Source organism: Pauljensenia sp. UMB10120, from assembly GCF_030212035.1.
In the GTDB taxonomy this organism is placed as follows: domain Bacteria; phylum Actinomycetota; class Actinomycetes; order Actinomycetales; family Actinomycetaceae; genus Pauljensenia; species Pauljensenia radingae_A.
In genome coordinates this window covers 57,545-115,215 of sequence record NZ_JASODH010000008.1, presented here as the reverse complement: position 1 = coordinate 115,215, position 57,671 = coordinate 57,545, and the positions used below count along the sequence as shown (strand labels likewise).

Annotated in this window: 41 protein-coding genes, 1 pseudogene and 1 riboswitch (2 of these 43 running past the window's edge); of the genes and pseudogenes, 30 read left to right on the top strand and 12 right to left on the bottom strand. The window is 58.5% G+C overall.

Annotated features, from left to right (window positions below):
- Positions 1 to 865, top strand: the 3' portion of a protein-coding gene (locus tag QP093_RS08610; protein WP_285016110.1) for an ATP-binding protein. It extends 431 nt beyond the left edge of the window; only the last 865 of its 1,296 coding nucleotides appear in the window; its start codon lies off the left edge, out of view; its stop codon occupies positions 863 to 865.
- Positions 866 to 878: 13 nt separating this feature from the next.
- Positions 879 to 1,529, top strand: coding sequence for a LuxR C-terminal-related transcriptional regulator (locus QP093_RS08605; protein ID WP_058236212.1), 651 nt, complete (start codon positions 879 to 881; stop codon positions 1,527 to 1,529).
- 7 nt (positions 1,530 to 1,536) lie between these two features.
- Here the strand turns inward: QP093_RS08605 and QP093_RS08600 are convergent, their stop codons facing one another.
- From QP093_RS08600 to QP093_RS08580, 5 genes are read right to left on the bottom strand one after another with little or no spacing between them, the layout of a single operon-like run.
- Positions 1,537 to 2,325, bottom strand: coding sequence for a hypothetical protein (locus tag QP093_RS08600; RefSeq protein ID WP_285016108.1), 789 nt, complete (start codon positions 2,323 to 2,325; stop codon positions 1,537 to 1,539).
- A 4-nt stretch (positions 2,326 to 2,329) separates the two neighbouring features.
- Positions 2,330 to 2,869 (bottom strand): hypothetical protein, encoded by a 540-nt coding sequence (locus QP093_RS08595; protein WP_092648237.1) that lies wholly within the window; start codon positions 2,867 to 2,869, stop codon positions 2,330 to 2,332.
- On the bottom strand, positions 2,866 to 3,276 hold the full coding sequence (locus QP093_RS08590) for a hypothetical protein (protein WP_285016107.1): 411 nt from the start codon (positions 3,274 to 3,276) through the stop codon (positions 2,866 to 2,868). Before QP093_RS08590 ends, QP093_RS08595 begins: the two co-directional genes overlap by 4 nt.
- A gap of 42 nt (positions 3,277 to 3,318) precedes the next feature.
- On the bottom strand, positions 3,319 to 4,446 hold the full coding sequence (locus QP093_RS08585; RefSeq protein WP_285016106.1) for a tape measure protein: 1,128 nt from the start codon (positions 4,444 to 4,446) through the stop codon (positions 3,319 to 3,321).
- Positions 4,447 to 4,461: 15 nt separating this feature from the next.
- The gene (locus tag QP093_RS08580) at positions 4,462 to 4,743 is read right to left on the bottom strand and encodes a hypothetical protein (protein WP_058236207.1); all 282 of its coding nucleotides are present in this window, start codon (positions 4,741 to 4,743) and stop codon (positions 4,462 to 4,464) included.
- A gap of 148 nt (positions 4,744 to 4,891) precedes the next feature.
- Here QP093_RS08580 and QP093_RS08575 point away from each other — a divergent pair, with 148 nt between their 5' ends.
- The 9 genes from QP093_RS08575 to guaA all read left to right on the top strand — a co-directional run bounded on the left by QP093_RS08575 (position 4,892) and on the right by guaA (position 21,108).
- A complete protein-coding gene (locus QP093_RS08575; protein ID WP_285016105.1) occupies positions 4,892 to 7,162 on the top strand; it encodes a bifunctional metallophosphatase/5'-nucleotidase in 2,271 nt (756 codons plus the stop codon).
- Positions 7,163 to 7,234: 72 nt separating this feature from the next.
- A complete protein-coding gene (locus QP093_RS08570) occupies positions 7,235 to 9,754 on the top strand; it encodes an ATP-dependent helicase (protein WP_285016104.1) in 2,520 nt (839 codons plus the stop codon).
- A gap of 121 nt (positions 9,755 to 9,875) precedes the next feature.
- Complete coding sequence (gene sucC, locus QP093_RS08565) at positions 9,876 to 11,087, top strand: ADP-forming succinate--CoA ligase subunit beta (protein ID WP_285016103.1); 1,212 nt, start codon at positions 9,876 to 9,878, stop codon at positions 11,085 to 11,087.
- Positions 11,088 to 11,113: 26 nt separating this feature from the next.
- Positions 11,114 to 12,034 carry a succinate--CoA ligase subunit alpha gene (gene sucD / locus QP093_RS08560; RefSeq protein WP_058236204.1) on the top strand — a complete coding sequence of 307 codons (921 nt, stop codon included), beginning with the start codon at positions 11,114 to 11,116 and terminating at the stop codon, positions 12,032 to 12,034.
- A 93-nt stretch (positions 12,035 to 12,127) separates the two neighbouring features.
- Positions 12,128 to 13,903 carry a cell division protein PerM gene (locus QP093_RS08555; RefSeq protein ID WP_285016102.1) on the top strand — a complete coding sequence of 592 codons (1,776 nt, stop codon included), beginning with the start codon at positions 12,128 to 12,130 and terminating at the stop codon, positions 13,901 to 13,903.
- A 29-nt stretch (positions 13,904 to 13,932) separates the two neighbouring features.
- Positions 13,933 to 14,019: riboswitch (ZMP/ZTP riboswitch) on the top strand.
- 29 nt (positions 14,020 to 14,048) lie between these two features.
- Entirely contained in the window at positions 14,049 to 15,845 is a 1,797-nt protein-coding gene (locus QP093_RS08550; protein ID WP_285016101.1) for a bifunctional phosphoribosylaminoimidazolecarboxamide formyltransferase/inosine monophosphate cyclohydrolase, read from the top strand.
- A gap of 136 nt (positions 15,846 to 15,981) precedes the next feature.
- Positions 15,982 to 16,950, top strand: a complete 969-nt coding sequence (locus tag QP093_RS08545) for a S41 family peptidase (protein WP_285016100.1) — start codon at positions 15,982 to 15,984, stop codon at positions 16,948 to 16,950.
- A 249-nt stretch (positions 16,951 to 17,199) separates the two neighbouring features.
- On the top strand, positions 17,200 to 19,494 hold the full coding sequence (locus QP093_RS08540; protein ID WP_285016099.1) for a glycoside hydrolase family 3 N-terminal domain-containing protein: 2,295 nt from the start codon (positions 17,200 to 17,202) through the stop codon (positions 19,492 to 19,494).
- 39 nt (positions 19,495 to 19,533) lie between these two features.
- Positions 19,534 to 21,108, top strand: coding sequence for a glutamine-hydrolyzing GMP synthase (guaA, locus tag QP093_RS08535; RefSeq protein WP_257525372.1), 1,575 nt, complete (start codon positions 19,534 to 19,536; stop codon positions 21,106 to 21,108).
- Between the two features lie 115 nt (positions 21,109 to 21,223).
- Here guaA and QP093_RS08530 read toward each other — a convergent pair whose 3' ends face one another.
- A complete protein-coding gene (locus QP093_RS08530) occupies positions 21,224 to 22,045 on the bottom strand; it encodes a MerR family transcriptional regulator (RefSeq protein WP_058236199.1) in 822 nt (273 codons plus the stop codon).
- 78 nt (positions 22,046 to 22,123) lie between these two features.
- Between QP093_RS08530 and QP093_RS08525 the strand changes: the two genes are divergently transcribed.
- The gene (locus QP093_RS08525) at positions 22,124 to 22,444 is read left to right on the top strand and encodes a DMT family transporter (protein ID WP_058236198.1); all 321 of its coding nucleotides are present in this window, start codon (positions 22,124 to 22,126) and stop codon (positions 22,442 to 22,444) included.
- Positions 22,445 to 23,414: 970 nt separating this feature from the next.
- Here QP093_RS08525 and QP093_RS08520 read toward each other — a convergent pair.
- Positions 23,415 to 27,872 carry an LPXTG cell wall anchor domain-containing protein gene (locus tag QP093_RS08520; RefSeq protein WP_257525371.1) on the bottom strand — a complete coding sequence of 1,486 codons (4,458 nt, stop codon included), beginning with the start codon at positions 27,870 to 27,872 and terminating at the stop codon, positions 23,415 to 23,417.
- An 853-nt stretch (positions 27,873 to 28,725) separates the two neighbouring features.
- Here QP093_RS08520 and QP093_RS08515 point away from each other — a divergent pair.
- Both QP093_RS08515 and QP093_RS08510 read left to right on the top strand, forming a co-directional pair.
- Positions 28,726 to 28,980 (top strand): annotated as a pseudogene (locus QP093_RS08515) (GMP synthase (glutamine-hydrolyzing)); the annotation flags it as partial.
- A gap of 620 nt (positions 28,981 to 29,600) precedes the next feature.
- Positions 29,601 to 30,041 carry a hypothetical protein gene (locus QP093_RS08510; RefSeq protein ID WP_257525370.1) on the top strand — a complete coding sequence of 147 codons (441 nt, stop codon included), beginning with the start codon at positions 29,601 to 29,603 and terminating at the stop codon, positions 30,039 to 30,041.
- Positions 30,042 to 30,259: 218 nt separating this feature from the next.
- Here the strand turns inward: QP093_RS08510 and QP093_RS08505 are convergent, their stop codons facing one another.
- Positions 30,260 to 31,711, bottom strand: a complete 1,452-nt coding sequence (locus QP093_RS08505; protein ID WP_058236193.1) for a hypothetical protein — start codon at positions 31,709 to 31,711, stop codon at positions 30,260 to 30,262.
- 2 nt (positions 31,712 to 31,713) lie between these two features.
- Positions 31,714 to 33,072: a hypothetical protein gene (locus tag QP093_RS08500; protein WP_154955681.1), complete on the bottom strand. Its 1,359-nt coding sequence runs from the start codon at positions 33,070 to 33,072 to the stop codon at positions 31,714 to 31,716.
- Between QP093_RS08500 and QP093_RS08495 the strand changes: the two genes are divergently transcribed.
- Together QP093_RS08495 and QP093_RS08490 are read left to right on the top strand one after the other, a co-directional pair.
- Complete coding sequence (locus QP093_RS08495; RefSeq protein ID WP_257525369.1) at positions 33,041 to 34,693, top strand: hypothetical protein; 1,653 nt, start codon at positions 33,041 to 33,043, stop codon at positions 34,691 to 34,693. The genes QP093_RS08500 and QP093_RS08495 overlap by 32 nt on opposite strands.
- Before the next feature lie 224 nt (positions 34,694 to 34,917).
- A complete protein-coding gene (locus QP093_RS08490) occupies positions 34,918 to 35,601 on the top strand; it encodes a hypothetical protein (RefSeq protein WP_257525367.1) in 684 nt (227 codons plus the stop codon).
- Positions 35,602 to 36,048: 447 nt separating this feature from the next.
- Here QP093_RS08490 and QP093_RS08485 read toward each other — a convergent pair whose 3' ends face one another.
- Positions 36,049 to 38,580, bottom strand: coding sequence for a DUF4268 domain-containing protein (locus tag QP093_RS08485; protein ID WP_058236190.1), 2,532 nt, complete (start codon positions 38,578 to 38,580; stop codon positions 36,049 to 36,051).
- Positions 38,581 to 38,703: 123 nt separating this feature from the next.
- Between QP093_RS08485 and QP093_RS08480 the strand changes: the two genes are divergently transcribed.
- The 7 genes from QP093_RS08480 (at position 38,704) to QP093_RS08450 (ending at position 46,150) form a co-directional block, all read left to right on the top strand.
- Positions 38,704 to 39,168 carry a maltose acetyltransferase domain-containing protein gene (locus tag QP093_RS08480; protein WP_058236243.1) on the top strand — a complete coding sequence of 155 codons (465 nt, stop codon included), beginning with the start codon at positions 38,704 to 38,706 and terminating at the stop codon, positions 39,166 to 39,168.
- Between the two features lie 106 nt (positions 39,169 to 39,274).
- The gene (locus QP093_RS08475) at positions 39,275 to 40,546 is read left to right on the top strand and encodes an HNH endonuclease signature motif containing protein (RefSeq protein WP_058236189.1); all 1,272 of its coding nucleotides are present in this window, start codon (positions 39,275 to 39,277) and stop codon (positions 40,544 to 40,546) included.
- A 78-nt stretch (positions 40,547 to 40,624) separates the two neighbouring features.
- Positions 40,625 to 41,548 carry a TatD family hydrolase gene (locus tag QP093_RS08470; RefSeq protein ID WP_285016097.1) on the top strand — a complete coding sequence of 308 codons (924 nt, stop codon included), beginning with the start codon at positions 40,625 to 40,627 and terminating at the stop codon, positions 41,546 to 41,548.
- Positions 41,549 to 41,695: 147 nt separating this feature from the next.
- Positions 41,696 to 42,823 carry a resuscitation-promoting factor gene (locus tag QP093_RS08465; protein ID WP_350309987.1) on the top strand — a complete coding sequence of 376 codons (1,128 nt, stop codon included), beginning with the start codon at positions 41,696 to 41,698 and terminating at the stop codon, positions 42,821 to 42,823.
- Between the two features lie 89 nt (positions 42,824 to 42,912).
- Entirely contained in the window at positions 42,913 to 44,241 is a 1,329-nt protein-coding gene (locus QP093_RS08460) for an aggregation-promoting factor C-terminal-like domain-containing protein (RefSeq protein ID WP_285016095.1), read from the top strand.
- Between the two features lie 27 nt (positions 44,242 to 44,268).
- Entirely contained in the window at positions 44,269 to 45,207 is a 939-nt protein-coding gene (gene rsmA, locus QP093_RS08455; RefSeq protein WP_285016094.1) for a 16S rRNA (adenine(1518)-N(6)/adenine(1519)-N(6))-dimethyltransferase RsmA, read from the top strand.
- On the top strand, positions 45,200 to 46,150 hold the full coding sequence (locus QP093_RS08450) for a 4-(cytidine 5'-diphospho)-2-C-methyl-D-erythritol kinase (RefSeq protein ID WP_285016093.1): 951 nt from the start codon (positions 45,200 to 45,202) through the stop codon (positions 46,148 to 46,150). The genes rsmA and QP093_RS08450 overlap by 8 nt, the downstream gene beginning before the upstream one ends.
- On the opposite strand, the gene QP093_RS08445 is transcribed toward QP093_RS08450, so the two are convergent.
- Entirely contained in the window at positions 46,130 to 48,829 is a 2,700-nt protein-coding gene (locus tag QP093_RS08445; RefSeq protein ID WP_285016092.1) for a glycoside hydrolase family 172 protein, read from the bottom strand. The two genes, QP093_RS08450 and QP093_RS08445, sit on opposite strands and share 21 nt — an antisense overlap.
- A 216-nt stretch (positions 48,830 to 49,045) precedes the next feature.
- Here QP093_RS08445 and QP093_RS08440 point away from each other — a divergent pair, with 216 nt between their 5' ends.
- From QP093_RS08440 to QP093_RS08410, 7 genes are all read left to right on the top strand, one after another.
- The gene (locus tag QP093_RS08440; protein ID WP_285016091.1) at positions 49,046 to 50,653 is read left to right on the top strand and encodes a sugar ABC transporter ATP-binding protein; all 1,608 of its coding nucleotides are present in this window, start codon (positions 49,046 to 49,048) and stop codon (positions 50,651 to 50,653) included.
- A gap of 17 nt (positions 50,654 to 50,670) precedes the next feature.
- Entirely contained in the window at positions 50,671 to 51,774 is a 1,104-nt protein-coding gene (locus tag QP093_RS08435) for an ABC transporter permease (protein WP_092648256.1), read from the top strand.
- Positions 51,775 to 51,832: 58 nt separating this feature from the next.
- On the top strand, positions 51,833 to 52,900 hold the full coding sequence (locus tag QP093_RS08430) for a substrate-binding domain-containing protein (protein WP_285016090.1): 1,068 nt from the start codon (positions 51,833 to 51,835) through the stop codon (positions 52,898 to 52,900).
- Positions 52,901 to 53,069: 169 nt separating this feature from the next.
- Complete coding sequence (locus QP093_RS08425; protein WP_070725591.1) at positions 53,070 to 54,461, top strand: MFS transporter; 1,392 nt, start codon at positions 53,070 to 53,072, stop codon at positions 54,459 to 54,461.
- Between the two features lie 30 nt (positions 54,462 to 54,491).
- A complete protein-coding gene (locus QP093_RS08420) occupies positions 54,492 to 55,592 on the top strand; it encodes a LacI family DNA-binding transcriptional regulator (RefSeq protein ID WP_285016089.1) in 1,101 nt (366 codons plus the stop codon).
- A gap of 6 nt (positions 55,593 to 55,598) precedes the next feature.
- Positions 55,599 to 56,240, top strand: a complete 642-nt coding sequence (locus QP093_RS08415) for a hypothetical protein (protein ID WP_285016088.1) — start codon at positions 55,599 to 55,601, stop codon at positions 56,238 to 56,240.
- A gap of 5 nt (positions 56,241 to 56,245) precedes the next feature.
- Positions 56,246 to 56,941 (top strand): MgtC/SapB family protein, encoded by a 696-nt coding sequence (locus QP093_RS08410; RefSeq protein WP_058236239.1) that lies wholly within the window; start codon positions 56,246 to 56,248, stop codon positions 56,939 to 56,941.
- Positions 56,942 to 56,947: 6 nt separating this feature from the next.
- Here the strand turns inward: QP093_RS08410 and QP093_RS08405 are convergent, their stop codons facing one another.
- Positions 56,948 to 57,671, bottom strand: the end of a protein-coding gene (locus tag QP093_RS08405) for an ABC-F family ATP-binding cassette domain-containing protein (protein WP_285016087.1). The gene runs 1,046 nt beyond the window's last position; only the last 724 of its 1,770 coding nucleotides appear in the window; its start codon lies beyond the right edge, outside the window — the gene reads right to left on this strand; the stop codon is at positions 56,948 to 56,950.

Genomic DNA, 57,671 nt, shown 5'->3' with positions numbered 1-57,671 from the left:
CATCCCCGCCATACTCGCCTCCATCGTCGGACTGGCACTGGTGTGGAGCCAGAGCGCCTCGCGCCGCAAGAAACTCAGCGCGCTGAACATCGTACTGATCGCCGCCGGCGTCGCATTCTTCCTGCTCGGCATTTTCGCCCTGTTCTTCGGCAGCACGTCACGTTTCCTGGTGACTCGCTCCCTGTTCGTCGGCGTGGTGCTGATCGGTGGACTGATCTTCGCGGTTGCTCCGCTGTGGCTGCGGGCCTCAACGAACCTGTCAGCGACACGTGAACAGCAGGTGCGCGACGCCGAACGCGCAGATATTGCCGCTCACCTGCACGATTCAGTCCTGCAGACGCTGACACTGATACGCGCTCACGCCCAGGATCCGACCCGCGTCTCAGCATTGGCGCTGCGTCAGGAACGCGAACTGCGATCCTGGCTGTACACGGGTCACCACGAAGTGTCCGACTCCTTTGCCGCAGCTCTTCGCGAGTCCGTTGAGAACGTCGAATCCCGCTACGGCGTCCCGATCGAGGTAGTAAGCGTGGGAGATTGCGTGCCCACCGTTCAGGCCCTCGCCCTGGTTGCCGCCACCACGGAGGCCGCCACGAACGCTGTGCGTCATGGTCGCCCACCGGTCACCATCTACGCGGAAGTCGGCTCAATCAGCCTTGATGTCTACGTGAAAGATCAGGGCGAGGGCTTCGACCTGGACACAATCCCTGACGATCGCCACGGCATCCGACACTCCATCATCGGCAGAATCGACCGGGTCGGCGGCACGGTGACGATCCGTCGCCTGTCATCTGGTACCGAGATCCACATGAATGTCCCCATCGACGAGGGCGACGCTGCGCCCTCGGAGACCACTGAAAACTGAGAGGGAAGAACTGGTGAGTATTCGCATCGTCGTCATCGATGACCATCCTCTGGTGAGAGCAGGTGTGCGCTCCGAACTGGAAGAATCGGGCGCTGACCTGACCGTGGTGGGCCAGGCCGCTGATGTGGACGGCGCTGTTGCGGCCTGCCGTGATCTGCAGCCTGACGTGGCACTGCTGGATGTCCACTTGCCGGGCGGGCAGGGTGGTGGTGGCGCGGAAGTCGTGGCGCGTTGCGCAGATATCCCGCAGGTGCGCTTCCTGGCACTGTCGGTGTCAGATTCGCCCGAGGATGTGGTGAGCGTGATCAGAGCAGGCGCTCGCGGATATGTCACAAAGTCGATTTCACCTGGCGACCTGCTGGAAGCCATTAAACGCGTTGCGAGCGGGGACGCGGCATTTTCGCCCCGCCTGGCAGGTTTCGTGCTTGACGCGTTCGGCACGCGTGAGGTGGCGGCCCACGAGGACGAACTGGATCTGCTTTCAGCGCGCGAGCAGGAAGTCATGCGCTTGATTGCGCGTGGCTACACGTACAAGGAAGTTGCAGCCGAGCTGTTTATCTCAGTGAAAACCGTGGAAACACACGTGTCAGCGGTGTTGCGCAAACTGCAGTTGTCGAACCGCAATGAACTGACCCGGTGGGCGGCTCAGCGTCACTTGATCTGACTAGTGGCTACGCGAAAAGCCACTGCGTGATGGTTGACCACACGGGTGGGGCAGTGGTGGGGTCCACGAAAAGTGCGGGTTCCGACAGGCCAAGCTCGGCCTGTGCCTCCTCAGGCACGACGACAATGGCATACAGACACGAGGGGACACCCAGCGTGATGATCATGTCTGTCGTTTCCCATTGGCGCACTCCTGCGGTGCTGAGATCCTCCCCACCGTCGTTCATTGCGGCAAGTGTGTCAGTTGTCAGCAAGTTCAGAGTCCACTGGCCAGACTGGATTTCGCGAGCCAGCGCGCTGTCATCCCCTCCAGCCTGAGCAGCACCTTTCAGCACCTGGTCGCACCGAGTGCTGTCTGCCGAGTACAGCCCTTCTAGCAGCTCCACACTCATCAGGATCGGCCCCTCGTGAACAGACGGGCGAGGCATAAGGTCGAGGAACTGTCCGACAACGGATGGAACCTCTTCTGGGGGCAGAGCATAGAGGTGAACGCCGTCGTTGCTGTGCTTGGCGATCGTTGTTGATCTGGAGCTGATCCACGCTTCAACGACCTGGGCTGAATGGGGGCGAACGTCGAGAGCCTGGAATCGTGAGCGCACCGAGTACGCTGCGTTGAGTGCCTCCAGAGCTGTGGGGGTCGGGTCGCCCGATTCGTCAAGGATATGAGCGTCCACCAGTGAATGATGAACAGCATCTGACAGTGGCTCGCCATTGATGATGAAGGATGTCAGTTCGTTCCATTCGTCTTCCGATATGACGAGGACGGGTCCTCCAGCGGTAGCCTGCACAGTTGCCATGAAACTATCCTTCGCGTGAGTGGTCGGTTGGCGCGGCCGGCATCGCCTCAAGGCTTGCACCAACGTTTTCGAAAAGTTCGTAGTGTGCGCCGTAGTCGCGGGTCGCGCACGACAGTGTTGCCGTGTAACCGCGCGGCTGGTCTGGATCGAGCCACGTGAACTGACGTATCGTGATGGATTCGTCATCGAGGATGTAGCACCCCAGGCGCGCGAAACCCTTCCATTTTTGCGTGGCGACTTCAGACAGGTCCAGCAGGACGAACCCTGGGATTTCGTTGAGCAATGCGTGCGTGGTGGTGTCTCGCCACTCCAGGTCGCCCAGGTCGTTGGGAACCGACGCGACGGTGATGACCAGGTTCGGTGCGTATACGCCACCGCCGCTGTTCTGCGTCTGCGCAGCGATGCAGTCGATTGCCGAGTCATTTCCCTGAGACTGTGAACCCGCCGGGTTGTCGGGTTTCACTTGCGTCCACCCCTCTGGAAGGAGGGCGCTGACGACATGCCCGTGAACTGTTGGAGAGCTGTCAGATGTCATGCCACTCATTGTGCATCGCTCCTTTGAGCATCGGTACCGGACTCAGTGCTGTGATCCACGCGCGAGGCTTTCAGAGCGCGCTGTTTTTCGTGCCATTCGGGATACATCTGTTTGGGAAGATCAAAGTTAAAGAAACTGAGAATGACGCCAATCATGGGAATAAAAATCAATGCCAGCATGAGTGCGGATAGCGGTTTGGAAAGTTGACTGTCCTGCAGATTGCCTGTGAGTGCCAGAACTAAAGAACCAGCGAAGAAGAAAAGAGCGATCGAAGGCTCGCCAAGGGCTATTGAGTTCTTAGAACCAAGCCACTGCGCCTGCTTGCGGAAAAAACGCCCTGGCCATGTGTCAGTGAACATAGCTAAAGCCCACATCACAGCCATCAGGATCCCAAAAATACATCCCAAGGCAATCAAGCCAGGATCCTCCTTTCAAATAGCCCGTCGTCACTCATGAGTTCAGTGGAATAGTTTGGAGACCAGTGACAGTGCACTGTCTCCCACCGCATCCCCAAACTTCGATGCCGCAAGTCCTCCGATTGCACCGCCGATGAGGCTGCCCGCGAGAATTCCAACGGGTCCACCAAACGTTCCGATCATACCGCCGATCTTCGCGCCAGCCGTAGCTCCAGCCCAGCTGCTGACACCACTGACAGCGGCGCGCGTACCGGCACGCGCGATACGCTCGCCTTCACCCATCTGAGGATTATGGGCATCGGCTTGATATTGCTCGTACCCCTTCAGTCCGGCACTGAGGACATTCATGCCCCTGCCGACCCACTTGGTGGCAGGATGCGAAAGAATCTTGGAGGCGCCCTTCGAAATCTTCGCAGCGGTACTTCCTGCCTGACCCGATTTTGCCACCCAGTTCTTCGCTTTGGTCATGGATGAAAGCCGCTCGAACGTGCCCATGCTCTTGGGGGAGACGAACTTGCCACCTGCCCCGCGTGGCGCGAAACGGAATCTTGAGTCCATCGGCAGCCACTGTGCGGCTTTACCAAGGTTCTTGGCGCGCGAGAAAGCCCAAGGTACCAGAGCCAACCCAAGACCTGGTGGGAAAAGGCTCTTAATGAGCTCTTCGAGGAAATTGAGTTGGTCTTCGCACGCACTATCCATTGTCTCGTGCGCTTCCTGCTCACTTTGACGCAGTTGGTAAGCAGTTTCACCCGCGGCGTTGTACGCCGTGACCTTCCTGTTGTACTCAGCAATTTCAGCAGGACTGGGGTCGCCAACGGGCGGAGTTGGTTCGTTGATCACGTCGCCCGTGACGATCAGACCATTGCCGGATGCTGTGCTTCGTGCTTGAGCAAAATCGTTGCGAATTCCTCTGATAGTGCCAGAAAACGTTGTCAGTGCTGTTGTGAATCTGCCCAAAGAATTTGCGCACTCGAGCAGAGAATCTATCGCTGTGCTGATCTTGTTGACAGACGCGTCATGTGTTTCGCCCTCCAGAGCATCACTGGTGGAGCGACGAACGTCCGAAAGGTTATCGACGTAGTCATCCAGTGAGTCTTTTGCTGCGTTCAGCGATGCGACAGATGAATCTATCTGCGACGGATCAGCTTCGACGCTGGTGTCAATTGCCATCTCAGTCTCATTCCCTTAGGGCTGCTGCGTGTAGGTTGAGGAAAATCGGCCTTGGTGTGTGGTATCAACGTGGACAAACGTCTTGATCGCCGTGTCCATGCCCGACGCGAATGTCTCGACCTGCTTGCCTGCTGCGGCGATGCTTTCCTGCAACGCTGTTGTGAAGGATGAACAGGCAGCGTCCGAACGCCCCGTTCCCTGTGGTGCGTTGAGCGTGATGCTGCGGATACTTGCGGCGGTTGAATGTGCCTCGCTGGCAGCCTTATGCGCCTCAGCGGTATCTACTACCAGATTCATACTTAGAGGCTACAGCGGGGTATTCGATCTTTCAATGGTGTGACTTAAACTACGGACTTCAGAGAATGTCAACTTCAATTGCCCCCTTGGAGTGATGTAGGTCATCTTGTTACGATGTGCACGCACCTAGTGACCGCGTAAAGGAGCAATGGTGAATACCACGTATCGTCGTCGCGTGGCTGCAGGAATTGCAGCCGGCACGTTTGTAACTTTAGGCTTCGGAGTAGCCGCACAGGCCGACACGGCGCAGTCAGATGCTGAGCCCATGTCGGCTTCTTCTGACTCACCAGCACCAGCACCGGCGCCGCGCACGTCAGAGCGAGCCGCCAGGCAGAACAATATTGTGACTCTTGATCTGTACAAGCTTACAGACGTTCACGGTCATATCTCCCAGGTATCGAAGGACGGGAATGTGACCGAAGCCGGTCTTGCCGCTGTTGGCTGTTACCTTGACCAGGCCCGTGCAGCCAACACAAACTCGACGTTTACGCTGCTGGGCGACAACATCGGAGCAAGCCCCTACGTCAGCGGCTCGTTGAACGATAATCCCACAATTGAAGCTCTCAACCTTTTGCGCCCGGATGCCTCGACGATCGGCAACCACGAACTCGACATGGGCCAGGAGGTCTTCAAGCAGCGGGTTGACGGTTCAGCTGCCGACCAGTTCGTCCAGGCTCAGTTCCCCTACCTGGCAGCCAATGTCAAAGGGATGGGCACCTACCGTAATGATCAGGGCGAAGAAGTACCCTACCTGGGTGACACGAAGATTGTGAGCACGCCCTCCGGTGTCAAGGTCGCTTTCATTGGTGCGATAGCGCAGGACGTTCCCTACAAGCTCTCACCCAAAACCACTGAGGGCCTGACATTTGACGACCCCATTGCGGCTGTTAACGACCTTGCAGGTTCCCTCAAGTCGAGCGGACAGGCGGACGTTGTGATCGCCATGCTTGACGACGACGTGAAGAACAACTTCCCGAAGATGGGGAAGAATGTCGACGGCCTCATGGGTGGTGACACGCACGTGCCATACGACTTCGACATGGTGGATGGAGCCGAAGGTAACAAGCTCTCAGCGGTGGCTTCCGGCTCGTACACCGACAATCTCGGCGTGCTGCACATCCAGTACGACACTGCGAAGAACACAGTTGTTGAATCCAGCGCGGACCTGATCCCCGCCAGCGAAATCGCGCAGTGCGGCGAGGATCCTGACATCAAGGACGTCGTCACCAACGCTGAGAAGATGGCGAAAGAAAAAGGCCAGAGCGTTGTTGCCACAATCGCTCCCAACGCGAAGTTCTCACGCGGAGTCTTCGACAAGGCCGAGGGAGAGTCGGCCGGCCCCGGATCCAACCGTGGCATCGAATCAACACTGGGAGGTCTGGCTGCAGACGCAATGCGTCACGCCGTGACCACCCCTGACGGCAAACCCGTGGACATCGGAATGATCAACGCCGGTGGCCTGCGAGCCGATCTTCAGGCCAATGACAAGGGCGAAATCACCTACGCCTCCACATTCGCGGTCATGCCATTTTCGAACCAGATTGGATACGTGACCCTCAAAGGCTCTGACATTAAGCAGGCACTTGAACAACAGTGGAAGACCAACCTCAATTCGCAAAACTCCCGCCCGATGCTCAAGCTTGGCCTTTCCTCCAATGTCTCCTACACCTATGATCCCGCCAAACCGTACGGTGAGCGCATCACATCCGTCCTCGTCAACGGAGCTCCGATCGACGAGTCCGCCTCCTACACGGTGGGGTCGGTGACGTTCCTGCTTAGTGGCGGTGACAGCTTCGACGCCCTGACCAACGGCGGTGAACCGGTCATTTCACAGGGACTCGACAGGGATTACTTCAATGAGTACCTCAAGGCTCACGAGGGGGAACTGGCCCCTCGAGCACTTAAAGGATCAGTCGGCCTGTCACTGTCAGGTGAGGCGGTGCCGAACAACTCGGTTATCTCGATCGACCTGCGTGGACTGTCCTTCAGTGAAGGCCCGGGAATCACCGACACGGTCACCGTGAGTGCAGGAAGCCAGAAGGCAACCGCCAAGGTGAATAACTCACTGGTCGAACCTCAGGCCAATACGGAGGCCAGCATCATCACCACTGATGGTGCAGGTCAGGCTCAGGTTGAACTGACTGCTCAGGCTGACTGCTCGGCGACCCCCGGACAGGTAGTCGAGCTGCCACTGACCGTGTCGACCGATGCCGGTGATGTTGTCACAGCGACCAATGGCCTGGTTGTGCGCGTCTCCTGCCCGGCCGCCCAGCGTCCCGTCGAGGAGGGAAAGGCGCCAGCAGGTGCCCCTCAGACCGGTAAGATCGCGCGGACAGGTGCCACCGATTCAGTTGCGATTGCTGCCCTGGTCCTTGCCGGCGTGGGAGCTGCGCTGACGATGCGTCGCCACCGCGCCTAAGATCGCTGTCACATCCGCCCTGGGCATCGCGCGGGTACGGAAATGCCCGTGCGATGCCCTACAGTGGAGTCGATGAATCAGCGTTATTTTTCAACCAGACGGCCACGTATCGCCCTTCCGGACCTGGGCTTCACCCAGACCGCAACGGAGCCTGACGCCGCCCTCGTCAATGACACAGATGTCGATGCGCTGCTGGGCGGGCTGAACGATCAGCAACGCGACGCCGTCACCCACGAGGGCAGTCCCCTTTTGATTCTGGCTGGTGCCGGGTCAGGTAAGACGCGTGTGCTGACCCATCGCATCGCCTGCCTGCTGGAAACGGGGCGCGCACGCCCCAGTGAAATCCTGGCGATCACCTTCACGAACAAAGCGGCAGCTGAGATGCGTGAACGCGTGGCGAACCTGATTGGGCCTGCGGCAAGATCCATGTGGGTGTCCACATTCCACTCGGCGTGTGTGCGGATCCTGCGCAAGGAACACGCTGCGGCAGACTTGACATCAACGTTCACGATTTACGATGCGCAAGATTCGCAGCGCCTGATACAGATGGTGCTCAAAGCCGCCAACGTCGATGTCAAACGCTTCACGCCGAAAATGGTGGCCGCACGAATCTCTGACCTGAAGAATGAGCTGGTCGCTCCCGCCCAGTTCGAGGCGAATGCGCCCAACGATCCGATCTCGCAGGTTGTGGCGGAAGCGTATGTCGAATACGACAAACGACTGCGCCAGGCTAATGCCCTCGATTTTGATGATCTGATTTCGCGCACAGTAACCCTGCTGCGCGACAAACCCGCCGTCGCTGAGCACTACCACCGACGTTTCCGTCACATCCTGGTCGACGAATACCAGGACACGAACCACGCGCAATATGTGCTGGTTCGACTGCTCACCGGCAGTGGCGATGACGGTGTCGACAGCGCGGAGCTGACAGTTGTGGGTGATTCGGACCAGTCGATCTACGCGTTTCGCGGCGCCACGATCCGCAACATCGAAGAATTCGAACGCGATTTTCCCGGTGCCCGCACGATCTTGCTGGAACAGAACTACCGATCCACGCAGAACATTTTGTCCGCAGCCAACGCCGTCATTGCTCGCAATCAGGGCCGCCGCCCGAAGAACTTGTGGACCGCTCACGGTGACGGGGCGCCGATCGTGGTGGCCGCACTGGACAGCGAATATGGCGAAGCGCGTTTCCTCATCAAAGAAATCCGTCGCCTGCACGACCAGGGAATTGACGAGGGTGACATCGCGGTGTTTTATCGCACGAACGCGCAATCACGTGCCTTGGAAGAACTCCTGGTCCAACAGGGAATCGCCTACCGGCTGGTGGGTGGCACGCGCTTCTACGAACGCAAGGAAATCAAGGATGCGATCGCCTATCTGCAGGCCGTGGTCAACCCCGACGACACGGTGTCGCTGCGGCGGATCCTCAACACTCCGCGCCGCGGCATCGGTGCGCGCGCCGAGGGTGCATTGCTGGCGCACGCAGACCTGTATAACGTGTCGCTGGGTGAAGCGATTCGACACGTCTGGGTCCACGCAGGCAGTCCCGCTGGTGAAGGGGAAGGGATCGAGATCCCTGAAACAGAAGAAAAATCAGCAGCGGAATCTGCCGGCGACCCTGTCCCGTCCGTTCAGGGGCTTACCCCGCGGGCATCTGCATCTGTCGCAGGTTTCTGGGGGTTGCTTGAAGCCGCACGCGCACTGGACAGGGCCGGCGCGCCGCCAGCCGATATTCTCGACGAGATCCTTGACCATTCCGGCTACCTTGCCGAACTCAAGCGCTCAGATGACCCTCAGGATGCATCGCGCGTGGAGAACCTGGCTGAACTGCACACTGCTGCCACGACGTTCCGTCAAAGTGAACCGGAAGGAACGCTGCTCGACTACCTCGAACGCGTCTCACTGGTGGCTGACGCCGACCAAGTGCCGTCCGATGAGGAGCGTGGCGGCTTTCTGACGCTGATGACCGTTCACACCGCTAAGGGTCTGGAATTTCCCGTTGTTTTCGTCACCGGTATGGAGGATGGCATCTTCCCGCACCAGCGCTCCCTGGGCGAAGAAGCTGAACTTGAAGAGGAACGCCGCCTCGCGTATGTGGCGATCACGCGAGCCCGCTCACGCCTGTACCTGACGAGGGCGGGGCAGCGTTCCGCCTGGGGCACACCGCAGGAATTTCCGCCCTCACGCTTCCTGGATGACATTCCGCCCGAGCTGATCGATGAGCGCTCCTCCATGACATCGACAGAACGCCTGCGTCAGGTGCACCGACAACGCACCGATCGGTACGGTGACGCTGATGCGGCACCGGCATTCGGGTCAGGGCATTCAAATCTGAGGAGCGCTGCTTTTCGCCTTGCGGGTCGGCGCGCTGTCCGAATGGGAGTTCCACCGGCTCAACAGGCGGAGCCTCCCTCGGACACGACGTCGCTGGTACTGAAGACCGGTGACGTGGTCGAGCATGCGACGTTCGGACGTGGCACCGTGCTGAGCGTGGAAAACAGTGGGGCGCGGGCCGTGGCGCGTATTGACTTTGCCGGCCGGACGAAGAATCTGCTGATCCGAATGGCTCCGCTGACGAAGATTTCATAGGAATTTTGTCCAAAGGGTAGGACTGAAGGCCTCCTTCACGGTAGTCTGAAGGCGATGTCTCGATGTCAAGGTAATTTGTGGCGTCGAAGAAGATCGTGCGAATACTGAAAAGGAGACAGGCGTGGACCTATACGAGTACCAGGCGAAGGAACTGTTCAAATCGCATGACGTGCCAATCCTGCCGGGTATCGTCATCACCGAGGCTGACCAGGCAGTTGACGCTGCGAACACGTTGAACGCTGACCTTCTCGTCGTGAAAGCGCAGGTGAAAACGGGCGGCCGCGGGAAAGCCGGTGGCGTCAAACTGGCTCGCAGCGGCGACGAGGCCCGCGAACATGCCAGCAAGATTCTCGGCATGGACATTAAGGGACACACAGTTAACACAGTGATGATCACCGCAGGATGCGATATTGCCGAGGAATATTACTTCTCCATCTTGCTCGATCGTGCGAACCGTCAGCACCTGGCGATGTGTTCACGTGAAGGCGGCATGGACATTGAAACCCTCGCCAAGGAGCGCCCCGAAGCACTGGCCCGCGTTCCCCTGGATGCGCAGCGCGGCATTGACGAGGACGTTGCGCGCGACATCCTGACTCAAGCAGGATTCGAGGGCGACACGCTCGAAAAGATCGTGCCCGTCCTGGTCAAGCTCTGGGACACCTATCACGGCGAAGATGCCACGCTGGTGGAAGTCAACCCGCTCGTCCTGACACCAGAAGGCGACGTCATCGCGCTGGACGGCAAAGTCTCGCTCGATGACAACGCGCGCTTCCGTCATGCCGAGCATGAACAGTTCATCGATACTGCAGCTGAAGACCCTCGCGAAGCAATGGCGAAAGCTGCAGGCTTGAATTATGTGCGACTGCAGGGCGAAGTCGGCATCATCGGTAACGGTGCCGGCTTGGTGATGTCCACCCTCGACGTTGTTGCGCTCGCAGGCGAGGAATACGGTGTCAAGCCCGCGAACTTCCTGGACATCGGTGGCGGAGCGTCCGCTGACGTGATGGCCAAGGGCCTGGATGTCATCCTCGGAGACGAACAGGTGCGCGCCGTGTTCGTCAACGTGTTCGGTGGGATCACTGCATGCGACCAGGTGGCGCAAGGTATCGTTGAAGCACTGTCGATCCTCGGTGACAACGCTACGAAGCCGTTGGTGGTGCGCCTTGACGGAAACCGCGTTGATGAGGGACGCGAAATCCTCCAGCAAGCCAGTCACCCGTTGGTCCACATGGCACACACCATGGACGGAGCAGCCCGCATGGTGGCGCAGCTGGCTGCCGGCGTCGAGCCCGACCCTGAAGACACATCCGATCCGGCCGCCCCGCTGGCCTGAAACCTGGAAGCACAAGGAGACTTCTCATGTCGATTTTTCTTGACTCACACTCACGCGTCATCGTCCAGGGCATGACCGGATCAGAGGGACGCAAGCACACCCAGCGCATGCTCAACTCGGGCACCGCCATTGTCGGCGGCGTCAACCCGCGCAAAGCCGGACAGTCCGTGACATTCGATGTCCAGGGATACGGGCCGATGGCTGACCAGGTCACCGACGGCCCTGTCGACATCCCTGTGTTTGGAACGGTTGCAGAAGCGGTGAAGGAAACGGGTGCCACAGTATCCGCCATTTTCGTGCCGCCGGCATTTGCGAAAGACGCTGTACTCGAAGCTGTCGATGCCCGCGTGGAGACGGTCGTGGTCATCACCGAAGGCATCCCGGTCGCTGACTCCACGGAGTTCGTGGCCCGCGCACGTGAAGCGGGCGTGCGCGTGATCGGACCGAACTGCCCGGGCATTATCAGCCCCGGACAGTCGAACGTCGGCATCACCCCGGCAGACATCACCGGCCCAGGACGGCTGGGACTGGTATCGAAGTCAGGCACACTGACTTACCAGATGATGTTCGAACTGCGTGACATCGGCTTTACCACCTGCCTGGGAATCGGTGGTGATCCGGTTATTGGCACCACGCACATTGACGCGCTCGAAGCCTTTGAAAATGACCCCGACACCGAATTGGTCGTCATGATCGGTGAAATCGGTGGCGACGCGGAAGAGCGCGCAGCTCAGTGGATTTCCGAACACATGACCAAACCGGTGGTGGCCTACGTTGCCGGTTTCACGGCTCCGGAAGGCAAGACGATGGGGCATGCCGGCGCGATCGTGTCTGGATCTTCCGGCACGGCCGCGGCGAAGGCTGAAGCACTCGAGGCCGTCGGCGTGCGGGTGGGCCGTACACCTTCCCAAACTGCCATCATCGCTCGCGAGATTCTGCAGAAATAACATCCGGTCGTGCACCGCTGATCGTGAATGAACTTTCTCATGGTCGGCGGTGCACCTCCATGTGTGGGCGCGGATGCGAGACGATGAAGAACGATGACGCACTCACCTGACTCTTCCCCATCGCAGCGCCCTGACAGGCAGCGCGCAGAAGCGGACCTGCCCGCTGATGAGATCCCAACCGAGGTGGTTGGCGCGTGGCTTGAGGAGGAAGACCGTGAAGCAGGTGAGTCGCTGATTTTTGGGCCGGCTCACGATGAGGCAGACAGTGATGATGAACCCGAATTGGATAATTCGGAAAAAGAAACTGAACGCCTCGACCTTGACGGAGCCGACGAGACAGATGCCAAGGCGCCCTCGCCAATTCGAGTGGCCCCGGCACCTCAGGTGCACGACGAGGAACCTCACACCACTCGCACCGCCGTGCGGCGACGCACGATCCGCATCGCACTGCCTGACGGGTGGGCACGCTCCGGCCTGGCCGGCATTGAGGCGGCCCTGATCGGATGGGCGTTCATGATGGTCGTGACGCTGGTGGGGTACTGGTTCGTCTCGCAGAACCCCTGGCTGGCGTCGACCAGCTGGGACGATGCTCGGGCAGTCGGTGGTGACCTCTGGGCTGCGACGCTGGGAGCGCCGATCACGGTGGGGCAGAGCGACATCCTCGCCATTCCGACACTGCTCGGAGCGCTGCTGATCATCATTTTGCGTGTTCTTCTGCTGCCGGGACGGGATTTTCCTGCCGCCGCGCAGTGGATGGCTGTCCCCACGTTTGCAGTCACGGCGCTCATTACGGCTGGAGCGTCCTCGGCTCACATCAACGTGTGGCGCGCACTGCCCGGTGCGCTCGTCATTCCGCTTCTGGCAGCGACCTGGGCGGTAGTTGCTGCTCGACACACGTGGACATGGCCCACGATTTCATCTGAACGGCGCGAATCGTTGACATGGCTGTGGTCAGGGCTGCGCCTTGGTCGCATTGCCGTGGCACTGACAGTGCTGTTCAGCCTGATCATGAGCGCCGTGTCAATCCTTGTTTCTCTTCAGCGTATCTCCGGTATCCACGAACTGCTCTTTGCTTCGACCAAGGACACGGTCATCATCAACATTGTTCAGGCCTTGTTTGCTCCGTCGATCATGGCATGCGCACTGGCGTGGATCGCGGGGCCTGGTTTCTACGTGGGTGCCGACACCCTCCATTCAGCGGCGAACGCACCTGTTGCGCCGATTCCGGCGATCCCGATTCTTGCGGCCGTCCCACAGACAGCTCCGGGCCACTGGGTGGCCTGGGCGTTGGTGGGAGTGGGAATCCTGCTGGGCGCATGGGCGGCGTGGCGGCATCGTATAACGCACCTGTGGAAACAGGCGGCTGCGATGGGAGTGGCCACCGTGATCACTGCGCTCGTCATCGCAGCGTGGCTTGCCTCGTCGCGCATGTCGTTGGGGTCGACCCGTCTGAGTGTCGTTGGCCCGCGCGTGTGGTGGAGCGTGCTGTTCGTCGTACTGGAAGTGTGCATGGTCGCGCTCGCGGTGTCCCTGGCAGCACATCCGACCACGATCGCGTGGGTGCGCCGAGCGGCCGCAGCTTTGACGGCGTGGACGAAGGCGCGTATTGCCGCATGGAAGGAGAATCGCGCCCAGTCATCGACGAGGGAGACGCCCCTTCCAGCTCCTGACCTGAATGAAGCCGGCGAAGAGACGCCGGAGGAAGAGGAAACGGCGCTGGAAGAAGAGGCGACAGAAGAACTGCCCGCTCCTCCGCGTGCTCCGGATGCCCGCATGGAAGCACTCAAAGCCAGCGCTGCGCCCACGGAACCCATCGCCGTGTCAGACAATACTGACAACAGTGACGAAGATCTGAAAGATCACAGCTAGTCGCATATCCAGCGCCGCCCTCGTACACTAAAAGAGGCCGCAACTGGCGAGGGTGGAGGACCACCGGGAAGCGGCTGAAGCAGCCTCGCACGGCGCCGCCCGCCTGGGCGCTGAGGACCGACCTTGAACCCCTTTGGAGGAAGAATTGTCAGTCCGTTTGGATAACCTCGAACCCGTTGATGTCCGCCCGATCCGCAGAGCACTGATCTCCGTTTACGACAAGACCGGCCTGGTTGACCTGGCTCGCGCACTCGCGGATGCTGGCGTCGAAATCGTGTCCACCGGTTCAACTGCACAAAAAATCCGTGACGCGAAGATTCCTGTGACGCCCGTGGAAGACGTGACCGGTTTCCCCGAGGTGCTGGAAGGCCGCGTCAAGACGCTGCATCCGAAGATCCATGCCGGCATTCTCGCTGATCAGCGCAAAGCCGATCACCGCCAGCAGCTCGAAGACCTGGGGATCGCAGCATTCGACCTGGTGGTATGCAATCTGTATCCGTTTGAGGACACGGTTGACTCGGGCGCAGGATTCGACGAATGTGTTGAGCAGATTGACATCGGCGGCCCGTCGATGGTGCGCGCTGCCGCGAAGAATCACCCCTCTGTTGCCATTGCTACCAACCCGGAGCAATACGACGCGGTGATCGACGCTGCACGTTCTGAGGGATTCACTCTGGAGGAGCGTCGCGAACTGGCAGCGGCCGCATTCCGTCACACAGCAGATTACGACGCCGCCATCGCTGACTGGTTCGAAGACGAACTGGATGCTGACCTTGATGTTGACGAGTCGGCTGAAGCCGATGACGTTGATGACGCACAGTGGCCACCGGTTCTCGTATCCGCTTTCGAACGCCTCCACACCTTGCGTTACGGCGAAAACCCGCATCAGGATGCCGCCGTATACGGCGACATCGTCGAGCTGATGGGCGAGGGCGAAGTTGACGTTGAGTTTGACGAACCAGGCGATGAACAGGACGGCGACGACACGACCCAGGACCTGCTGCCTGGCATCGCGAACGCGCGCCAACTGCATGGCAAAGCGATGAGCTACAACAACTACACCGATGGTGACGCAGCACTGCGTGCAGCATTTGACCATGACGAGCCGTGCGTGGCTATCATCAAGCACGCGAACCCGTGTGGGATCGCCATTGGCGCAGATGTGGCGGAAGCACACCGCAAGGCGCATGCATGCGATCCTGTGTCAGCATTCGGTGGAGTGATCGCAGTCAACCGTGAGGTCAGCGTCGAACTGGCAAGGCAGATCAAACCGATCTTTACCGAGGTCGTCCTGGCGCCCTCCTACGCCGAAGGCGCACTGGAAGTACTGGAAACGAAGAAGAACCTGCGAATCCTGCAGGTAGTGCCACCGGTACGCGGAGCCCTGGAGTTCAAGCAGATTTCCGGGGGACTGCTGGTGCAGGAACGCGACGACATTGACGCTGACGGTGACGACCCGGCGAACTGGACTTTGGCGGCAGGCAAGCCGGCCGACGAGGCAACACTGCGGGACCTGGAGTTCGCATGGCGCACCGTGCGAGCCGTGCGGTCGAACTCAATCCTGCTAGTTCACGACGGAGCAAGCGTCGGGGTTGGCATGGGGCAGGTCAACCGCGTGGACTCCTGCCGTCTGGCGGTCGAACGCGCGAACACGCTGGGTGGCCGTACAACAGGTGACGCCGCTGCTGACAAGGTGGATTCGGCGGGCGGTGCACGCACAGCCGATGTGGTCGCTGACGAGCCGGAGCGCCGTTCCGAAGGTGCCGTTGCAGCCTCGGACGCATTCTTCCCGTTTGCTGACGGCCTCCAGGTGCTGATCGATGCCGGCGTGAAAGCTGTCGTTCAGCCCGGTGGATCGATCCGCGACAACGAGTCGATCGAAGCAGCACAGGCCGCTGGCATCACGATGTACATGACGGGAACCCGTCACTTCGCGCACTGACAGGCGCTCAACGATCTGCATATGCGGGGTAGAGTCAGCTCTACCCCGCAATGTAGATGGGGCTGTCTTCGCACGCATGAGTCCGCTTCCTCATAATGGAACGCAGACCGACACGTCAACGTGAGGAGCTTAGTCCATGTCCACGGTTGCCAAACGAATCGTCATCGCCCTGGTGGCACTGATTGTTGTCGCCGCTGCGCTGCTTGGAGTCGCTGTCGTCAGGTGGGGACCCAACTTCGGTATTTGGCTGACTGAGCCCAGTCCACAGCGCTACGGTGAAGTCGCCCTCGGCCATCTTGACCAGGGAATCAACGCATCGTCCGAAGCCTGGCAGGATGAGCGCCCACGAGTCGAACAGGCAATCAGCGAAGCCACCAGCATTGACGAGGTCGACGCTGTCCTGTCCGATGCCGTCAAAATTGCGGGAACGAAGCACTCGTTCTTGATGATGCCGGACGAAGCGCAAGAAGCCGTCGACGAGTACGAGGCGCCGAGCGTGGAAGAAAACGACGGTGTCGTGACTGTTCACATGCCCGCGTTTATGGGCACACCCGACCAGGGCAGCGAATACGCGCAAACTATTGCGCAAGCTGTGTCCGGAGCGAATGTGTGCGCGGCGGTGATTGACCTCAGTGAAAACGGTGGTGGCGACATGGGGCCGATGATTGCCGGTATCTCGCCACTGATTCCTGACGGTCCCGTGTCCTACTTTGTTACGGGCGGAGGCGAAAGCGCCGTCATATTGGAGAGCGGGAAGGTCAGCGGCGGCGGAAGGCCCACGACCGTTGACATCACGGAAAAGTCAGAGGTGCCGGTCGCGATTGTCACCGGTGAACACACTGGCAGCTCCGGTGAGCAGGCTTTGCTCGCTTTTAAAGGCGTACCGAATACGCGCGTGTTTGGCCAGCCGACCGCAGGATATGCCACGGTCAATACACCGTTCCCGCTGTATGGAGGAAAGCAGCTTGTGGTCACAGTCGGCGTGACGAAAGACCGCATGGGAACGACTCACGCGGAAGATCCGATCGCACCGAATGTGACGGTGGAACCTGCTCAAGCGGTGAACGCGGCAACGCAATGGGCGCGCGACCAGGGTTGTCAGTAGATCGCTCAGCGTTGCCCTGCCGCGAACTCGCCTGTATTCACGTCGATGACCATGCGTTCAGGTCCGGCAATGGCGGGAGGTTCGCGGAACAAGAGGCGCATCAGGCACGGTTGGGGGTCGTTCATACGACGTAGCATGACGCAGAAAAATGAACTGCGCTCGACAATGCGATAACAAGAAGAGAACGGCCTTGATGTTCTAATTTACCGACTGTAATATTAGGGTGTTAACTGCCGTGAAAGGACAATGATGACTGACGCTGCTTACCCATTCCAAGATGCTGCTTTATCGACCACTGAACGCGTCGACGACCTGCTGGGACGCCTGACGGTTGAAGAAAAAGCCGGACAACTGACCCAGTACTTCTACCTCGCTATGGCGTTGAACCAGCAGGACGGCGCGCCCGCTGACGGAGAAGATGCGAACACAGCCCAACGCGCGATGGTGGAAAAAGCGATTAAAGCGGGGCGGGTAGGATCACTCCTGTTCGTCAACGAAGCCTCTGAGACGAACCGGCTGCAGAAACTGGCGATTGAGCACCATCGCTTCGGAATCCCATTGATCTTCGGCTACGACGTCATCCACGGTTTGCGTACCATCTTCCCGGTGCCACTGGCAATGGCAGCAAGCTGGGATCCTGACAGCGCCTCGGCCGCCCAGCGCATCGCAGCACGCGAGGCGCGTTCAGTCGGCATCCACTGGGCATTTGCACCGATGGTCGACATTGCACGAGACCCGCGATGGGGACGCATCATTGAAGGCGCAGGTGAAGATCCCTACCTGGGCAGTGCGATGGCTGCCGGACAGGTGGCAGGCTTCCAGGGCGGTGCGGGTGCGGACGACGCTGTGCCAGGTGACGCCATCCTTGCCGGTCCCAAGCACTTTGCCGGCTACGGTGCGGCTCGCGGCGGCCGCGACTACGAAGACGTCGACCTGTCCGATTCGGAACTTCACAATGTGTATCTGCCTCCTTTCCGTGACGCTGTTGCCGCTGGCGCACGCAACATCATGAGCGCGTACATGGATCTGAACGGCGTGCCTGCCTCGGGCAACAAGTGGTTGCTGACCGACACGCTTCGCCACGAATTCGGCTTCAAGGGGTTCGTTGTGTCTGACGCGAACGCTGTCCACTCGCTCACCGTCCAGCACTTCGCCAAGGACCTGCCCGATGCGGGCGCGCGAGCCGTCAACGCCGGTCTTGATATGGAAATGGCGATGTTCGAGGCCGCATACGAGCACCTGCCCGAAGCGGTAGAGGACGGACGTGTCTCGATGGAGGTGCTGGATGAAGCTGTCCGTCGCGTACTGCGCGCCAAGTTCGACCTCGGCCTGTTTGAACATCCATATGTTGACGAGGGAGACGCTGCCGCAACCCTGTCCACACCTGAGCATCGCGACGCAGCACAGCACGCTGCTGAACGCACATTCGTGCTGCTGAAGAACGAACACTCCACGCTGCCGCTCAAGGCAGACAAGACGTCTTCCATCGCAGTGATCGGTGAGCTGGCCAACGCACGGCGAGACCCACTGGGCCCATGGTGCTTCAAGTACGACACCGATGAAACAGTGACGATCCTGGACGGTATTCGCCAGCGCGCCGGTCAGGATGTGAACGTTGAGTTTGAACCTGGCGCGGGAGTAGGGGAGCGCCTCTATCCCTCGATGTTCGACGATAATGACGCGGTCGTGGATCGCACCCCCGAGGACTGGGATGATGATGCGCACATTAACGCCGCCGTGGAACTTGCTGCACGCAGTGATGTTGCGGTCGTGGTGATCGGCCAGCATCAGAACCAGATCGGTGAGAAGGCCTCCGTGTCCACCTTGGAACTCCAGGGGCGCCAACTGGAGCAGCTCCAGCGTCTGGCAGAGACGGGAACCCCCCTCGTTGTCCTGTGTATGTCGGCCCGCCCGCTGGACCTGACTTGTGTTGATAGTCATGAGGGCGTCGGTGCGATCATGCAGGTCTGGTATCCGGGGACGCGTGCAGGTGCAGCCGTGGCAGCCGCGCTGTTTGGTGATGTCTCGCCTGCCGGTCGTCTGCCGATCACATGGCCACGCAACGTGGGGCAGGTGCCGATGGTCTACAACCACTACCGCACGTTCCAGCCCGAAGGCGCAGGTGAGCGTTACTTCAACGAGCCGAGCACGCCGCTCTACCCGTTCGGATACGGCTTGAGCTACGCGTCATTTGAGTATTCGAATCCGCGTTTGGATCGTGACCAGATCCGCGTCGGTGAGACAGCCACGCTCAGCGTTGACGTCACGAATACCGGGGATGTGGATGCCGACGAGGTTACCCAGCTGTACATCCACCAGTGCTACGGCACGTCCTCGAGGCCTTTGCGTGAGCTTAAGGGATTCTCACGTGTGAGCATCCCGGCCGGTGAGACCGTGACGGTGACGTTCCCCCTCGGCCCCGATCAACTGCGGTACTGGAGCGCGGTCACGAAGGACTGGATCCAGGACGCCACGCGCATCGAACTGTATGTGGGTGGTGATTCCAATGCGCCTTTGGCAGGTTCGCTGACGGTGACGCAGTGATTGTGGCGCATGGGCCGTCCGTACGGCTACGATGAGCCTGTGAGCACTGAAAATCGTCCTGTTCTTGTTGTTGACTTTGGCGCCCAGTACGCGCAGCTGATTGCGCGTCGTGTCCGTGAGACCTCTGCGTACTCGGAGATCGTGCCGCATACGATGCCGGCCGTTGAGATGCTTGCGAAGGATCCGGCTGCGGTGATCCTGTCCGGCGGCCCGTCATCTGTGTACGCGGACAACGCGCCAACGTTTGACACTGAGCTGTTCACGTCAGGCGTCCCAGTGCTCGGCATTTGCTATGGGTTCCAGGTCATGGCGAAGGCTTTGGGCGGCACCGTCGGCAAGACGGGAACGCGCGAATACGGCCATACGTCGCTCACGATTGACGAGGGCGCCTCCAGCGCGCTGCTTGCTGGTACTCCGGCAGAACAGTCCGTGTGGATGAGTCACGGTGATGCGGTGCAGCAGGCGCCGGATGGTTTCACTGTGACGGCCAGCACGCAGGAAACACCTGTTGCCGCGTTCGAGGATCAGTCGCGCCGGCTCTATGGTGTGCAGTGGCACCCTGAGGTGCATCACAGCGAGTTTGGCCAGAAGCTCATTGAGAACTTCATTCACGAGTGTGCGGGTATTGGCACTGATTGGACTCCCGGGTCGATTATTGATGATCAGGTGGCGCGTATTCGTGAGCAGGTGGGCGATGCGCGCGTGATCTGCGGTCTGTCCGGCGGCGTGGATTCCTCGGTTGCTGCCGCGCTGGTGCACAAAGCGGTGGGCGATCAGCTGACGTGTATTTTTGTTGATCACGGGTTGCTGCGTGCGGGTGAGCGTGAGCAGGTCGAGCATGATTACGCGGGCACGATGGGGATCCGCGTGGTGACGGTGGACGAGTCGGAGCGTTTCCTGAATGCTCTGGCTGGCGTGAGCGACCCGGAGCAAAAACGCAAGATCATTGGCCGCGAGTTCATTCGTTCTTTCGAGGCTGCGCAATTGAAACTGGTGCGTGAGGCCGGTGAAGCGGGCGCGGAGATCAAGTTCCTCGTACAGGGCACGCTGTACCCCGACGTTGTTGAATCCGGTGGCGGCGAGGGTGCTGCGAACATCAAGTCGCACCACAATGTCGGTGGACTGCCGGAGGACTTGAACTTTGAGCTGGTGGAGCCGCTGCGCACGCTGTTCAAGGATGAGGTGCGCGCCATTGGCCTGGAACTGGGCGTGCCGGAGAACATTGTGTGGCGTCAGCCGTTCCCCGGTCCTGGCCTGGGAATTCGCATCATTGGTGACGTGACGCGCGAACGCCTGGAGATTCTGCGCGCCGCGGATCTGATTGCCCGCGAGGAGCTGACCGCTGCCGGGCTGGATCGTGAGATCTGGCAGTGTCCGGTGGTGTTGCTGGCGAATGTGCATTCGGTTGGTGTTCAGGGCGATGGCCGCACCTATGGCCATCCGATTGTGCTGCGCCCCGTGTCGTCCGAGGATGCCATGACGGCCGACTGGTCGCGCGTACCGTTCGATGTCCTGGCCCGCATCTCTAACCGCATCACCAACGCGGTGCCCGAGGTCAACCGTGTTGTCCTGGACGTGACCAGCAAGCCGCCGGCAACGATTGAGTGGGAGTAACGGAAGGGCATATTTCTCCAGCTAAGCATGCTAAACCCCTCTGTCGACTTGCGCTTGGCAGAGGGGTTCTTTAAGCCTTTGGAAGCCTCTTGGGGCCATTTCGGCAGCCGTCGCGCTAAATCCCAAGCGCCCTCATCTCTATCGAGCAGCGGTACCTGTCCTCCTGGTCCAGCAGCTTGAAGGCCGATATCTCGTAGCGCGGCAGGTCGCCGCGAAGTCCCTGACCGCGCGCGAAGGCGACGAGCGAAGCGTGGGCGCGACCGAGTCCCGAGCAGGGGCCGTCGTAGCTCGCGACCACGTACTCGCCGGCCTCGAGCTCGACGGTCGCGCCGCTATAGGCGGAATCGTCCGGCAGCACGTAGAACAGGTCGTCGTAAGCAACGTCTCGATCAGGAGTGGGCGCTTCCCTGCACACGCCGCCATAGGGTGCGAGCTCTGCCATCAGACCAGCCTCGGCGAGAAGCGCTGCGACTTCCAGGTCACGTCTCACGACCAGGTCGTCAGGATAGGCGCCGAGGCCGACTGCGGCGACGCCGAGCATGGCGATCCTTCGCGCAGGGCGCCTGATGACCCCGATGGACCTGGCATCTATCTCGCATGCTGCTCGGGCCTGCCGGGCGACCTCGTCTATACGCTCGAGGGATTTTCGCAAGCTCGCAATGCGAGCTTCAATCTTGCCGCGTGTGGCATCGAGCGACGTGGCAAGAGCGCGCGCGTCGTCGGTCTCGAGCACACGCTTCACCTCCTGCAACGGCATGCCGGAATCCGCCAGAGCCCTCACCGACAGGAACCGGTAGCGCTGCGATGCCAGGTACAACCTGTAACCGCTCTCCGCAACACGAGCAGGCTTCAGGAGCCCCATCTGGTCGTAGTGGATGAGCGTGTTCTTCGTCGTGCCGCACAGCTCGGCGAACTCGCCGGATTTTAGGAATCTCATTTTCGCCCCTTGACTCTATGGTTACCCGAGAGTTTAGCATAGCTTTTGCTATGGAACATCGAAAGGATTGGGGGTCCCATGTACTACCTCTTTTTGGCGGTCGCCGTCGTCTTTGAATGCGGTGCTACGTTCTACATGAAGCTGTCGGACGGCTTCAGCCAGCTCGGTCCGTCCATCGGCTGCCTGGCGCTCTACGGCCTCTGCTTCGGGTTCTTCTCGAAGGCGCTGCAGGGCATTCCGCTGAGCGTCGCCTACGCGTCGTGGGGCGCACTCGGCATCATCATGGCCACGGGGATATCGGTGTTCGCATTCAAGGAGCCGCTCAATGCCCCGATGATCGCGGGCATTGTCATGTGCGTCGCAGGGGTCCTCGTCGTGAACATCTTCTCTACCCACTAGTCGCAGGCAGGGCATTTCGCCTGAACGTTGCACGAAGGTGCTACACATCGTATCGCGAAGAGCCGAGCGGGGTTCGTCCTTTCGTTGGATCCGTCCGCTTGTTAAGAGCGCCCAAGCCTAAAACGAGTACACGATTCTGCTGATTTGTACTCACCTTTTAAAAATGAGTAATACTCCCCATCACTGACCTGCGGCTGTGACTACTCCCCGAGGGTCTCGTGATCACTCCCCGAGGGCTGAGTACAGAAAGTGTACTCAGTGGTGAGTACAGGTGAGTACACCCTTGGAGCCGCTTCGTGAAAATACTCCCCAATAACGAAACGCCACGAGCGAGCACGCAGCGGCACGGGCGAGCACGAGACGACAAACTGTTAGCGTGTGGAAACTAGCCTTGTGACAGTTGAGTGGGAATAGATCCCGGTCATTTGAAAAGGCATCTTGGCAAATTCGGGGTAACCGGCGAGACATCAAGAATAATATGCGGAAATGGTCTAATCGCTTTAGTCCGGAGGCGCCGGATTATGCGGTGGCAGCGGCCGGCTCTCTCCTTAATCTCTCAGCTCATAAATGATCCGGTTACCCCGTGGGTAAGGCGCGATGCGCTGAACCTTTACCCGTTGAGCTTCCGCGAGTTTTTTCGATGCAACCGGGAACGTCCCTCTGCGGAAGCTACTGGATTCCGAGAACACCGACAGCGTGAAATCGTTTGTGTCAAAACTTACGGCGCTGTTACGCCAATACTACGTGGTCGGGGGCATGCCGGCGGCGGTTGACGCCTTCGCGCAGAATGCGGGACTCGCGGAGGTGCGTATGATTCAAACCGGCATTGTAAGAGGGGTACCAGCGTGATTTCGCGAAGCATGCGCCTTTCGCGCTACCGCCCGGGATGACGGAAGCGTTGGAGTGCGCAACGTGCCACTGTACGCAATGTCGAATACGCGGGAGTGTGGAATCTCTGCTAATGGCAGCGTTAGTTAAGCGCACGTACTTTTCTGGATGCCAAACCTGCACCGGCGGCAGCGGCTAGTCCCAAAGCAAGAATTGCTGACAATCCGCTAGCGCCGGTCTTAGGCATTTTGCGACGCACTCTCTTCACCGCTGTGGAGCCCTCTTCGCCTGGCTCGTTTGGTACCACAGAGCTTTTGGAGACCTTGACGGTTAGCTGGATCGTGTCGTCGTCAGTTGCTACTGCGTCCTTGCCGTCCGGCCACTGGATTGCGTCCCAAGTGAATGAGAATGCTTTTCGCGTGCCAGATTTTGAGGTGGCCATCGCGCTGAATCTACCCTCTACTGTGCCGACAATGGTCAGGTTCGCGTCAACGTCCGCATCTTCGTCAATCATGATTCCAGGGACGGTAATCTTCATCCAACCTTCCGCACCGCCGGCGGCGTCCACAACCTGTTCAAGATCGGAATAAGTCTTGATGGCGGCGGGGTCAGTCAGTGCGAAGACGACGGTTACGGTCTGGGCGTTAGCTGTCACATCTTTGACTGTGAAGCCAGCACCGAAATCGGCAACCCTAACCTGTGTGGCGTCGAGATTGGCCGGCAGGCTCATGCCATCCGGAATAGTGAACGTGGCGACGAACGAGAAGTCTTTCACGTCCAGAGCGATTTCATCGTGATTAACCTCAGGATACAAGGCTTCAATTCCGCCCATCTGTTCATGAATAGGCGTCACTTGCAGGGCACCGGTCAGGTCGAATGTGGAACCTTGAGGCAGGGTAATGACTTCATCATGCTCGGTGTCGGTGCCGACCAGCATGTCGCCGGGCAGCTCGCCAGCTATCGGCGACGGGACTTGCACAGTGAACTGGATAGCCTTGCTGTTGGCGGGTGCCATCACGTCTTTGCCCTCGGGTGTTTGTTCCCCAATCCACTTGAAGAAGAACTCCCGCTGTGTGCCAGCGGCTGAGGTTGCCAGGGCGTTGAATGTGCCAGACACTTCGCCACTTACAGTCAGCTGTGTGCCGCCTGAGACGTCCTTATTCACGGTTACGCCCGGGATCGTCACCTTCATGGTCGAGTCAATCTTGTTGACGGCGTCCTTGAGCTGCTGATAATTCACAATCCCGCTCTTAAGTGTCATGGTCACTGTGACGGTTTTACCCTCCACTGAAACGTCAGAGATAGTGAATGTGTCGGCAAGACCTTCGGCTTTCACCGTATCTTTGGTTAGGTTATCGGGTAAGGTCATGCCGTCCGGAATCGTGAAAGAGGCGGCAAATGTCGAAGCCACATCGCTAAGGTTGATGCTCGACAAGTTTGTGACACCAGGGTATTGGAGCTCAATCGCGTTCATCTGATTCTTGACGACCTCAGAGCCTAGGGTGCCGGTGAAATCAATATTCTCGCCTTGAAAAGCGTCATAAACGTGAGTGTTCTCAGTGTCGTTTCCGACCAGAATGTCGCCAGGCAGTACAGCTTCATAAGGTTTAACCACCAGCAAGGTTTGCTGGATTGTGGAGTCGTCCTTGGCGCGAACGTCCTTGGCCGTATCGGTTTGGTCACCTGTCCAGGTGAAAGTGAATCTATGCAACCTGGGTGCAGGGTTTTCTGCCTGAGCCCTAAAGAGCGCCCTAGCGCTACGAGCAGACACTTTACTGGCTGTCGAGCCTTGCGCGACAGCGTTGAAATTGCCTTTGACAGTTCCGGTTACAGTGATTTCTTGGCCGTTGGTCACCTGTGCGGCGTCCAAGGTTAGACCTTTGACGGTGGCCGTAATCAGGTTTCGATTTCCAGCTCCGGTCGAAAAGACGGCATCCTTTAGCTGCTTGTAGTTTTTGATGCCGGGCTTTAACTTGAAAGTTACGTCCACTGTTTGACCGGTTACGCTAGTGCCTGCAAGCTCGAAGCAATCGCCCAACCCCGCCATCTCAACGGTGGGGTTAGCTGGGATAGCTACGCCATCCGGGAAAGTGATGGACGCGGTGAACGTCGAGCTCAGGCTGGACAATGCAATCTTGTCCGGGGTCTTAGCGTTCTCTGGGAAGACCCCTTCTATGCCCGTCATTTGGTTCTTTATACCGGCGGGATCAACGGCTCCGGTAATCTCGAAGGTGCTCTTCGAGCCCTCCGTGTAAACCCGCTTTATCTTGGTGGTCGCGTCAATCGAGTCAGCCCACATATCGGCGTCAATCGTCAGATCCGCTTTGGTCTCGAGCACTGTTGGGTCAGTTTTCCAAGACAAGTAATACGTGGTGTCAGCCGTAATATCTGGGTTTGCGCCAGGTATCTTGATGCCAAAGAAGCTGGAGTCATCAAACCGGACGCCCGAACCGCCTGCGCCGGCAGCCTTGCTCCAATAAGACTGGTTGGCTAGCAAATACCCCAATTTCTTGGCGTCCGCCTTGGCTGGGGTGATGTCGCCATAAGTCACCTTAGTCAGCAGTGTGCGGAACTTCTGCCCGTATGTAGCTGGCTGTTTCAGGACGGCAATCTCGCCGCCGCTGGCGTCGGTCTCAACAGTAAACTCTTCAGGATTTGTCTTGAATATGCTTGTTTCAGAGAAAATCCCGCCGTTAGCCGAGAAAGCGACCCGGTATTCGTTGTCTTTATATTGGGCGTACAAGTCAATTTGGGTGGTCTCTGCAGCGAATGTTAGCCCAGCGCCCGGTGCGACCTCGTCACCAGAGCCGTCTGGCGCCGTCGTCCACTTTACGAATGTCTTTCCTGCCGGTACAAAGGCGCTGACCTTGGCGGCGACTTCGTCGAAAGCTAGGGCAGTGGCCGTGGTGTCGTTGGGGTCAACATTTTGGATGTACTCTTCACCTGCACCATTGTGGTAAATGACGGTTTTTGCGTCCCATTTCGCATAAACCTCGATGTTGGTATCGAGCTGGGCATTCGCATAATCGAAAGTATGCTCTGCGCCTGCCGCGTCCTTATAGAACCAGCCTAGGAACTTTACGCCGTTAGCGTCAGTTGGTGTGTCGGGGTCAGTGTTACCCGTCACATCGTCGAGTTTGTAGCCGCGAACGGTTGATTTCGCCTTGTCAGCGGTGGTGCCGTCGGCGAAAGACGCATTAGCGTTTTGCAATTTGAAGGTGGCTGTGGCGGCTGGCGCCCAAATGTGCTTTTGCCCGTCTTTGGAGGCCTGCGCTACCGAATAGTTGTACCTGACGCCGTTGGCGTTGATCGGGTTCACGGTATTAATGGTGTTGTCCGCCAGCGTGAATAGCGAAAGCCATTCGTTACCGTTTTGGTCGCCGTTGGTTGGCGTAACGACATCGTGGTTGAAATCGGGGCTATAGGCAATCAAATATGACCCGCCGGTAACCACGTAAGAGCTTCCGGTGCCACGGTTAGCCCCGCCATTGTCAGCAGTGTTATTGCTGGCGTCGGTATTGACCACGCTATTGCCAGTAAAGGTGATCGAGCACGGCCCTGACGACTGCCCAGCGCCATAGGAGGGGTAATACTTCATGTTGGTGGTTTCCAGCACAGAGTTGGTGAATGTCGCCTCGCCAGGCTTGTAGTTGACGTTCAGGCCGCCGTCCGTGCTGTTCTTGATGACTACCTTTGAGTCGGTCACCGATAATTTCGCCGAGACCGTGATGCGTGAGCCATCGGCAGTGAGAGTGGAGCCGTTGACTAGCTCAGACGCGCCCAATAGGGCGAGGGTATTTTTGTAGGCTCTGACTCCTGTAGCTTTGTAAGCATAAAAGTCAGAGTGGTCGAGGTGTACCCCGCCTTTGCCCTTGTCCGGGTCGAAGTAATACCAAACGCCGCGGGTGGTAAGCGAGGAATTCGTCATGTAGAGGCCGGCGTACTGTTCGCTTTTTCCGGGTGTGGCTTGGACGTCCACCGTGCAATTGATGAACCTGGCGTCTGAGTTATAGACAAACCCTCGCCCCAAGCTGTTCTTTGCCGAGATAGTTAAAGCCTCGCGTGAGGTGCCGTTAATTTTGCCTTTTAGGTCGAAGCCGATGGTGTTGCGGTCGAGGATGTAGTTGCCATCGTTAAGCTCAGCGCCAGCCTGGATGGTCAATGCGGTGTTGTAGCCGGTCATTGTGACCGTCTTGCCTGGGGCGCTTAGTTTCGCACCACTTGTGATGGTTAGAAAATTGCCAGAGCCTGTGAATGTGACGTTCTTGTTGATAGCCAGGTCAGTGCCGGACGTGAACGCGCCGACGGTATGTATCGTCCCGCCATCGGATACTAGACCAAGCGCTTTCTCAAGAGTTTTGACGGCGGCGGTTTGACTGCCATCATTGTCGTCTGAGCCCGCTTTGCTATCTACCCAAACCTCAGAAACACCTTGCGGGGAGCGTAATTGCGGTTGGTTGGCGGTAGTGGCTTTCAGCGTTGTCTCAGATGCGGTCGACGAGACTGGGGTTTGGTTTTCTGCTGTTGGGGACGCGGCAGAATCGCCGGCGCTTGGTGTCGGGGTGCTTGACGCCTCGGTGGGTTGAGGAGAAGCAGCCACGACATTTTCCCCTGGTGCGCTGCTAAGGGTTGTCCTCGCGGTAGCGCTTGGCGTGGCATCCTCCGCCCCGGCTTGATCCTCAGCGAAAGCCGCTGCTGGTGTCATAAACAGCGCCAAAATAAGCGACAACGATGCAGCAACGATTCGCTTAGGCATTGCGGCGTTGCTTTGCAATTTTCTTTCCCTAGTCGCACCCATTATTTCCCCCCAGGGTCGTGAGCGGATGGCCATTCGTCGGCCAGAAATAAATACATTCTCACTGAATAATACCGTCTGTTCGGTTAACTAATCTAGGTAGATCAAAAAAGTTCACCCGTTAGTCGAGGGTTCCGAGGCGCAGAGTCTGTCGTATTCCTGGTTTTGTCACGCCATTCACGCTCCGTTGATACCGGGCTGCCGATTAGAAACGTTCCAGCTGTCTCTAGGTGCGTATAAGGATGGTTTTCGAGATTAGCCGACGCCTAGCCAGAGACTCGTTCCACTAACTCGCTGCCCAGGATTACCGGGCTGGTGATGATTGCCAGACGGCGAGAACCCCTTTCGATGAGCCGCCGAGCCCCGAGGTGTCCAGACTCAGTATTGTCTACGTCTACCCATGAGTTAAAGGTTGGGGCTTGGGTAGGTCTGCCGATGAAAACCATAGGAGCATTTTGGAGAGTTTGGATTTGGTGCGGCACCTGGTGATGCAAGGTGACGATTGCGCCATCGACGTGACCCTCATATAGGAAGGGACGTAGTTTAGTGTCCTCGCACCCACGATCAGCGAGCATAAGCAACAACTGCAGATGGGTGTCCTCGAATTCGCGGTTCACTGCGTTGACTATGACTGAGAAGAACAGATCCGAAAATAAGCGAGGTCTGGCAGATGCCCGTCGTGCTGCTGGCGGACGTCCGCTCGGCTGGTGTTCAGGGCGATGGCCGCACCTACGGTCACCCGATCGTCCTTCGTCCGGTTTCGAGCGAGGATGCTATGACCGCCGACTGGTCGCGCCTGCCGTTCGATGTCCTGGCCCGCATCTCCAACCGCATCACCAACGCGGTGCCGGAAGTCAACCGCGTTGTCCTGGACGTGACCAGCAAGCCGCCGGCAACGATTGAGTGGGAATAGCGGAAACTGGCTTCTGAACTCGCGTTTTGGTGCTGCCGAGTACCACCTGATGCTGTTTCGGCATCGCCTCAGAACAAAGCCGCCAGCGAAATAGTGGGAATAAAAGCCCTCGACCCCTCTGGTTCGAGGGCTTTCTTTTTGCATTCCTACCTGGGAAAACGGTTCAATTATTCCCGCATGCCCCTACTGGGCGGTACGGCGGAGCACTCGGCGGTACGGGAATAATGGGGCCCTGCGGGAATAATTCACAATTCGGGTCCCCCGAGGGGCGATTTCGCGCGGCCGAAACTAAGTTGAAACTGCGAGGTGGATTCAAGCCCTCGTCAATTGCATTTGCCCAGGTCAACAAACGGGAATAATAAAACGCGAAAATCGGTTTCCGCAGTTTCAGTGACCCCGAATGCCGCCGAATAACGCCGCGTATCTTGCTGTGTTCGGGCACGTAATTATTCCCTTAACAGAGCTTCCGGGGTGCCGATTTCATGCGGGAATAACGGAACAGCCTCCGGAGAACCGGAGGCTGTTCGCAAGGAAACGTCAATTTAACTGGGGAGATATCAGAAAGAGGTCTTCCAGTCGGCGTAAGCGGCCTCGTCTATTTCGCCGCGTTCGAGCTCGAGATGCGCGAGGAGCCCGAGAGGGGGCTCTGGCTCACGGCGAACTGGCACCAGGTGCGCGACGACTGGCGCGCCGACGCGCCTGCGGACGACATGCCGGCTGCGCGCAGGTCCCGCGGGTGGCGCTTCATGCTGGCCTCGGAGGCCGAGCTCGGGCAAGCCCGTCGCGTCCTGCTCGACGGCGATGAGGCGTTCGCCCGGGTGCGGGGCTTCCTGTGTGACGCGGCTGCGATCGGCGCCTGCTACCGCGAGCACGTGGGGCCTCCCTCAAAACCGCTGAAGTCGCAGATAAGGGACCTGCAGCGCGCGCTGGGGAGGGCGGAGGTCCCGGGCGTGCCGGACGAGCTGGCGAGGCTGCTCGCGCAAGAGAAGGAAGAGAGCGCCGAGGATGGCGCCCGCAAGGTCAAGGAAGATTGGGGTGACGTCGATGAAGAGGCTTGGTAAGTTCCTCAAGGCGGCGCTTAAGGTCACGCTGGGCTTTTTCGTCTGGCTGTTCCGCGCTGTGTTCAAGTGGGTGATGTAGACGATGACCGTTTGCCTGCCTAGGCAAGCATTCGCTGTTATGAGCATGATAGTAGTGCAAGGAGATTCATCCGTTCTAGACGGCAAACGGCCGAGCGATTGGGTTTCGCTCGGCCGTTGTTTCTTTAACCTGACTGATTCTAATTTAGAAAGAAATCATCGACTTCTTCGCGCATGTGCAGGATTTCGCTATCTGGAACGTTAAGGCTTGCCGCCAGCTCAATGGAGCCGGAAAAAGCCATGGCGGAATTCGAGGAGAATGCCTTTTCTAGAAGACTGATGTATTTGATCATATTCTCACGAAGGTCGCTGATGCATGCGGCGTATTCGCTTTCGAGCTCTGTATCGAGGGCCTTCAGCTCCTGGGCATAGTGCGCGAGCAGCTCCGCCTCTCGTTTGTTATAGAAATCCTTTCCCAATTCGTACACGGTCGCCCCTACGGCGTTGCCGACGAGGGCGCCCAGAATCGGGATCGGAATGATAACCTGGCCCACGAAGCTCGAGAATGCGCTCACGGACGCATCGAGGCACGCGATTTCGGAACGTTCTATAAACTCGATCTCCGTCAGCTCGCCGCTGCGGAACCTGTAAGCGCATTCTGCGACGCCGAATGACGCAGTGACCAGCGCGCTTGCGACAGATGAGGGCGTGGCCGTGTAGTTGTTCAGCCAATAAACAGCTCCACCGCGAACCCCGCCCTTGACGAGTCCCATGCCGGAATCTTTGGCGATTTCCTCCCAGTCATCCTGGGTCAAGTCGTCGATACGCTTTCCGTTCCCGAGATGGCGCTTCATTGAAATGACGAATGCCGTTCCCGCTTCCAGAACGGCGCCAGCCGCTGCGGCTTTCGCGCCCTCTTGGGGCGTGGGCTTGTGCTCCTCGTAGATGTCTTTCTTTATCCGCTCGCTCTCGTCTGCGAGCCTGCTCTTCTCCTCGGCCATCTTGTCGGCGATAGCGTTCTTCTGGACCTCCGAGTACTCGAATTTGGAGGCTTCAAGGTCATCGATACTGAACCCGCTTGAGTCGAAGAACTCATGGATGCTCTTCCAGGTTGAGTAGGATGGGCCGCCGGTCGAGGACGCCAGTTTGGCTGCATCCTCCTTTGGCATCTCATACAGGGAGCGCACCGCGTCGAGATGGTCCTTCGGGATCTGATAGATGCCGTCTTTGTCGAGGAAATCAGGGTACTTCTGCAAATGGGCGGCCACAGCGTCCAAGGAGAACTTGCCGCCGGCGTTCACGAACTTGACCTGTATCTCGACGCCGTTGCGCAAAAGGTCGGCGGGGCCGTTGTCGTTCACCCATTCCATTACCGGTTTATCGCCATGGACGAGGCTCTGCGCATTCTCCAACCCGCATTCGGCCACCTCGGCGATGAACCCATGGATGCCCTTGCTGCCGCCCCTGTTCGCAACGACGAGGTCCTCGATCTTCCCGAGCGCCCAGTTCATGGACTCCATTGTGGAATCGAGGTTCTGGTCTTGGCGGTTGAGATTCTCGATGAGGTCGTCGATTCTCATCTGGTTGATCAAGCCGATCCATGCGGCGACGGCCTGCTCCTGGGAGCTCTTGAGTACCTTCTCTGCATTCATGGCTATTCACCGTCCCGGGCGGCCACCCTCTCGACGATGAGGCTGCCCAGGGACTTCGCGTTGTTTACCAAGGCACCCAGGGCCAGTTTCTCGTCGTCGGAGATGGAAAGGTAGTCGGCGCCGTACATGCGGCATGAGGGCATAAAGGACCCGGACAGCTCTTCGCGAAGGGTATTGGTCTTTATCTTAAGTGCCCCGATTGCTGCGGACGTCTCCCTGAGAGCCTCGGTGTTCCGCTTCACCGACAGGAGCTCTTCGTGCTTTTCCCTGGCAATCTCGTGCTGCTTTTTCACAAAGAGAGCGATGGAGGTCAGCAACGTGGCGCCTGCGACGCCCCATCCGATGGGGCCCGCCATTGTCAGGAAAGCGGTGCCACCGGCCATTCCGCCGCCTCCGGCGGCCAATGCGCCTCCGCCGAGCCAGGCCATCGCCGCATTTGTCGCGGCAGCGCCCGATAGCGTAGAGATCGCGGTGCCCGTGGAGGCGGTACCGAAAGTTGTGGCAACCCACATGGCGGCGGATGGGGCGATGCTGGCAACGGCCATACCTGCCGCGACGCCGGCGCCAGCGCTGGCTGCCGATTTCCGTGCCGAGTCCAGCTCTTCGCGGGCGAAGGACGCCGACTCTTTGAAGCTTCGCTTTTTGTGTGACACCTCTTCGATATCTTCCACGAACGACTTCGGCGTGTTCGCAATCGAGTTCACCAGGTCGGTAACGAGGTCCAGCAGGTCGATGCTCCTCAGCCTAGACTGGTAGAGCTCGATCCCTCCCGATTCCAGATCGGTATAGGTTTGGTTGTATTCGATGACGGTGAGCTCGTACTCATCCGGTTCTTTCGCCCTTGCATTCTCGACGCCTTGCCTGACCCCATCGGCGATTTCCCCCGCTTTACCTGCGATGGCGGCGACAGCGCCTTGGGCACCGGCCGCTGCCACGCTTGCAGCGTTTGCGGCTCCTTCAGCCACATCTCCAAGCATTTTCGCCATATGTTCCGGAGCTAGCCTTTGAGATTGGGGCGATCCGTCAACGTTTCGCTCATCGGCAAACTCAGTGTTGTATTTGAAGCTCTTCGGCTCCGGGACGTCTTTGATCGCATCCCCAATGCTCTGAACAGCGCCCTTTGCCTTGCCTGCAATGTCCCCGATAGCCTGCCCCGTCTGCTCGACGGCGCTTTGAGCGGCATTCGATGCCTGTTCGGCAACGCTTGCGATTCCTTTTCCTGCAGCAGCCGCAGTCTTCTGCGCCTCTTTTATTGGGTCGAAGCCTTTATCAAAGAAGCCCATCGCCCCTGCCTTTCTCCATATGCAATCTAAGGCCATTATCCCACCAATGGATTTGGCCTCTATCAGCGATTTAACCACCGGTCATTATCTGCGCGTCAACGTGTGCGCAGGCTCGGGCGCGGGCATCGGCCTTGCTGCCCTGCCGCCCGTGCAGAAGTCGATGCGCGACCCGCTCGAATCGAAGTCCATCACGCTGTCCTGCGGCAAACTCACCACCGGCGTCACGGTGAAGCCATGGACCGGCGTCTTCATGCTCTCCAACGTAAAGAGCGCCGAGACCTACTTCCAGACGGCGTTTCGCGTGCAGTCGCCCTGGACGGTCAAGGACGACGACGGGAACATGCAGATCGTCAAGAACGAGTGCTACGTGTTCGACTTCGCGCTCGACCGCGCCCTCACCATGGTGTCCGACTACTCCACGCAGCTCTCCCCAGAGAAGAAGGGCCCCGAGCAGAAGGTCGGCGACTTCATCCGCTTCCTGCCCGTGCTCGCCTACGACGGCAGCCGTATGAAGGAGATCAACGCCTCCGAGATCCTCGACATCGCCATGGCGGGGACCTCCGCGACGCTTCTCGCCAAGCGCTGGGAGTCGGCGCTGCTCGTCAACGTCGATAACGACACGCTACGACGCCTGCTCGCCAACGACGAGGCAATCAACGCCCTCATGAGCATCGAGGGCTTCCGAAGCCTCAACGACGACATCAAGACCATTATCAACAAGTCGGAAGCGGTAAAGGAAGTCAAGAAGGAGAAGGAGTTCAAGTCCAAGCGCAAGGAGATACAGAAGAAGCTGATCAAGTTCGTCACGCGTATCCCGGTCTTCATGTACCTCACCGACTACCGCGAGGAGACGCTCTACGACGTCATCACCCAGTTGGAGCCGGGGCTGTTCAAGAAGGTCACCGGCCTCGACGTCTCGGACTTCAACCTGCTCGTCTCGCTTGGCGTGTTCAATTCCGCCCTCATGAACGACGCTGTCTACAAGTTCCGTCGCTACGAGGATGCGAGCCTTGTCTACACTGGCATCAACAAGCACGAGGGCGAGAAGGTCGGCCTCTACGACACGTCTCTGTCCAATTACGACTACCTCTACGCGAAGCAGCAGGAGTCGATGGTGGCCCCCGACGGTTCCACTCTGGGCAACGGCGCTGGGGTGGAGGCTCCGTCGCCTGCTGTTGCGGTAAGTCCCGCGATCAAACCGTCGGCATCGGGCGTTTCGAGGTCGACTGCGAAAGCAACGACGCTCGGAGAGGCGCCCGTCAAGAAGGACTGGGTCATCGACGTCCTCGAGTCCCACAACGTCCGCATCGCCGATCGCCGTCCCAAGGGCGGAAGCCTTTGGGCCATCGGCGGCGGTGAGCTCGACGTCGTCATGAACGAGCTTGCCGCGAACGGCGCGCAGTTCACCTACAAGTTGGAAGGCGGTAAGGCAACGAGCTTCAAGGCCGGCTGGTGGCTTTCCGGCTATCCGAAAAAGTCCGAGCCCAAGGCATTGGAGCCCGAAGAGCCGGTTATCACTGAAGCCGACCTTTCCAGGATTGAGGAAGGAACCCAGATCTTCCACAAGAGCTTTGGCTATGGTGAGGTCGTTTCGATTGGCAGTGACAGAATCGCCGTGCGTTTCGACAACGACAAAAAGAAAAAAGAACGCGAATTCATGTTCCCGTCGACCTTCTACCAGGGGATGTTGCAGCTATGAGGTCCGCAGAAGCCATCAAGTCGATACTCGAGGAGCAAGGCCGCTCCCAACGCTCCCTTGCTATCGATCTCGGTCTCACCCCGCAGGCGCTAGACCAGCGCCTAAAGTCGAAGACTATGAAGGTGGAGACCTTGTGTCAAACGGCAGCGCAGCTCGATTACTCTGTGAAGCTGGTTCCGAAAGGTGGCGGCGAGAGCATAGAGATTGAGGGTTAACCGATGTGCTTGGAGCTTGACCTGTTGCTTCCTGTTTCCGAAAACGAAGCGGGTGCGCCCCAGGGCGCCCCGCGGATTATTGAGCGCTCGCCGAGAAATCTCATCGGGGAGGCTCGCTTGGCGTTCGATGCCGGGCTGCTAATCTCATGCCTGACGGTTCTGGTCACCATTCCAGATGTCTGTTCGAATTTGATCGACTCTAGCAATAAAGATGGTCAGCGAGATTGGTGTACGAGGTATCTCGGGTTTCCTAGCACCCCTGTGGCTGACGACATCGACCGATCTCGCGAGCAAAGTCGAGACCATATCGAGCGAACGATGAATGCGCTCATGCGGGAAGACAACTTCACCGCATCCGATTTCTGCCAGCTGCGAAACGCTGTGCTCCATACCGGATCTTCGGTTGTTGACGGCGCGGGGGCAAAATACTCGCCGTTCCATTCGATCGATATACAGGTCTTCAACGACGACAGCCAGCTGGTCATTGGATATGGAGCCACCAGCTCACCAGAGGCGAATGGAATTGAAGGCGATTGCCGCATAAAGATCAACATCAACTTAACTGCCCTGCTTGCGCGCATGGAAAGGGGCGTTGAAAGGTTTTTGAGCGAGTATCCTGAGCTCGATAAGGAAAAAGGGGAATGGGAGTACCTGACTTGGGGAATCGTTGATTTTCGAGCTCCGATCAACTGAGGGCTCCTTTGTTCACTAAGTGAAGCGATCAGCCTTATTGAGCAGTTCCGAAGCGTGATTAGGGGCATGCACGAAGCCACCTGCGACGATTCTTTCAGTCATCGCTCTTGTGTATCCCTTCTGACCTGCGGGAACGCATGACGATAAAGCCGCTGGCTACGATTCACTTCGTTAAACGGGCGTCGATGAGGATGATTGTTGCTTTTGGCATCCATTTCGGGTGTTTCTGAGCCTCAAAACCAGCCCATTCTTGTCCCCGGGTCAAAAATGAAACTGCGGGCTCGCGGTTTCGAAATAGTTCGCGCTTTTGTCCCAGGATTTGTCCCAAACGCCTACGCGAGGTCACGCAGCGGGATTCGGTGGTATGACGGTCAAAATCGACGAGCCAACTGGAGTCAACTGGAATGACGCAACAGTAAACGAGCGTGAAAGAGTGGGAGTAGCGGGTTAGATCGAGGCTAGATTCCGCTTTATGAATTGATGCGCTACCTTCCGCAATGCGTGCATACCTGTGGCCAGCCATTCGTACACCTCATTGACTGAATCACCAGTCAAATCGGCTGGGCGTGCAACGTTCACAACGCGGGTCGTCTTGTCGAGGTCGCCCTCGTCCCACTCAAACGTACCCTCGAGGAATTCCAGTTCTTTCTCGATGTCGGATCGCCGTGCGAGGACGGGTTTGTAGCTTTCTTCGTCAGAAAAGTGGAGCTGGACGGCCACTTCTTGCCCGCTCAACCGTACTAATGCTGTTAAATCGCACTTTCGCAGACCAATGCCAAATGAGGCCCAGTTATCGCGATTAGGCTCACGTGTCGACGGGTCGCGGAAAGCTTCGGTAAAGCCAGGACGATTCGCACAGTATTCATAGAAACCGTTCCAAAATTCCACCATGGATGCGTCGCGGTGGCTCGTGGTCGCTGCCTCGTCATAGCGTCGGCGAATTTCGCTCAACTTGGGACCACCGTCATTCAGACGCCAAAAGTCCCATCCGTTTCGTCCTCCAGAACCTCCTTCGAGGGCGATGACGCGACTAGCTGCCGAGGATGGGCTCGAGAACTTCTCACCGTTGCGCAAGATTAAATCGCCCCTATCGGTGAGTGTCACTGTTTGCGTGAAACGATCAGAACCGGGTTCCAGCACGTCGCCGACATGAAGAAGTCCTGCCGATACGAGGTCATGAATCGTGACTCGCCATGCGCGTCTGTCTGGCTGCTTGCGCGCGACGTATCGCTCGGCTGTATCGGGCGAAACATCAAGGCCTGGCCAGCGCTTGAGCGCAATTGCAGTCAGGTTTTCTGCTCTGTTTCGTATCTCCTCTTCACCCCATGACTCTGCATCTTTCAGTTCTGCTGAGATCGCCATGTATTCGTTGGCGTAACCGCCGATGCAGCGTTCCTTCTTTTCAGTAAAGGTACCGTCGGAAAGTTCGGAATTGTAGGCAGTGACAGTCAAGTTGCCGATGTTGTTGACGAGGGCTTCAAAGCCTTCCTCAGGGGCCTCGCCCAGCGCCTGGCGCCATTCAGAATGAGCAAGCGCATTTTGCGGCATGATGTGCTCAATTGTGTATGAGCCGGATGCGAAATCGTGAGGATCTTTAGGGTGGTGGAAATTCTCAAGATTTGTCAGCAGGAAGAAAGACTTTCTGAAGAGGTAAGAGTCACGCGTGAGTAGTGCATGCGAAAACTCGTCATCTGTTGGAAAACGCCGCGTGGTCCCCGCTGCCATGTATAGCAACGATTGGAAGGCTTCGACGTAATCACCGCCCTCTTCCTGCACTTTATTGAGATTTCCGATAATGCTGGGAAAGAACTTATTCAGCGAATTTGTGGGAGCATCGCAAATTGCTCGCCTCAAGACGTAACTTTCGGTCAGACGAAGCAGGCGGATAAAATCTTCTTTTTCGAAGGCTCCTGCCTCGTAATCTTGATAAAACGACAGGAGGAGCGGATTGAGGACGCTCATATCCAGTGTTGCTATTGTGTCGAAGTGCTCTTTGAGCTGGGGGTCCTCCTCGGTCCCAGAGGTGATTGCCGCGTAGTAGCGAGCAACGTCTTCCATTTCACTGAGAAGGTTGACCATCCGCCCTTTCTTGGCAAACCCGTTTTCGGTGACGTGGCGCTTGAAAATGGGGTACACATCTTTACGCGTGAGCGGTTCAGGCGCATACAGAATGGTCAGATAGTTTCTGATGAATTCATCGAAAACTCTGTCGTATGTGTCTTCGCCAAGGGTCTGCTCAATACGCCGCCAGTGGTTCTGATAGAGCTTTTCTTGTTCGCCTCGGGGTAATCCCATGAGGACAAAGTTTCGGATCAGGTCGGCTGACGAAAGATCTTTACCTGTCGAGTTCATCGATTCGAAAATGAGCTGAGGATTGTCGCGAGTTGCATCCAGAGAAATCGATACAACTTCAAGACGCTGCAGACCATCCCATATTGTATTCGGATTGTCGAGGGCGGCCAGCTTTCGCTCGAAAAACTCCAAGTTGGCAATTAAACGTGATGAGTTGTTGACGACTCGATAGTCCTCGTCCACTAAATGCTCGAGCAACGAGATAAGGGTAGCTCGATCGCCCTGAGACAAAAGCAGCTTGTAACGCTCGTCACCATGCCTGTCGTCATCTATCAGGTACCCCTTGTTGACCAGCCGAGAGTAGGAAAAGTTGAGCTTTTCGTCAGGGTTGTTCTTAGCGTATCGAGCCAGCGCAATCATGAGGAGTACGACAGTTGTGACTCGCTGCTGACCGTCGATTAAGAGAAGCGGCGTCACCTCCGACATCACACCATCTTGGATCCACACAATAGAACCGGTGAAGTGCTTATCATCTGGGCGCTTTCCAACCGACAACACGTCTTCCCACAATTGTTCGCATTGCTCCTCGTCCCACGAGTAGGGGCGTTGATAGACAGGGATGACGAAACGTAAGTTCTGGCTTGTCACAAGCCCGATGAGCGAACGAGCCGATGCGTTCATAGTCATGAGAGCGGGCGCCTTTCGCCGAACAGTTCTTTGAGGCACTGTACCGCACGGCGGCGTCTTAGTGGCATTGAGCTGTGCGAAGAGGCAGTGACTTTTCTAGAATGTTTCGCAGACCAGCCGCCTTTGACACGACAAGTAAGACTGCGCGATGAGCGTCATGCAAGAACGAAATGCCTCGAGCGGCTCCACGAATTTAATCAGCTGCGCCCATCCGAACAGGTCAAACGCCAGGCGATGATGAAGGAAATGTTCGCTGAAATAGGGGAGAACTGCTACATCGAGCCTCCGTTCTACGCGAACTTCGGTAGCAACATCTACGTCAACTTCAACTTCACCTGCGTAGACGACACACACATTTACGTCGGTGTCTACACGATGTTCGGCCCGAACGTCACCATCTCAGCGGCGGGACACCCGATTATCCCGGAGCTTCGCCGAAAGGGCTACCAGTACAACATGCCGGTTCGCATCGGCTCAGGCTGCTGGATCGGTGCGGGTGTCAATATCCTGCCTGGAATCAATGACCGCGACAAGGAGTTCCACTTCAAAGATCGCCGCATTGACTACGCGCAGCTGAACGGAAAATAGGAAGCCGCCCTGCTGGCTCAAATGTGACACACATCACTTAAATTGTGTCCCGTTAAGTGGTGTTCGTGGGACGCAGATGCACATGCCATCCCTCACAATAGAACACATGTTCGATACTTGTGTGTGTGCAGGTGCACCCGACGGCGGCGGTTCCGCCAGTGAGCTTGATGCTGCCATCGAGCAGGTGAACGCACTGCGCGAGGCGGATGCCCGCTGGCGGAAAGCTGAAGCTGAGCGCGCCCGCATGATCATCGACACGATTCTGACGGTCACTGCCGCGCTCAAAGGAGAGCAGGCTCTTGTGCCGCGCTCAAGCAGCGGCACCCCGCTCATTGCCGAGTTCGCCCATCTCGAACTTGCTGCCGCTTTAGGATGCTCACCCTCTCAAACATTGCAGGAACTCTACTCGCTACTTGGTGTCCGCTTCCGCCTCCCGAGACTGTGGGACCGAGTCATGGATGCTGAAATCCCCGTCTGGAAGGCCTGCCATGTTCACTCGCTGACGTCCACACTCGGCGAATCTCAATGCGCGACGCTCGATGAACTGCTCGGACAGATCGGCTCATGGAACCAGGGGCGCATCACCCGTCACGTGAACCTTCTGATCGCCCGCGTTGCCCCGCAGATGATCGAAGTGCGTGCAGAACTTGCCGAGCGTGCCAGACGCGTCGTGTTCGACATGGACGAGGGAGCTGGCAGCGCCTATATGCATGCGCAACTCGCCGTTACAGATGCCCTCCATCTTGACCGCACCGTCGCAAGTCTGGCATCTGCGCTGGCCGCCTCGCATCCAGATGAGTCGGTTGATGAGCGGCGCTCGCGTGCACTCGGCTTGCTGGCGAACCCCGAGCAGGCGGGGGCACTGTTAAATGGACGTGAAGCGAAAACTGAGCGCAGAGCTGAGATCGTTGCTCATATCTACCCGGATTCGCCGCACTGCGCGAGTATCGACGACGGCGGTTCTGTTCCCGTCGCGCAACTCGCATCCATGCTTGCGCATACTCGGGTCACGATTCGCCCCGTCCTTGACTACTCATCGCTGCCTGCCGGTGACCGGCACGATCCGACATCGACGATGCGCAGGGCACTGCTTCAGCGTGAACCGTTCGAGGTATTCCCCTACTCGAACACGCCCTCAACCTCGTGCGACCTGGACCATACGGTCCCATATGAGGAAGGTGGCTCGGCTGGGCAAACAAATCTGGCGAATCTGGGTCCACTGTCGCGAAGTGTTCACCGTGCAAAAACGCATGCAGGTTGGGACCTCGACCAGCCAGAGCCTGGTGTGTACCAGTGGACAACTCCACTCGGCTTCCGGTACGACGTCGTCAACGGAATTACCCGCTATCGCGGACATATGCCGCCTCAAGGGGAATGAGCCGCAAACGCGGCGGGTTCGTTAGGATCGGTTCAGAGGAATAAGCACGTCACCACAGTGAAGGAAGTGACCGGTCCGGTGTCGAAGAAAAAGAAGCGCGAATGGCCACCAGCTGCGCAACCGCTCGAAGGTCATGTGATCGACAACCACACTCATCTGCCGCTGTATGAGGAACAGATTCCTCGCGCTGAGGGAATCAGGCTGGCGCTTGACGAACAGCTCGAGCGCGCTCAGCAGGTCGGTGTGCGCGGACTCATCACCTCTGCCTGCGAAATCCCTGACTTCCACGGATCGATGCAGCTTGCGCGTGAGGGCGCGCCCGGCCTCGCGATACGAGTGGCGCTTGCGATTCATCCCAACGAAGCAGCATTGCATGCCGGGATTGCTGAACCGTCGCCAGATGGCCTCGTCCCGCACGTTGAACAGCACCACGTTCCGCTGGACGAAGCACTCACGGAGGTTGAACGGCGTCTGAATGACCCGGTCGTCGTTGCCGTCGGTGAAACCGGACTCGACTACTTCCGTACAGCCGATGCCGGCAAACAAGCGCAGGCGGAATCATTCCGCGCGCACATTCGACTCGCAGCCGCGGCAGGCCTGCCGTTGCAAATTCATGATCGTGATGCGCATGAAGACACACTCGCGATCCTGAACGAAACCGCCACGGCCGACCAGCTCATCGTCTTTCACTGTTACTCCGGCGACGCGGCAATGGCGCGCGAACTGGCGAAGAACGGGTGGTATGCGTCATTTGCCGGCAATATGACGTATCCGGCTAACGCCCACCTTCGTCAAGCGCTGGTCGAACTTCCGCCCGAACTCGTGCTGGTCGAAACTGATGCGCCCTATCTCACAGCAGTGCCGTGGCGTGGTCATCCGAACGCGACTTACTCAATTGTCCACACCGTGCGGGCAGTTGCCGAGCTATGGAACGTCGACGAAGCTGCTGCGTGTGACCGGTTGTGGCGCAATACGACACACGTGTACGGCGCGTGGACGTAAGGGGTGGACGCAACCACGTGCGACGGCGAAAAGCAAACGCGACGCATGTGAGATGTGCGACGTCGGATGTCACGTTTGGGTAAAACCTATTAGTGTGGCACCAGTCAGTCCGTCTGCCCGACGGAGCCGAACGACCTCAGGACACTTGTGAATTTGGAATTCTCACCGAGCCGACGAACCGTTATCGCAGCCGCATCCGCCGCATCGCTCGCAGTTGTGGGCGTGGCCGGAGTGGGCGCAGCAGCAGCACACAACACCGTGACCCTCGAGGTCGACGGAGTCTCGCAGCCCGTCAGCGGATTCTCCCGCACCGTCTCAGACGTCATCAATGCTGCAGGCGTTGAAGTCAGCCCTCACGATCTGGTCGCACCGGCGATGGGCGAGGGAGTATCCAACGGTGACACCGTCGTTGTACGGACTGCATCGCCGTACACGGTGGATCTGGACGGGAACCAGGTGGAACTGTGGTCCACAGCAGGATCAATGGCCGATTTACTGGACGAATTCTCCCAGCACGGCACAGCGATCATCGCCGCTGACCGATCCTTTGCCCGTGCCACATTGCCGCTGGCAGCGCCCGGCGAACGCATCAAGGTTGAGGTAGACGGCAAGACCCTTGACACAGCTGCCGAAACCGGTGACGACACGGCTTCAATCCTGGCTCGCTTGGGCGTCACAACAAGCCCGTTGGACCGCGTGAAGCTGGAAAACCGCGGCGGCACCATCACGATCATCGTGACACGAGTTGAGCGCGGCTACCGCACGCAGACCGACGCAGTGCCGTTCCAAACTGAAGAGCGAAAAGACGACACCCTGATTGAAGGAGCGACGTCGGTTATTCAGGAAGGCAAAGACGGCTCGGTGACGACCAAGTACTTTGAGGAAAAAGTCGGCGGAGAAATCGCCGTGTCGGCAGCCGTATCGACAAGCAAGACCGACCCGCAAAGCAAGATCGTCGCGGTGGGAACGAAGAAAGCGGCCGCCCAACAGAGGACGACAGCTTCCACGCCGACTGCAGCTCCCGCAACCACTGCTGGTTCGGACGTGTGGGCCGCGTTGGCTCAGTGTGAATCCGGCGGAAATCCGGCGACCAACACGGGCAACGGATTCTACGGCATGTACCAGTTCACTTTGCCCACGTGGCAATCGATGGGCGGCACCGGCCTGCCCTCGGACGCATCGGCAGCTGAGCAAACTGCCCGCGCTCAGGCACTGCAGGCGGCAGCTGGATGGGGCCAGTGGCCAGCATGCGCGGCAAGCCTCGGCCTGTACTGAGCGCGCAACTCACCACAATTTTCCGGTCCGACTCCACAAATAGTCACAAAACGGTTACGGTAGGAACAGCCGATTGGAAGGAGCCTGCCGTGACCCCGCGACGCATCATTGCCACAGCAAGTGCAGCGTCACTTGCAGTAGCCGGCATCGCGGTTGGTGGTATTGCTCAGGCTCGTCACACAGTGATGCTCGAAGTCGACGGAGTCAGTCAGCCTGTCACCGTGTGGGGCGGCACAGTCTCCGACGCGCTCGCCAGCATCGACGTACAGGTCGGTGAACACGACCTGATCTCGCCCACACCCAGCGAAAACATCGCGTCAGTTGACCATGTCGTTGTGCGCACGGCCAAACCCTACGACCTGACGATCGACGGCGAAGAACGCACCGTATGGTCGACGTCCAGCTCAATTGACACGATCCTAGCAGATGCCGACACCTACGGATCCACCGTGGCGATAGGCGCGAGCCGCTCCTCGATGCGAGCCGAACTCCAACCGCTCGTATCACGCGCACGCACACTGCCAGTCATTGAAACAAACGGCAACGTGATCCAGAATGTTGCCGTCCGGGCAGGCCAGGACATACGACACGTCATTGAAAACAACGGAATCAAGCTGTCACCGCTGGACCGGGTCACCCTCGAATCGGCAAACGGCGAACTGTCCGTGCGCGTCCAGCCCGTCACCCGCGGACGCGTCAGCACAGACACCCCGGTGAACTTCTCGAAAGAAGAACGCAAGTCCGACGCACTGTTCGAAGGCGAACGCATCGTTGAACAGGAAGGCACACACGGTGCCAACAGCTCTGTGGTGTGGCAGGAAACAGTCGACGGCGAAGTGACCTACTCAGCCGTGCTGTCGGCCGACAAGAAAGCGGAACCGCGACCGGAAATCGTCACCGTCGGCACCAGGAAAGTCACGCCCGAAGCTCTCCTGGCCGCCGGCATCGATCCGAAAGCCCAGTTGGAAGAAGGCACTGAATCAGATGGCCGCAAGTCCGTACGATTCCGAGCCAAACCCGGTGACATCTCAAGCCAAGCCGAACTCGATGAGATTCGTGGCATCGCCGAAGCCGAAGGGCTGACGATCAGCTCGACACCGACCGGAACATACTCGGGCGAAGATCCGCGCGGCATCGCGCAGCACATGATGAGTCAGCGTGGCTGGTCAGACAGTGAATTCCAGTGCCTGCTGACATTGTGGGATCGCGAATCGCACTGGAACCCCTATGCCGCTAACGCCTGGTCAGGCGCCTACGGTATTCCGCAGGCTCTCCCCGGATCGAAAATGGCATCTGCCGGTGCTGACTGGCAGACGAATCCGGCCACGCAGATCACGTGGGGCCTGGGATACATCGCCGGCCGCTACGGAACCCCATGCGGCGCGCTTGGGCATTCCAATTCTGTCGGTTGGTACTGATCCGCGCTCACGCGATACCCTCGTGACGTGAACGAAACAGACGAACGATCCGCGCTGCTGGGACCTGCCGAGATCCACGCAATCGCGGCTGCCCTCGACATTCGCCCGACCAAAGTGCTGGGGCAGAACTTCGTGCACGACGGCGGAACCGTTCGACGCATCGTGCGAGCAGGTGGCGTAGGGAGAGATGACCACGTGCTTGAGGTCGGGCCGGGACTGGGGTCGCTCACACTGGCGCTCCTGGAAACCGGCGCACATGTCGATGCGGTCGAAATTGATCCACGCCTGGCTCGTGCGCTGCCGGAAACCGTTCGGGCCCGCATGCCCGAGGCAACAGAGCGCCTCACCGTCACCTGTATGGATGCGATGAAAGTGACGCCGGACGAGTTGGGCGACGCTGCGCCCACCAAACTTGTCGCCAATCTGCCATACAACGTGGCTGTGCCGGTACTGTTGCGACTGCTCGAACGCTTCGAGACGCTGCGCGATGTCCTGGTTATGGTGCAGGCAGAGGTTGCCGACCGCCTCGTCGCCGGGCCCCGCTCACGAACCTATGGTGTTCCCTCCCTGAAAGCCGCGTGGTACGGCCACGCTGAACGAGCCGGAAGCATCGGGCGCGCCGTGTTCTGGCCGATTCCGAACGTTGATTCCGCACTGGTGCGGCTCACCAGGCGCGATGAGCCGTTGGGTGACGCTGTCCTGCGCGACGCCACATTCGATGCGATCGACCGCGCATTCGGGCAACGACGCAAGACTCTGCGCGCGGCCCTGCGTGACTGGGCGGGATCGGGGGAAGCGGCCGCCGACCTTCTCACCCGTGCCGGCATCGACCCGCAGGCTCGTGGCGAAACGCTGTCCATCGACCAGTTCGTCGACCTCGGCAGGCTTATCGTCGCCGCCAGACACGATCCCTCCACGCCCGAGGGAGCCTACACCTCCACACGAAACGGAGAGGCACATGCGTGAAGCTCAGGCCAGCGCCCCGGGCAAAGTCAACATGCTGCTGCGCGTCGGCGCGCCGGAAAAAGACGGATATCACCCGCTGATCAGCGTGTTCGAGGCGCTCGACCTGCGTGAAACCGTCACAGTGACAACGGCTCGCACCCCCGGAATCGCGGTATCGACAACCGTGTACACGCCAGAGGGCGAGGTAGACGGTCAGGCAAGCGCCATGATGAACGAGCTCGACCCGCACCGGCACTTGGCGGCACGAGCCGCGCGTACCCTGCAGCGCCTGGCGCAAAGCGGCCCGTGGGCGTCAACCGCGGCAGGCGTGAGGATCAACGTTGATAAGCGCGTGCCGATTGCCGGTGGAATGGCCGGTGGGTCAGCGGATGCGGCAGCCACCCTCGTCGCCTGCAACGAACTGTGGGAATTAGGACTGGACGCAGATCAGCTCCAGGCGGTCGGCCGCACGCTGGGCGCGGATGTGCCGGCCTGCCTGGTCGGCGGAATCGCGCTGGGAACCGGGCATGGCGACCATATGCAGGTCCTGGACAGCGAACATGAACACCTGTGGGTATGCGCAACCGCCCACGAAGGTTTATCGACGCCGGAGGTTTTCAGGCGGCGCGATGAGATGGGTGAATGGGCCGAACTCACCCGGCCAGACGAACAGACGCTCGCCGCACTCACCGCCAGTGCGCGCGAGGCGGCACCTTACTTACATAACGACCTGGCAGCGGCCGCGTTCACGTTGCGACCCGAACTGGCCGACACGATTGAGATCGGACGCGAAAGCGGCGCGCTCGCGGTGATCCTGTCCGGATCGGGGCCAACAGTTGCAGCCCTCGTTGCCGACGAACGCGCCGCTGACAGCGTGGCCGCAGCATGGCGTGAGGTTGATCAGGTTGATCGGGTCATCACCACGCGCGGCCCCGCCCACGGCTCAGTGGCGTCTGCGAACTGACAGTGCGCACGCTCCTGCGCCCAGCGCTCCAAGTGCTGTGAGTGCGAGGATCGGTGCAGACGAGCCGGTCGCGCTGAGGCGAGGCGGCTTGTCGGCCTGAGGACGCTCGCCAGTCGTGGGCGATGTAGGCGGTGCGGGCGGTTCAGCCGGTTCCGGCGGTTCGACTGGCGTCGCCGCCTCTTCGCCGCCAATCGTGTACACCTCGTAGCGCGCAGCACTCCACGGTGCCGAACCATCGCGCGGAGTCAGCTCAACCGTGATGCTATCGACGTTCTCAGTGATGGCGCGGGGGATTTCGAACGTGTCCTCCAGCCACTGATGAGTCTGATTGGCCAGGGGCTGCAGCCACGTGCCGACATGCATGCCGTTCACGGCCACATCGACGCTTTGATAGCCACTCGACTGGTCCGACATGCGATGCAGGCGTACACCCTGATTCGACTTCTTGACTGCCGCGGTGAAAGTGATCGGATCAGCCGAGTCGCGCAGAGAATCGGTCACGCTGACCGTGTCATCGTTGCCTTCGAATGTGCTGGTCAGGGAGCGCGGTTCGCCGCCACCTGAGTACGCGTGAGCCGCCTCGCTGTCCACGTCGGTGATGTTGAGTGAATCAGTAAGGGTCAGTACAGGCGCAGCCGCGTGGCCGTACCAGAAAGCGGTCGAAGAGTATTCAGCTGGATGGCGATTATCCGGCCCGTGCTCCAATCCGGCGCTGATCGAGCTCTGGAAATCGATCGCATCACCGATCAGCAGTCGGTAGGCCGAGTCGCACTGATAGTCACAGCCGTACGTTCCAGCGATCTTCTCCAGTGGCGCACCGTTGGTAAATGCGGAGAACGGTCCGTAATCGAAATACCAGCCACCCTCGTAGAAATCTTCACTGCCGGTGCCGTGCCACTGTGGGGTGCGCAGCCCGTCAACGTAGATGCGCTCATCGCCTTCCAGGTAGCCGCGAACGTTGCCGTCGCCCTGTGACGAGGACATGGTGTGGCTGACTCCCATGAAGCGGCCCTGGCCTTCAGTTGAGAGGAACACCCAGTCGCGCCCGTCTTCGGTCGGACCCGCGTGGTGCGTGGCGTAGAAATATCCGAGGGAGGGGACCGGTCCGCTCAAACGCTCGGCCACACTCGCATCCGCGTTGAATGTGACATCGCACGTACCGTTGTTCAGCGTGTACTGAGAGTTGTTGACCAGTGAGATCGTCATCGTCTTGCCGAACGGCATCGGCCACCACGACGAATATGTCCCTGTTTCGGGATCGACACCGAACATCAGCGAGGTAACGGGCGCCTGACCCAGACCGGTACCGAAGAATTCTCCGATCGGCGCGTCGACGGTCAACTGGCCGTCGGCGTGGATCTGGATATGTGTATTCGTCAGGAAATCGTCGGACGCCGCGATTTGCTCGGCGTCAGCGGGGTTTGTATTTTCGCGCGCATAGGTCCGGTCTCCGTGCCAACGTTCGTTCACGATCGAATAGTCGTGAGCTTGTTCAGAGGCGCGCGATTCGTCGGTTCCCTCGCCAACGTCGACTTCGTCGGTCCGGATCATGTCGCCGCCCACCTTGGAGTCGACGAAGTAGCGGAATTCGTTGAAGTCGTTGCCCGCAGAGATGAACTCGTTGGTGATGCGGATCGATGACTTGCCTGCGGTGGCGTCGGCGGGCAGTTCAACCGATTCTTCGCGCCACACCCCTGATTTGCCTTCGGTGCCATCCCACTGGCCGGCCTGCGTGCCGTCAACCAGGATGCGTGCCTTCTGATCAGGTGAAATCGGGTCATAGCGGCGCGTGAGCGTGACTCCCTCGTTCGCGGGATCAATCGCCACGGTGAAGCTGGTCGAATCTTTCGTTGCGCGACCGTCATCGTTCATGCGCTCAGGTGCCGGCGCGCCCTTGAGGCCTGGCAGACCAAGGGTGAAGGCCTGGACCATTCCGGGTTCATCCAGCGTCGCGATTGTTGTGGATTCGCCCGGAGCAAGACTGAAGTCTGCGTGCAGGTTCGGCTCATTGACGAGGGAGGCCGGCGACTCCGTACCCCAAGTCTTAGTCTGTTCGAGCAGGTCGGTGGGCACGTTGGAGGGATCGAAGGTCGAAATGCCGTCAGCGGTGGCGAACGAGCGGTACGACACATGGTAAAAGAACGGATTGTTCTGCACCGTGACGCGCATGGATTCGCGGTAGGGCATGGGGATCTTGATGTACACGCCACCGGAGGTTTGCATCTTGTCGGCGACGAACGGATAGATGAACGGTGCGCCGGCTTTACCTTCGACAACGTCCTGGAACGGTGCATTGAGAACGACTGTGCCGTCGAGTTCGATGATGATGTTGCCGGCCTTGGTGACGTCGCCACGATCCCACGTTGACCAGATGGATTGGATTTCGCCGGCGCCTGTGGCTTCTGCCAGCACGCATCCTTCATCGGTGGTGCGCAGGCAGGAGTACTTTCCGCTGAATCCGTCGTGGTCGTTGCCGCCTTCGCGATCAAAGCTTGAGAACTGGCGGCTCTGCGTGCCGGTGCTCAGTTCCGGAAGGTGAGTGATGTCAGTGTAGGTTTGCCAACCTGTTGTGGGATTTTCGTCGGGTGGCGCTGCCTGGGCGAGTCCGCCGATGCTGAGCAGCAGGGCTGTTGACGCGGCCAGTGCGATCTTTCCCGGTCGAGAGAGGTGATTCATCATTGATCCTTGGGTCGAGTGGCGGCATCGCCACTTCGTTTTCGGGCAAAATCAGCTTAAATGGAGCAAAAATGAGTGTCAAGCGATTGTGCATAGTAAATGCAATGTGATATATAGGTTATAGTAATACTAATGTCGCTAAACCGTTACCTGTGAAATCGTTGAGTCGTGTAAACAGCTGGTATACGGTGTGGAGATCAATCCAGGCGCTTGACATCAATGGCGAATCGGAGGCGCGTCGTGACTGCACCGTTGCTCGAAATGCACCATATCGGGAAATCGTTTTCAGGAGTGCGAGCACTCGACAATGTGTCGTTGCGCCTGGGCGCCGGTGAAGTTGTGGCACTGCTGGGAGAAAACGGAGCAGGCAAGTCCACGCTGATCAACGTGCTCTCTGGAGTCTTCAACGACTACGACGGTCACATCAAGGTCGACGGAGAGCCGGTCACGCTGCATAGCCCCAGCACCGCACAACAGCTGGGGATTTCCACCATCCACCAGGAACTGAACCTCGTCCCCGACATGTCAGTGGCAGACAATATCTGGCTCGGACGAGAACAGGCGACCGGAGGGTGGGTCAAGAAACAGCGCACGATTTCGATGGCCCGGGATCTGCTGGCGCGAGTCGGGCTGGATCTAGATCCTAGAAAGTTCGTGCGTCAATACCGACTGGCAGAACAGCAGCTCATTGAAGTGGCAAAGGCGATGAGCCTGAACACCCGAATCCTGATCATGGACGAACCGACGTCGGCGCTGGCAGATGCTGAAGTTGAACGCCTGTTCGAGGTTGTCAGGTCACTTGCATCCGAGGGAGTCGGCATCATCTACATCTCTCACCGTCTGGAAGAACTCGAAGAGATTGCTGACCGGGTCGAAGTCCTGCGAGATGGACAGTTCATCGGTGAACGCGAGATGAAGGACGTCAGTCGATCAGAACTGATCCACATGATGGTGGGTCGTCCGATCTCGGAACTGCACCAGCGTCCCGAGGAAACCGGTGCCCGCGCCGAGGGTGGCGAAGCCAGACTGACGGTGGAGCACCTCTCCCTCATGCCCAATGCGCGCGAGTCGCGGGCAGCACTGCACGACATCTCGCTGTCGGTTGAGCCCGGCGAAGTGCTGGGAATCGCCGGCCTGATGGGAGCTGGTCGCTCAGAAGTACTCGAATCCATTTTTGGAACACTCCCATCCTCGGACATGATCGGTCAGGTCACCCTGAACGGCAAGGCGCTGACCAAGCGGACGCCCGCACGCAGTATCGACGCCGGGATTGCCCTGGTATGTGAAGATCGAAAACTGCAGAGCCTGATCCTGGAAAACTCCGTGCGCTTCAATATGACGCTCCCCGCCCTGTCGGATTTTGCCGGCATAGGCGGATGGGTGAAGAAAACTCGAGAAAAGAAGGCGAGCGAGGAGCAGGTTCAGACTCTTGGGGTGAAGACCCCGTCGATGGATGCGTTCATGAGCACCTTGTCGGGTGGAAACCAGCAGAAAGTCGTCCTCGGAAAATGGCTGCTGACCAACCCGGAAGTGATCTTGCTCGACGAGCCGACACGCGGTATCGATGTCGGTGCGAAGGCCGAAATTTACGAACTTGTTGCGCAGCTGGCATCGCAGGGAGTGTCGTTCATCGTTGTCTCGTCAGAGCTTCCCGAATTACTGGGAATGTGCGACCGAATCGTGGTGTTGTGCGAAGGAAGAATCACCGCTGAATTTGACGCCGGCACAGCCACTCAGGAAGACCTACTCACCGCGGCAATGCCGATTCAAGGGCAGGCAGTCAGAGAGGATGCGCCCGCCGTCGATGCCATCGAAACTGCTAAATAGTGAAGGAGAACAACCCCATGAGCACACAGTCGCAGCGCGGATCGGGTGCGGTCGTGCAGCGCAAGAAATGGCTCCTGATGTTGAGCCAGTCCCAAGGCTATATCGGCCTTCTCCTGATCGTCCTGATTGGACTGTGGAGCCAGGGAGGGCGCTTCGCGGACATAGGAAACCTGACGAACGCCATTGGGTACTTCGCTCCGCGAGGCATCCTGGCGGTGGGAATGACTCTGGTCATTATCACCGGCGGCATCGATCTGTCGGTGGGCGCAGTCATGGCAGTCGGTTCAACCACGTCAGCATGGCTGCTGACGGAAATGAACTGGCCGGTGATCGCGATTGTTCCCACGTCAATGGCTGTGGGCGCCCTCTTCGGCATCATCAGCGGTATCGGCACCGCGTACTTAAAGATCCAGTCGTTTGTCATGACGCTGGCCATCATGACGATCGCACGAGGCTTTACCCGCGAGTTCTCCCATAACGTGTCGATCGGAACGAATGTGATTGGACCGGACGGGGAGGTGGCTCCGGGATCTCAACAGTTCCGAATGCTGGGGACGCCAGGCGAAACCCTGTTCCCTATACCGTTAATAGGGTATTTCCCTGTGCTGGCGCTGATCGTGGTCATTATCCTCGTCCATCTGCTGCTGTCACGCACGACGTTCGGGCGGCACGTGTATGCGGTGGGCGGCAATCCCACGGCGGCGCGCCTGTCGGGTGTGAACGTCAAAGCAGTGCTCGTCATTGTCTTCATGATCTCTGGTTTGCTGTGCGGCCTGGCCGGTCCGATTAACGCGGCTTATAACGCATCAGCAGATCCTCAAGCCGGCATGACCTACGAGATGGACGCGATTGCAGCCGTCGTCATCGGTGGTGCGAGCCTGGCTGGCGGCCGAGGCACAGTGATCGGAACGTCGATCGGCGCATTGATCCTGACCCTGCTCGACAACGTGCTGGGCCTGAACAACTTCAGTGCCAACTGGCAGATGATCATTAAAGGCATCATCCTCGTGGTCGCCGTTGTGATCCAACATCCCGACCTCATTCCCAACGCTGCGGCTCGCCTGAAACGACGAACCGCGCATCCCGTTAAGGCATCCTCGACGCCACACGCGAAGGAGTAGGCCGAGGGGGAAGTCCACACCAAGGTAAACACAACACTAAGAAAGCGAAGGAGCTCTCATGACAATCACGCGACGCAAACTACCGGTACTCCTGGCGGGTGCCCTGGTCGCCGCAGCATCGCTCGGCGCGTGCGCAACCAACGACCAGTCGACATCCGGCTCACAGGCAGATGAAGGCGCATCGAGTGCCACAACTGATCAGAGCAGCGCGGCTGGCGCAAGCGACGGACGTCTGCTGCCCGAAAAGGACAAGTACGTCATCGGGTACTCACAGGCCAACAACGCTGAGCCATATCGTGCGCAGATCAACGCACAGCTGGAGTATTACATCGGGCAGGAATCGAACCTTGAGTTGCTGCCGATTGCTGACGCTCAGCAGGATTCCTCACGTCAGGTGAGTCAGGTCCAGCAGTTCATTCAGCAGGGCGTTGACATTCTGATCGTCTCGCCTAACGAGTCTGACCCGTTGACCCCGCCAGTTGAGCAGGCATGTGAAGCAGGTATCCCGGTGATCGTGCTGGACCGCGCTGTGAACACGGACTGCATCACCTCCTTCATTGGCGGTGACAACGTGGCAATCGGTAAGGCCGCAGGTGAACTGGCACTCCAGCTTCTGCCTGATGGCGGTAAGGTCGTCGAGCTGCGAGGCATTACCTCGAACCAGCCTCAGATCGACCGCGACCAGGGCTTCCGTGACGCAATCGCTGCGAACCCGAAGATCGAGATCGTCAAGGATCAGGACGCAAAGTGGATCAAGGAAGAGGGCACCAAGATCATGCAGCAGTGGCTGCAGTCCGGTGAAGACATTGACCTGGTCTACGCGCACAATGACCCAATGGCGCTGGGCGCCTACCTGGCTGCGGCAGGTGCCGGCAAAGCCGACGACATCAAGTTCATCGGTATTGACGGCCTCGCAATTCCTGACGGTGGCATTCGAGCCGTTCAGGAAGGCCAGCTTGCAGGTACCTTCATCTATCCGACAGGTGCCAGGGAAACAGTCGACACCATTTTGGCGATGATCAAGGGCGAGCCGGTCGAGGCCAGGCAGGTCCTTGAAACCACCCCGATCACACCTGAAAACGCTGCCGAACAGTACGAGCTGAACGACTTCTCCAACAAGAAGTAAGAGATCTTGTACGAGGCCGGCGCCGAGGAACTCCCCGGCGCCGGTTTTGTGTCTAACGGGCGCGAACTGGGGAGATTTGACCCTGCTGAGAACGAGTTATACTCTTTAGCTACGCGCGTAGACAATGCGCGTCAATAGTTCTGCTTCTTCGCTCAATGAGGAGATGTAAATGAGTACTCGAGCAGACGCCGCACCGGCTGCGTCAGGATCGAAGTTCCAACGTCAGGTTGCGGTACTTTCAGGTGCAGGAATGTTCCTTGATGGATTCGATGTATCCGTCATTGCAGTGGCCCTGCCAGGTTTGAAACGACAGTGGGAAATTTCCGGAGGAATTGAAGGCATCGTCGCTGCTTCTGCGATCGTCGGCATGTTCCTTGGCATGATGTTCGGCGGAAAACTGGCTGACTCCTTGGGTCGGCGCAAGATGTACATGATTGACCTGAGCGGATTCGTGATTTTCGCCCTGTTGGCAGCGTTGACGCAAAATGCGTGGCAGCTAATCGCAACACGTTTCCTGTTGGGTCTGTTCATTGGTGCGGATTACCCAATCTCATCGTCCATTACCGCTGAATTCACTGCTCCCAAGCGTCGTGGACGCTTCATCATCCTCATGTCATTGTTCTGGCAGGTGGGAGCTTTCTGCGCGTACATGACAGGCATTGCCATGCATCCGTTAGGGGAATCCGCATGGCGATGGATGCTGGGATTGGGTGCCGTTCTGGCGGCAATTACGTTGGTTCTGCGTCACAAAGTTCCTGAATCGCCTCGCTGGCTGCGTGAACACGGGCGGATCGAGGAAGCTAACAGTGTGATGCGTGAGATCACAGCCATTCAGGGTGCCTACTTCGACGAAAATGACACGCTAGCAGAGTCCGCACAGGAGTCGATGCAGTCTAAGTCGCGCGTGTATGGGACGTGGTGGGAGCTCTTCAGCCCCAATATGATTCGTTCAACCATTTTCTGCTGCACATTCTGGTTTGCCTTTGCCGTGTCCTTCTATGGCATTCAGATGTACACTCCGTCAATTCTGGAACCGTTCACTCAGGGGAACACCATCTTGGCTTACATTGGTTCGTCGATCATCGCATTGCTGGGTGTTGCCGGCGCCGGCATTGGCATGTACACGGTCGAAAAGATCGGTCGCCGTCCGCAGATTCTATGGTGCTTCGCCGGTATGATCGTCGTCCTCGTGGCACTGGCGCTGACTGATAACCCATCAATTGGCCTGCTTATCTTCCTGCTGTCAGGAGCTATCCTTCTGGCGAACCTAGGTCCCGGCGTGCTGGACATGGTCTATCCAAACGAGCTGTTCCCGACCCGTCTGCGTGCATCCGGTACTGGTTTTGCGGGATCTATCAGCCGTATCGGCGCGATCTTGGGCGTCACAGTGTTCCCCGTGATGGTGGAAAACTGGGGAATGTCGCGCTCAACGTGGCTCTTCGCGGGGGTAGCGGTAGTGGGGTTGATTGTGTCTTACTTCCTAGCTCCTGAAACCAAAGGCAAGTCTCTCGAAGAACTCGAGGAATTGGCCAATAATGGGTGGAAGACCCGTAACGTGTAAGACGCGTTGCCACACGGCGTGGAGAGGCAGATGAAAAGCAAGAGGCCGACTCGCGAGGATGTTGCCCGCGAGGCAGGGACATCAGTAGCTGTTGTGACATACACAGTGAACAATGGCCCTCGGCCCGTTGCTGAAGAAACCCGCAAGCGAGTGCTTGCCGCGATCGACAAGCTGGGATATTCGCCTAATCATGCGGCGCGTATTCTGGCCTCTGGAAAGAGCGGCAACTATGGGCTTGTTCTTCCTAATATCACGAACCCGTTCATTGCAGAAATTGCGCACGCATTTCAGGCGAAGGCGCTCGAGCAGGGAAAATTGATCATCGTCGGTGACTCCGCTGATGACCCTGAGAGGGAACGTCGACTCCTGCAGTCCCTGATTGGACAGCAAGTGGATGGCGTGATCTATATGGGAACAGTTGAGAAACTTGCCCTCGACGTGTTTGACGGAACCGGCATTCCCGCAGTGGTTCTCACATATGCAGATTCGGATTCGAAATGCCCGTCAGTCAGAATTGATGAAACTCGGGCAGTTTTCGAGCTGACCACTCATCTGCTCCGACATGGGTACGATCACATCGATATGATGACCGGGCCCGAGGGAATGGAGAATTCATTCGTTCGGGCCCAGGGGTGGTGCAATGCGATTGGCAGCGATCTGTCATCACCGCACATCTCATGGTGCGCCTACTCGAGAATAGCCGGATATCAATGGCTCATTGATAAGTACGCGCAGGGGCACGTTCCCCAAGCAGTTGTGGCAGGCAATGAACGGCAGGCTCTAGGAGTGATGGCCGCGTGCTCGGATCTGCATATACGCATTCCGACGGATCTCGCTTTGGTTGCTCTCAATGGGTCATCGGATACGGGCTATTCCGTGCCGTCGTTGACTGCTGTTCGACAGCCCTGGGGAGAAATGGCTGAGCTTGCATTCCACATCCTTTCGGATACGTCGTTGAACCGCCAGCCACGATCCTTCGCCAGTGGCTTCGACATTGTTTTTGGTGAATCGTGCGGGTGTCGCCACGCTGGCACCCGAGACAGGGCGCTGCTGGCATCCTGGGCAACACCATCTTCCGATTCGCTGGACTCCGTCGCAGGTGTGGCGACGCAATCATTGACAGATAAGTAGGAAAAGATGCGCGATTTTTTCGCAAAAGCACCAGAAAACTGGGACAATCCCTCTGGACAACTTCATATTTACGCCTTGCCGGAGCGGAATTTTACCCATCTGGTTGCGCCATACCTTCAGGTACTGACAGAAAGCAGCATCTGTGCAGTGCAGCCACGGGACTCTCTGCATGCCACGGTCCAGCGACTGCCGTATTTTGCCGATGATGGGGAAATAAGAAAGAAAATTCCTTTGCTCGGTCAAGCGATCAGACGGCACTTCGCGCAGTGGCGATGCCCAAACCTGGAGTTCCAGTTACCTGAGGTCACTGAAGATTCAGTAGTGTGCTATTCGCGACCCACCACGGCGTGGAATCACTTCGTCGAGGGTGTGCGTCAATGCGCAATTGATGTCCTTGGTGATGAGGCCGCTCACTTTTCGGGTGTACCACGGGCTCACCTGACTTTGGCATACGGGATTGCTGATGCTGATTCCCGTGATCTTGTCGATCAGATCGACAAGATCAATACTGTGGAATATCGTCACCGCTCGTCCCAATCGCTTTTCTATACCATGGCTCTCGACCATGCTGCAGTTGTGACGGTCCATCAAAACCACCAAGAAGGTACGTATACTTTCGAGCCACTAGCAGTTTTTTATTTAAAGTGATGAAAATGCATTTATCAGGTGAATTAACTCAGATACTTCTTCTGCTGGCAGCGTTGGTGCTGTCTGCGATCATAGGTCTGGAACGCCAGATCCTCGGGAAAAGCGCGGGCATACGTACGCAAGCCATCGTCGGTATGACAGCGGCGCTCATGATGCTGATTTCCAAGTATGGATTCAGTGACGTGCTGAGCGAGGGAATCGTGCGGGTGGATCCATCACGGGTCGCTGCCCAGGTTGTTTCCGGAATCGGTTTCCTAGGAGCCGGAATCATCCTGACACGCCATGGGGCAATCCGCGGACTTACGACCGCAGCAACGATCTGGGAAACTGCGGCGATCGGTATGGCATGCGGAGCGGGCCTGTGGTGGCTTGCACTGGCAGGAACCGTATTCCACTTCGTGGTCATCTGGGTGCTCTCACCCTTCGCACGGCTGTTCCGACGCAAGGGCAGTGAAGACGAAAACATCCTGTGTGTCTCGTACCCGCAAGGTGAGGGCGTCCTCCGAAGCATCCTGTCCGAGCTGGCACGCGAAGGGTGGAGCGTGGAAAACGTCAGCACCTCCACCAGTCGCTCCTCCGAGACACTGACCGCTTACATCAGAATGCATTCGCGGGTCGTGGTCGACCAGGCTTCCACGCTCGCCACCCTCGCGGATCTGCCTAACGTGCAAGGTGTGCGGATCATGGAAGATAACGAATAGTTACGCCTAGCCCTCGAGCTTTTCGGACAGCTCCAGCCACTGTGCCTCGAGTTCGTCAACCTCGTCCTGGACGGAGCGCGCCTTGTCGGCAAGATCCTGCAGTCCGACGTAGTCAGTCGGATCATGGTCTGCCATCTGCGCTTTCAGATCCTCGTCCTGGCGTGTCAGGCGGTCCATCTTTCGCTCCAGCGCTGACAGCTCTTTTTGTGCAGCGTAGGCGCGAGCGCCGGAATTCTCGGTTTCCTCCTCAGGAGGTGATGGTTCCGCGGGCTCAGTCTGGCCCTGGATCTTCAGGTACTGCTCGACCCCACCGGGCAGATGGCGGAACGTACCGTCAATGATGGCGTATTGCTGGTCGGTGACGCGCTCAATCAGGTACCGATCGTGCGACACAACCAGCAGCGTGCCCGGCCACGTGTCGAGGACGTCCTCCAGGGCGGTCAGCATATCGGCATCGACGTCGTTGGTCGGCTCGTCCAGAATCATGACATTGGGTTGGTCAAGCAGGACGAGCAGAATCTGCAGCCTGCGTTTCTGCCCGCCCGACAGTTCTCCGACGCGCGCTGACAGATGCTCGTGGCGAAATCCGAGGCGCTCCAGCATCTGCGCTGGAGTGGTGTCCTTACCGTCCACGACGAACGTTGTTCTGGTGCGGCCAAGCACTTCGCGCACGCGGTCACCCGAGATCTCATCCAGCTGCGAAAACTGCTGGTCGAGCACTCCGATACGA

Excerpts from the sequence above, each read along its gene's own strand:
- QP093_RS08600 (WP_285016108.1), bottom strand. The coding sequence starts at position 2,325 with ATGGCAACTGTGCAGGCTACCGCTGGAGGACCCGTCCTCGTCATATCG.
- QP093_RS08595 (WP_092648237.1), bottom strand. The coding sequence starts at position 2,869 with ATGAGTGGCATGACATCTGACAGCTCTCCAACAGTTCACGGGCATGTC.
- QP093_RS08585 (WP_285016106.1), bottom strand. The coding sequence starts at position 4,446 with ATGGCAATTGACACCAGCGTCGAAGCTGATCCGTCGCAGATAGATTCA.
- QP093_RS08580 (WP_058236207.1), bottom strand. The coding sequence starts at position 4,743 with ATGAATCTGGTAGTAGATACCGCTGAGGCGCATAAGGCTGCCAGCGAG.
- QP093_RS08575 (WP_285016105.1), top strand. The coding sequence starts at position 4,892 with ATGGTGAATACCACGTATCGTCGTCGCGTGGCTGCAGGAATTGCAGCC.
- QP093_RS08570 (WP_285016104.1), top strand. The coding sequence starts at position 7,235 with ATGAATCAGCGTTATTTTTCAACCAGACGGCCACGTATCGCCCTTCCG.
- sucD (WP_058236204.1), top strand. The coding sequence starts at position 11,114 with ATGTCGATTTTTCTTGACTCACACTCACGCGTCATCGTCCAGGGCATG.
- QP093_RS08555 (WP_285016102.1), top strand. The coding sequence starts at position 12,128 with ATGACGCACTCACCTGACTCTTCCCCATCGCAGCGCCCTGACAGGCAG.
- QP093_RS08545 (WP_285016100.1), top strand. The coding sequence starts at position 15,982 with ATGTCCACGGTTGCCAAACGAATCGTCATCGCCCTGGTGGCACTGATT.
- QP093_RS08540 (WP_285016099.1), top strand. The coding sequence starts at position 17,200 with ATGACTGACGCTGCTTACCCATTCCAAGATGCTGCTTTATCGACCACT.
- QP093_RS08530 (WP_058236199.1), bottom strand. The coding sequence starts at position 22,045 with ATGAGATTCCTAAAATCCGGCGAGTTCGCCGAGCTGTGCGGCACGACG.
- QP093_RS08525 (WP_058236198.1), top strand. The coding sequence starts at position 22,124 with ATGTACTACCTCTTTTTGGCGGTCGCCGTCGTCTTTGAATGCGGTGCT.
- QP093_RS08510 (WP_257525370.1), top strand. The coding sequence starts at position 29,601 with ATGCGCGAGGAGCCCGAGAGGGGGCTCTGGCTCACGGCGAACTGGCAC.
- QP093_RS08505 (WP_058236193.1), bottom strand. The coding sequence starts at position 31,711 with ATGAATGCAGAGAAGGTACTCAAGAGCTCCCAGGAGCAGGCCGTCGCC.
- QP093_RS08495 (WP_257525369.1), top strand. The coding sequence starts at position 33,041 with ATGGATTTGGCCTCTATCAGCGATTTAACCACCGGTCATTATCTGCGC.
- QP093_RS08485 (WP_058236190.1), bottom strand. The coding sequence starts at position 38,580 with ATGACTATGAACGCATCGGCTCGTTCGCTCATCGGGCTTGTGACAAGC.
- QP093_RS08475 (WP_058236189.1), top strand. The coding sequence starts at position 39,275 with ATGTTCGATACTTGTGTGTGTGCAGGTGCACCCGACGGCGGCGGTTCC.
- QP093_RS08450 (WP_285016093.1), top strand. The coding sequence starts at position 45,200 with ATGCGTGAAGCTCAGGCCAGCGCCCCGGGCAAAGTCAACATGCTGCTG.
- QP093_RS08445 (WP_285016092.1), bottom strand. The coding sequence starts at position 48,829 with ATGATGAATCACCTCTCTCGACCGGGAAAGATCGCACTGGCCGCGTCA.
- QP093_RS08440 (WP_285016091.1), top strand. The coding sequence starts at position 49,046 with ATGGCGAATCGGAGGCGCGTCGTGACTGCACCGTTGCTCGAAATGCAC.
- QP093_RS08435 (WP_092648256.1), top strand. The coding sequence starts at position 50,671 with ATGAGCACACAGTCGCAGCGCGGATCGGGTGCGGTCGTGCAGCGCAAG.
- QP093_RS08430 (WP_285016090.1), top strand. The coding sequence starts at position 51,833 with ATGACAATCACGCGACGCAAACTACCGGTACTCCTGGCGGGTGCCCTG.
- QP093_RS08425 (WP_070725591.1), top strand. The coding sequence starts at position 53,070 with ATGAGTACTCGAGCAGACGCCGCACCGGCTGCGTCAGGATCGAAGTTC.
- QP093_RS08420 (WP_285016089.1), top strand. The coding sequence starts at position 54,492 with ATGAAAAGCAAGAGGCCGACTCGCGAGGATGTTGCCCGCGAGGCAGGG.
- QP093_RS08415 (WP_285016088.1), top strand. The coding sequence starts at position 55,599 with ATGCGCGATTTTTTCGCAAAAGCACCAGAAAACTGGGACAATCCCTCT.
- QP093_RS08410 (WP_058236239.1), top strand. The coding sequence starts at position 56,246 with ATGCATTTATCAGGTGAATTAACTCAGATACTTCTTCTGCTGGCAGCG.